Source organism: Xanthobacter aminoxidans (assembly GCF_023571765.1).
In the GTDB taxonomy this organism is placed as follows: Bacteria; Pseudomonadota; Alphaproteobacteria; order Rhizobiales; family Xanthobacteraceae; genus Xanthobacter; species Xanthobacter aminoxidans.
The window spans coordinates 56,298-100,744 of the sequence record NZ_JAMJXC010000020.1 but is presented as its reverse complement, the minus strand read 5'-3'; the positions used below and the strand labels follow the sequence as shown (position 1 = coordinate 100,744).

The 44,447-nt window shown below is 68.5% G+C and carries 41 protein-coding genes, 1 tRNA gene, 1 other RNA gene and 1 pseudogene (1 of these 44 only partly in view); 17 read left to right on the top strand and 27 right to left on the bottom strand.

Features of this window, described 5'->3' with window-relative positions; translation table 11 throughout:
* Positions 1-121 precede the first annotated feature (121 nt).
* The 9 genes and pseudogenes from EJ105_RS23155 to EJ105_RS23115 all read right to left on the bottom strand — a co-directional run.
* Positions 122-280, bottom strand: a pseudogene (locus EJ105_RS23155) (DUF736 family protein); the annotation flags it as partial.
* Between the two features lie 458 nt (positions 281-738).
* The gene (locus EJ105_RS23150; RefSeq protein WP_250168182.1) at positions 739-1,155 is read right to left on the bottom strand and encodes a hypothetical protein; all 417 of its coding nucleotides are present in this window, start codon (positions 1,153-1,155) and stop codon (positions 739-741) included.
* Between the two features lie 137 nt (positions 1,156-1,292).
* Positions 1,293-1,460, bottom strand: coding sequence for a hypothetical protein (locus tag EJ105_RS23145; protein WP_229644176.1), 168 nt, complete (start codon positions 1,458-1,460; stop codon positions 1,293-1,295).
* Between the two features lie 385 nt (positions 1,461-1,845).
* Positions 1,846-2,769 (bottom strand): DUF2493 domain-containing protein, encoded by a 924-nt coding sequence (locus tag EJ105_RS23140; RefSeq protein ID WP_250168181.1) that lies wholly within the window; start codon positions 2,767-2,769, stop codon positions 1,846-1,848.
* A gap of 304 nt (positions 2,770-3,073) precedes the next feature.
* On the bottom strand, positions 3,074-4,111 hold the full coding sequence (locus EJ105_RS23135) for a DUF7146 domain-containing protein (protein ID WP_250168180.1): 1,038 nt from the start codon (positions 4,109-4,111) through the stop codon (positions 3,074-3,076).
* A 90-nt stretch (positions 4,112-4,201) separates the two neighbouring features.
* Positions 4,202-6,265 carry a ParB/RepB/Spo0J family partition protein gene (locus tag EJ105_RS23130; RefSeq protein WP_250168179.1) on the bottom strand — a complete coding sequence of 688 codons (2,064 nt, stop codon included), beginning with the start codon at positions 6,263-6,265 and terminating at the stop codon, positions 4,202-4,204.
* Positions 6,266-6,438: 173 nt separating this feature from the next.
* A complete protein-coding gene (locus EJ105_RS23125) occupies positions 6,439-7,635 on the bottom strand; it encodes a DUF932 domain-containing protein (protein ID WP_250168178.1) in 1,197 nt (398 codons plus the stop codon).
* A 352-nt stretch (positions 7,636-7,987) separates the two neighbouring features.
* Positions 7,988-8,062: transfer RNA gene (locus EJ105_RS23120), tRNA-Gly, on the bottom strand.
* Between the two features lie 160 nt (positions 8,063-8,222).
* Positions 8,223-8,696, bottom strand: a complete 474-nt coding sequence (locus EJ105_RS23115) for a cupin domain-containing protein (RefSeq protein ID WP_250168177.1) — start codon at positions 8,694-8,696, stop codon at positions 8,223-8,225.
* Between the two features lie 125 nt (positions 8,697-8,821).
* Between EJ105_RS23115 and ettA the strand changes: the two genes are divergently transcribed.
* On the top strand, positions 8,822-10,477 hold the full coding sequence (gene ettA, locus EJ105_RS23110; protein WP_029555198.1) for an energy-dependent translational throttle protein EttA: 1,656 nt from the start codon (positions 8,822-8,824) through the stop codon (positions 10,475-10,477).
* 44 nt (positions 10,478-10,521) lie between these two features.
* Here the strand turns inward: ettA and EJ105_RS23105 are convergent, their stop codons facing one another.
* Positions 10,522-11,415, bottom strand: a complete 894-nt coding sequence (locus EJ105_RS23105) for a TIR domain-containing protein (protein WP_250168176.1) — start codon at positions 11,413-11,415, stop codon at positions 10,522-10,524.
* Positions 11,416-11,709: 294 nt separating this feature from the next.
* Between EJ105_RS23105 and EJ105_RS23100 the strand changes: the two genes are divergently transcribed.
* From EJ105_RS23100 to EJ105_RS23090, 3 genes are all read left to right on the top strand, one after another.
* Entirely contained in the window at positions 11,710-12,357 is a 648-nt protein-coding gene (locus EJ105_RS23100; RefSeq protein ID WP_347881341.1) for a DUF938 domain-containing protein, read from the top strand.
* Between the two features lie 127 nt (positions 12,358-12,484).
* On the top strand, positions 12,485-13,564 hold the full coding sequence (locus EJ105_RS23095) for a flagellar motor protein MotA (RefSeq protein WP_250168175.1): 1,080 nt from the start codon (positions 12,485-12,487) through the stop codon (positions 13,562-13,564).
* A 15-nt stretch (positions 13,565-13,579) separates the two neighbouring features.
* A complete protein-coding gene (locus EJ105_RS23090) occupies positions 13,580-14,599 on the top strand; it encodes a peptidoglycan -binding protein (protein WP_250168174.1) in 1,020 nt (339 codons plus the stop codon).
* Positions 14,600-14,632: 33 nt separating this feature from the next.
* Here the strand turns inward: EJ105_RS23090 and EJ105_RS23085 are convergent, their stop codons facing one another.
* Genes EJ105_RS23085 through EJ105_RS28040 form a run of 3 tightly spaced genes read right to left on the bottom strand, consistent with a single transcriptional unit; the run spans position 14,633 to position 17,153 of the window.
* Positions 14,633-14,974 (bottom strand): DUF1491 family protein, encoded by a 342-nt coding sequence (locus EJ105_RS23085; protein WP_250168173.1) that lies wholly within the window; start codon positions 14,972-14,974, stop codon positions 14,633-14,635.
* A gap of 14 nt (positions 14,975-14,988) precedes the next feature.
* Entirely contained in the window at positions 14,989-15,675 is a 687-nt protein-coding gene (locus EJ105_RS23080; protein WP_250168172.1) for a peptidoglycan-binding domain-containing protein, read from the bottom strand.
* A complete protein-coding gene (locus tag EJ105_RS28040) occupies positions 15,672-17,153 on the bottom strand; it encodes a sensor histidine kinase (RefSeq protein WP_250168171.1) in 1,482 nt (493 codons plus the stop codon). The genes EJ105_RS23080 and EJ105_RS28040 overlap by 4 nt, the downstream gene beginning before the upstream one ends.
* A gap of 253 nt (positions 17,154-17,406) precedes the next feature.
* On the opposite strand from EJ105_RS28040, the gene EJ105_RS23070 reads away from it, so the two are divergent.
* Together EJ105_RS23070 and EJ105_RS23065 are read left to right on the top strand one after the other, a co-directional pair.
* Positions 17,407-17,904 (top strand): DUF5330 domain-containing protein, encoded by a 498-nt coding sequence (locus EJ105_RS23070; protein WP_250168170.1) that lies wholly within the window; start codon positions 17,407-17,409, stop codon positions 17,902-17,904.
* Between the two features lie 162 nt (positions 17,905-18,066).
* Positions 18,067-18,489 (top strand): SufE family protein, encoded by a 423-nt coding sequence (locus EJ105_RS23065; protein WP_024277798.1) that lies wholly within the window; start codon positions 18,067-18,069, stop codon positions 18,487-18,489.
* Positions 18,490-18,552: 63 nt separating this feature from the next.
* On the opposite strand, the gene EJ105_RS23060 is transcribed toward EJ105_RS23065, so the two are convergent.
* The 3 genes from EJ105_RS23060 to EJ105_RS23055 form a co-directional block, all read right to left on the bottom strand.
* Entirely contained in the window at positions 18,553-19,107 is a 555-nt protein-coding gene (locus EJ105_RS23060; protein WP_250168169.1) for a hypothetical protein, read from the bottom strand.
* Between the two features lie 25 nt (positions 19,108-19,132).
* Entirely contained in the window at positions 19,133-19,261 is a 129-nt protein-coding gene (locus EJ105_RS27900) for a hypothetical protein (protein ID WP_280938287.1), read from the bottom strand.
* Positions 19,262-19,441: 180 nt separating this feature from the next.
* On the bottom strand, positions 19,442-20,497 hold the full coding sequence (locus EJ105_RS23055; RefSeq protein WP_250168168.1) for a GntR family transcriptional regulator: 1,056 nt from the start codon (positions 20,495-20,497) through the stop codon (positions 19,442-19,444).
* A gap of 218 nt (positions 20,498-20,715) precedes the next feature.
* Here EJ105_RS23055 and EJ105_RS23050 point away from each other — a divergent pair, with 218 nt between their 5' ends.
* Positions 20,716-21,813: an Ldh family oxidoreductase gene (locus EJ105_RS23050; RefSeq protein ID WP_250168167.1), complete on the top strand. Its 1,098-nt coding sequence runs from the start codon at positions 20,716-20,718 to the stop codon at positions 21,811-21,813.
* Positions 21,814-22,068: 255 nt separating this feature from the next.
* On the opposite strand, the gene EJ105_RS23045 is transcribed toward EJ105_RS23050, so the two are convergent.
* Both EJ105_RS23045 and purD read right to left on the bottom strand, forming a co-directional pair.
* Positions 22,069-22,497, bottom strand: coding sequence for an acyl-CoA thioesterase (locus tag EJ105_RS23045; RefSeq protein ID WP_250168166.1), 429 nt, complete (start codon positions 22,495-22,497; stop codon positions 22,069-22,071).
* Complete coding sequence (purD, locus tag EJ105_RS23040) at positions 22,497-23,762, bottom strand: phosphoribosylamine--glycine ligase (RefSeq protein WP_250168165.1); 1,266 nt, start codon at positions 23,760-23,762, stop codon at positions 22,497-22,499. The genes EJ105_RS23045 and purD overlap by 1 nt, the downstream gene beginning before the upstream one ends.
* 168 nt (positions 23,763-23,930) lie before the next feature.
* Here purD and xseA point away from each other — a divergent pair, with 168 nt between their 5' ends.
* Both xseA and EJ105_RS23030 read left to right on the top strand, forming a co-directional pair.
* A complete protein-coding gene (gene xseA, locus EJ105_RS23035; protein ID WP_250168164.1) occupies positions 23,931-25,382 on the top strand; it encodes an exodeoxyribonuclease VII large subunit in 1,452 nt (483 codons plus the stop codon).
* A 75-nt stretch (positions 25,383-25,457) separates the two neighbouring features.
* Positions 25,458-25,682: a DUF2093 domain-containing protein gene (locus EJ105_RS23030; protein ID WP_024277804.1), complete on the top strand. Its 225-nt coding sequence runs from the start codon at positions 25,458-25,460 to the stop codon at positions 25,680-25,682.
* 196 nt (positions 25,683-25,878) lie between these two features.
* Here EJ105_RS23030 and EJ105_RS23025 read toward each other — a convergent pair whose 3' ends face one another.
* Entirely contained in the window at positions 25,879-27,219 is a 1,341-nt protein-coding gene (locus tag EJ105_RS23025) for a dihydroorotase (RefSeq protein ID WP_250168163.1), read from the bottom strand.
* 77 nt (positions 27,220-27,296) lie between these two features.
* Here EJ105_RS23025 and ygfZ point away from each other — a divergent pair, with 77 nt between their 5' ends.
* From ygfZ to EJ105_RS22995, 6 genes are all read left to right on the top strand, one after another.
* On the top strand, positions 27,297-28,175 hold the full coding sequence (ygfZ, locus tag EJ105_RS23020; protein ID WP_250168162.1) for a CAF17-like 4Fe-4S cluster assembly/insertion protein YgfZ: 879 nt from the start codon (positions 27,297-27,299) through the stop codon (positions 28,173-28,175).
* Positions 28,176-28,188: 13 nt separating this feature from the next.
* The gene (locus EJ105_RS23015) at positions 28,189-28,800 is read left to right on the top strand and encodes a DNA-3-methyladenine glycosylase I (protein ID WP_038193803.1); all 612 of its coding nucleotides are present in this window, start codon (positions 28,189-28,191) and stop codon (positions 28,798-28,800) included.
* 56 nt (positions 28,801-28,856) lie between these two features.
* Positions 28,857-29,221: a transfer-messenger RNA gene (gene ssrA, locus EJ105_RS23010) on the top strand.
* 137 nt (positions 29,222-29,358) lie between these two features.
* A complete protein-coding gene (locus tag EJ105_RS23005) occupies positions 29,359-29,931 on the top strand; it encodes an SspB family protein (RefSeq protein WP_024277808.1) in 573 nt (190 codons plus the stop codon).
* 17 nt (positions 29,932-29,948) lie between these two features.
* Positions 29,949-31,214: a flavin monoamine oxidase family protein gene (locus EJ105_RS28035; RefSeq protein ID WP_250168161.1), complete on the top strand. Its 1,266-nt coding sequence runs from the start codon at positions 29,949-29,951 to the stop codon at positions 31,212-31,214.
* Complete coding sequence (locus EJ105_RS22995; protein ID WP_250168160.1) at positions 31,211-31,732, top strand: dihydrofolate reductase; 522 nt, start codon at positions 31,211-31,213, stop codon at positions 31,730-31,732. Before EJ105_RS28035 ends, EJ105_RS22995 begins: the two co-directional genes overlap by 4 nt.
* A gap of 9 nt (positions 31,733-31,741) precedes the next feature.
* On the opposite strand, the gene EJ105_RS22990 is transcribed toward EJ105_RS22995, so the two are convergent.
* Positions 31,742-35,692 (bottom strand): AsmA family protein, encoded by a 3,951-nt coding sequence (locus EJ105_RS22990; protein WP_250168159.1) that lies wholly within the window; start codon positions 35,690-35,692, stop codon positions 31,742-31,744.
* Positions 35,693-35,755: 63 nt separating this feature from the next.
* On the bottom strand, positions 35,756-37,168 hold the full coding sequence (locus EJ105_RS22985) for an FAD-binding oxidoreductase (protein WP_250168158.1): 1,413 nt from the start codon (positions 37,166-37,168) through the stop codon (positions 35,756-35,758).
* Between the two features lie 205 nt (positions 37,169-37,373).
* Here EJ105_RS22985 and EJ105_RS22980 point away from each other — a divergent pair, with 205 nt between their 5' ends.
* Both EJ105_RS22980 and EJ105_RS22975 read left to right on the top strand, forming a co-directional pair.
* Positions 37,374-37,883, top strand: a complete 510-nt coding sequence (locus tag EJ105_RS22980; RefSeq protein ID WP_250168157.1) for a thioesterase family protein — start codon at positions 37,374-37,376, stop codon at positions 37,881-37,883.
* Positions 37,884-38,142: 259 nt separating this feature from the next.
* Positions 38,143-38,349 (top strand): hypothetical protein, encoded by a 207-nt coding sequence (locus EJ105_RS22975; protein ID WP_024277814.1) that lies wholly within the window; start codon positions 38,143-38,145, stop codon positions 38,347-38,349.
* 20 nt (positions 38,350-38,369) lie between these two features.
* On the opposite strand, the gene EJ105_RS22970 is transcribed toward EJ105_RS22975, so the two are convergent.
* From EJ105_RS22970 to EJ105_RS22945, 6 genes are all read right to left on the bottom strand, one after another.
* The gene (locus tag EJ105_RS22970; protein WP_024277815.1) at positions 38,370-39,281 is read right to left on the bottom strand and encodes a 50S ribosomal protein L11 methyltransferase; all 912 of its coding nucleotides are present in this window, start codon (positions 39,279-39,281) and stop codon (positions 38,370-38,372) included.
* Between the two features lie 10 nt (positions 39,282-39,291).
* Positions 39,292-40,566: a GGDEF domain-containing protein gene (locus tag EJ105_RS22965; RefSeq protein ID WP_029555178.1), complete on the bottom strand. Its 1,275-nt coding sequence runs from the start codon at positions 40,564-40,566 to the stop codon at positions 39,292-39,294.
* A gap of 107 nt (positions 40,567-40,673) precedes the next feature.
* Positions 40,674-43,166, bottom strand: a complete 2,493-nt coding sequence (locus EJ105_RS22960; RefSeq protein WP_394042720.1) for an ATP-dependent helicase — start codon at positions 43,164-43,166, stop codon at positions 40,674-40,676.
* 55 nt (positions 43,167-43,221) lie between these two features.
* The gene (locus EJ105_RS22955) at positions 43,222-43,455 is read right to left on the bottom strand and encodes a hypothetical protein (RefSeq protein ID WP_250168155.1); all 234 of its coding nucleotides are present in this window, start codon (positions 43,453-43,455) and stop codon (positions 43,222-43,224) included.
* A gap of 76 nt (positions 43,456-43,531) precedes the next feature.
* On the bottom strand, positions 43,532-43,918 hold the full coding sequence (locus tag EJ105_RS22950; protein ID WP_250168154.1) for a cupin domain-containing protein: 387 nt from the start codon (positions 43,916-43,918) through the stop codon (positions 43,532-43,534).
* 5 nt (positions 43,919-43,923) lie between these two features.
* Positions 43,924-44,447: the final stretch of an MFS transporter gene (locus tag EJ105_RS22945; protein WP_250168153.1), read on the bottom strand. 901 nt of this gene lie beyond the right edge of the window; 524 of the gene's 1,425 nt are visible here — the last part of the coding sequence; the start codon falls outside the window, past its right edge; it ends in the stop codon at positions 43,924-43,926.

Below are 44,447 nucleotides of genomic sequence, written 5' to 3'. Positions count from 1 at the left end.
TCCGCTTCCCGCGGGGCGCCCACCTTCCAGCCCGCAATTATGCGGAGCAGAACCCCCGCCGAAACCGGCGGCAACACAGACCTTACAGGCCGGCGCTCTGCATAATCCCGCTCTCCGCATAATCGATCCGACCCACCAGGACCCGGTGGCTGGGAGCGTTCTCTCCGTTGGCCCGCAGGTCCGGGACGATGCGCACGCCCTTGGCCTGGACGCTGAGGGTGACAATCTCGCCGGTGAACTCGTTCGCGCCGGTCTTCTTGAAGGTGCCGATGGTGGCCATGGTAAATCTCCGTCTTCCGTTTCCGAGCCCGCACCATGCGGCCTCGATGGCGATCGGAAGGCCGGAGGCGACCGACGCCGCACCCCACAGGGGCTGCAGCACAGCGGAGGACGGCGCGAGAGGGACTTTCTTGCCTCGCGAGGAATGGCGGCGCCTCGGGGTCCCCACGAGACCTGTCGCGTGGGGTGGGGTCCGGCAGGGGAAGAAAGTCATGATGCGCCGTTGCGGCAGAGGCGGTCGAGGCGCAGCCGTCCTGCGGCCAGATCCGCCCATTGGAGAGGCCGTTTGGAGCGGTCGACCGACGGATACCGAACGGGGATGATGGTGACCCGCCGCAACCTCACGGAAGACCGGCCCGATCCTCTTCGGCTTCACGTCCCCCGTTCCAGGTCAGCTGCGCGTGATTCCACCGCACCGGGTACAACCGGGCAAGATTACTCCCACCATGTACTGGTCCGTCACTGACCGCGGGGCGCCATGCCCGCGACCTGCAACAGCGTCGTGATGCCGATTGCGATAGCGCCGATGGTCGAGAAGACGATCTGCCACGTCTCGGACGGCATGGCGAGCTTCGCGATACCATGCGTGGCGTGATAGCCGGCGAGGACGGCCGGGGCCACGAAGGTGAGCGCAATGAGAAGCCGCGCCCACATCGGACGAACGATCACGAGCAAAACCTGGCCGATGCTGAGCGTAACGCCCCCAGCGATCAGGGCAACGACGATCGCACCGAGCCAGCCCCCGCCGGCATGGTAGGCCCAGGTGCCGGCGCTGACGGCGACGAAGAACGGCAGCGCGAAGACGGCGAGCGTGAACAGCAGCCAGCAGAATAACGCGATGGCGGCGAGACCAAGCGGGATGCCGAGGAAGATCATGGTGGTGTCCCCGTGAGGAAAGTTCTGACGGTTGCGCCTTCCACCACCACCGCGGCGCGATCTCTAGCATAGCAAGGAAAGATGGATGCCGGAATCCCAGCAAGGGAGATACCCGGCACTTCATGCGTACACCTTCGCTATCTGGCGAAGGGATCAATCTCGCGGACGATCTGCGAGGCGTCGCCGTCGAACTCATCGGCTGGCACGACCGACAAGCTGCCGTCGCCCGCGCGGAAGATCACGATGACGACCATCAGGGTCTTGGCGAGGCTGAGGGCGAAAGCCTGCGCATCGGTGGAGGACATGGGGTCCGGCTCCTGCTCGAAGCGGAGGACCATCCCCCGCTGACAGGCGCCCGACGGGTCCGGGCGTGGGCCGCAATCACCGCGACGGCGAAGCGGGAGCGGCGGCACGCTGGGCGTAGCCGACCCCTTGTGGGTTGATGGCGTCAGGCCCTCGGTCGGACCAAGGACCAGCGCAGGAAAGCGGGGGTGGGCCGTCGCTCGAAGGTCGGCAGGTGTGGCCGTCTCCTCGCATGCGCTTGCTCAGGAGATTTCGCTCAGCTCCACACCCGATGAGCGCAGGTTCTGCTCGCCAGTCCGCTGAAAACCGATGACGAGAACCGCATTTCCGTGAAAAGCGATAAGGCCCCGTGAAATTCGATTCCGATGGTCGAGGAAGGGGCAGCGCTCACGCGCTGCCCGACCCGAACCGATAGACCGGGATGCCAAGCTTGCGCGCCTTGTCGGCGAGATTGTCCTGGATGCCCGTGCCGGGGAAGATGATGACCCCGATGGGCATGACCGAGAGCATCTGGTCGTTGCGCTTGAAGGGCGCGGCCTTGGCGTGCCGTGTCCAGTCCGGCTTGAACGCGACCTGCGGCACCTTTCGGGCATCGGCCCAGCAGGCCGCAATCCTTTCGGCACCCTTGGGCGAACCGCCATGCAGCAGCACCATGTCCGGGTGCTTGGCATGGACTTGGTCGAGCTTGGCCCAGATGAGCTTGTGATCGGCCGAGTCACCACCGGAGAAGGCGATTTTCGGACCTGCGGGCATCAGCACCTCGGTCTCCGAGCGCCTGCGGGCGGCGAGGAAGTCGCGGCTGTCGATGAGGGTTGCGGTGAGGTGCCGATGGTTTACCAGGGATCCGGTACGGAGGCGCCAGGCTGAGCCGATATGACGCTCGAAGGCGTCGGCGGCTTCGTCGCGCATCAGCTCGAAGGCATCGCGGCGCTCGATGAGGCTCTGGCCCTCAGCGATGAGGCGTTCCAGTTCCACAGAGCGCACCTCACTGCCGTCCTGCTCCTGCTGGCTGCGGCGCTGGCCTTGCTCGTTTGCGTCGAGGGCATTGGAGATGCGGCCGGCGGCACGGTGGAAGAGATGGACGGTCCACCACAGGAGGTCGGGGAGATCCGGCTCGAGGCGCGTGTCCTGGAGCGTCGCGATGAGGGCGTCGAAGATGTCGGCGATGGCGCCGGTGACACGGTCGGCCTCGGGAAGCGGCCGGGGATCAGGCTCGTCGTTGAGCGGGCGATAGCCGTAGAGCTGAAGCTCCTGCAGCAGCTGATCCGTGGGCGAAGAAGCGTGGCGAGGTTCGTCGTGCTCGGTGCTCATGGGAGGCTCCGTCGGTTGGACCGCAGCCTTGCGGCCTTCATGGCGACGAAGCCGGCGGGCGGGACGGACCTGCACCCCGCGGGAAGCGCGGGGCCGGAGCGTGAGCGGAGGATGGCGAAGGCCGGCGATTTTGTTTCGCGATGGAAAGCCGCGCAGCGGCTCCGGAAAATCGTTGGTCGCAGCCATTGCCGGGACGGCGCGCCTGCTGGCCGATCGCCCTCTGGAAGGCCTGGCTGCGGGTCCTCTGTCGGCGGTGAGCTTCAGAGCGTGGCGCGAGAGGATCCCTGCTTCGTGCCGCTTCAGATCACGAGCGCAGCACCATGAAACGTGCGACATCCTCTGGGGCAAGCTGGCATCGGAGCCCTGCCAGCAACGCGTCGACGCCCAACGTGTGCAGATCCTCGTTGAAGTCGCCGAGCGTGGGCGAGAGCACGATGGCCTCGACTCCGGCTGAGTTCGCTCGTGCGATGAGGCGGTCTCGCGCTTTGTCGCCTGCCGGATCGGTGTCGCGGACGATGTAGAGCCGCCGCAGCCCAGGTGGAAAGACAATGGCGGCAAGGTGCGCAGCCGAGAGCGCCGCTGCCATCGCGAGGCTGGGCAGCACGGAGCGAAGTGACAGAATGGTCTCGATGCCCTCGCCGGCGGCCATCACGTCGTCAGTCCCACCAAAGCGAACGGCATGCTCCAATAGGTGGCCCATGGCGCGCCGGGGCGTGGCGATGGCGGCCTTGTCCGATCCGTCGGGAGCGAGCCATGTCCGGTGGATGCCCATGATCCGTCCCCTGAGATCGGTGACAGCCGCGATCATGGCCGGCAGGAGTTGAATGGGCCCGTTGGGGGCCGAGCGATAATAGCAGCGTGGGTGAAAGCGCAGGCTTTCGGTTTCGTGCAAAGCCGTGATGCCTCGGTTCCGCAGATACGTCTCCACGATCGTACCCGGAATCGGCCGTGTGGCGGCAAATAGCCGTCGTGCCGAGAGGACCAGATCACGCGAGGAGGATGGCCGCGTGCGATGGGGGGCTTCCGCGTCTCGTGAGCTTGGGGGAAGGTGCAGAAACATCTCGGCCTCTGCGACCACATCGGTGAAGTGGGACAAGCCCCGGCTTTCGCGGATCACGTCGAGAAGGTCGCCGTGCTCCCCCGTCGCCGCATCGGTCCACTTGCCGGCGGGGCCTTTCGCACTGTCCGTCAGCCGCACGAACATGGAGCGCCCGGGCGTGTTGCGAACATCGCCCACCTGCCAATAGTGCCCCTGCCTCTGGCCAGCGGAGAGATAAAGGCTGCAGACGGCTTCCGCCTGCCTGCCGAGCCGTCGGGCGAGGTCATGCGCTGCATCCGACATGGGAACGCTCCAACAGAAAGGCCCGCCGTCCGGGCCACGCGACAGGGGGAGCGCGAGGCGGCGGGCGGCGGGCCAGGTTGCCCGGGAGGATTATTCGGCAGCGATCGAGGAGGAGATCGCTTCGGGCTCCTCACTATCGGCGAAGTCCTCGCTGTCGCCCATGGCCGTTTCGCCGTCGATCTCCGCCGTCTCTTCGCCGGCGGTCTCGGACGGCTGGGTCCGCAGGGCTTCCGGGAGCCAGCCGCTATCGACGAGAAGGGATTCAGCCTCCCGCGCCATGTCGCCCTTCTTGAGGTGGGCGATCCCCTCCGCCGCGCGTTCGCCCTTCGCCTCGGTCACGCCCTGCAGAATGCGCGCCTTGGTGACCCGGCCGAGGAAGGTGTCGACGGTGGGCTTCCATCCGGCCGCTGCCATGTCGAGTGACACCGCCTGCGCCAGCTTGTCGGCATGGGCGAAGGCGCGTGGACGGCGGTTCCAGGCCTCGTGCACGGCATTGACCGAGAGGCTCACCACATGGGCGAACAAGGCGGATTGGCTGTCGCGGTCCCAGCCGCTCAGGGTGTCCCAGAGTGCGCCCGGCTCCTTGGGCAGCGCCTTGGCCCAGCTTTCGTGCCGGATACGCATGGCCTCGGCCGAAACGCTGTCGTTGAGGCCCGGTGCCTGGGCGTTGAACGAAACACTCTTGAGATCGAGCTCAAGGCAGCTGTCCGAGCCATAGGCGTAGAAGGCCTTCAGCGTGAGGGCGTGGACCGCCGCGAGGAAGGCCACATCGGGCTGTTCACCCAGCGCATGGCGCAGGCCGAGGGTCCGATGGGTCGTCAGCTCCGTGAGCAGCCGGTCGGAGATCGGAGTGAGGCCGTCCTCCTCCTCGGGCTCAGCAGGGGCATCGGGTGTGCCCGCCTGCTGGAGAGAAGTCGATGCCACATGGTCTGCATCATCGGTCTCGGTGGAAGTGGCATGCTCCTCCTCGACCGGCACCTCGTCCTCCGGGCGGACAAAACCCCGTTCCACCCGCAGCTTTCCATCCTGGGCGATGCTGACGAAGGCGCCGGCCCGGGCGACCTCCGCCGGATCGAACGCGAGGGGACGCGTCTCGAAGGCCTCCAGCATCGCCTCGAGCTCACCGAGCCGCGCATCGACTTCCTCGGGGAGTTCGTCGGCATCGGCATGTTTTTCGGAGAGCTGATCGCATTCCGCCTGGGCGGCTACCCTCGCAGCCTCTTCCTCCTTGGTCAGGGGCGTCGGCTCACCCCGCAGCTGGCGCAGGCCGTAGGTGTGGCCATAGGCGAAGTCCGGCGCAACCTCGATCCACTTCCAGCCTTCGCCTCGGATTGCATCGGCATCGGCTGCGAGCTTCTCCACCACCATCCGGTCGACGAGAGTCGCGTCTTGCAGCCAGCCGCCGTCGTCGCCCTGGAACAGGTCGCGCAGCACGGTGCCGCCCGCTGCCTCATAGACTTCGATGCCGACGAAGCGGGCCCGCTTATCGGATGCCCGGACCGCGCCTTCCGTCAGCATGCGCCGGATGGCATAGGGCTGCTTGTCGTAGGTCTGGGACAGACGATCCAGCACCTGCTCCTGCCGCTCATGGTCGCCAGTGACGGTGAAGGCCATGAGCTGGTCAAGGGTGAGGTCATCCTCGGCATAGGTGTCGAGGAGCTTCAGGGAGAGGGAGGCGAGCTTCAGCCGCTGCTTCACTACCGCGACCGACACGAAGAAGGCCGCCGCGATCTCTTCCTCCGACTGGCCCTTCTCCCGCAGGGCGAGGAAGGCTCGGAACTGGTCGAGGGGATGGAGCGGTGCGCGCTGGACGTTCTCGGCGAGAGAATCCTCCTCCGCGATGCCGCCCTCGCGCACGATGCAGGGTACCGGCGCGGTCCTGGCGAGGCGCTTGCGCTTCACCAGCAGTTCCAGCGCCCGATAGCGCCGCCCGCCGGCCGGGATTTCATACATGCCGATCTCGACACCATCAGCATCGACCAAGGCGCGGACATTGAGGCCCTGGAGCAGGCCACGTCGGGCGATGTCCTCCGCGAGTTCCTCTATGGAGACGCCGGCCTTCACCCGGCGGACATTGGACTGGCTGAGCACCAGCTTGTTGAAGGGGATGTCGCGGGACGACGAAAGGGTGATCTTTTGAACGGCCGTGGCCATGGGATGTTGCTCCGCGACGGGCGGCCGGAGAACCTCTCTCTGGCCTCCAACCCGTCACGAAGCGCGGCGCCGCCCTCTTCCTCTGAAGGCTGCGCCGCAGAACCGACGATCCGGAAAGCTGGAACCGCACGAAGCCGGAGACACGACAATCCGCATCTCCGACTTTGCGTATTTCAGACAGCGCGATCGAGGAGCTTCTTTGCCCGGGCCTCCAGATCGAGGCGAGCATCCTGATGCGGCTTGTCCCGCGCCACGGCGGTGATGCCCTGCACGAAGTCGAAGATGCTCTCGGGTTTCCGGCCCTCCTCGGCGAGCACGGTGTCGATCACCTTCTGCGTCTCGGCCTTGGAAAATCCCTTGCGGCGCAGGAACTCGGTGCGGTCCTCGTCGGTGCGCGCCACGATGCGCTCCCGAGCGGCTCTGATGCCATTGACGAAGGGCATGGGCGAAGAATTGGCAAAGCGCTCCAGGGCTGGCGCCGCCTGATGGGCGAAGCGGGAGGCGGCATACTTCGAGTGCCGGATGGTGATCTCCTCGAAATCCTCCACGCCCCACAGGTTGCGGTTCTGGCAAACCGCCCGGAGATAGAAGCTGGCGATGCCCAGCGTCTTGGCGCCAACCTCCGAGTTCCAGCAATAGAAGCCCCGGAAGAAGAGGTCGGGGGAACCGTCCGGCAGTCGGCCGGCTTCAATGGGGTTGAGGTCATCCACCAGGAACAGGAAGACGTCCCGGTCCGAGGCGTAGAGCGTGGTGGTGTCCTTGGTGATGTCGACGCGGGGATTGTAGATGCCCGTCGACCAGTCGAGCACGCCCGGCACCTTCCAGCGCGTGTCGCCGGTGCCATTGCCGGCGATGCGGCGCACGGCGTCCACCAGCTCATGGTCATAGATGCGGCCATAGTCGGGACCGGTGACGGCGCGAAGCTCGACCCGGCCATCCTCCGCCTCCAGCGTCTTTACCTGCTCGGCGCGGTGCGTCAGAAGGCCGTGCTGCAGGTTGATGCCGGCGAGCGGCGCCGGGAGCTGACGCAGATAAGATGCCGGCGCGCCGATGAGGCCTGCCAGCTGGCCGAAGCTCCAGTGGGTCGGGGCAACGGGAGCCTCCGTCCCGGGCAGCGCGAGCGTCAACCGATCCGGCATGTCGCGGCTCGCCTCGACACGGATGGCGACACTTTCCACGGTCCGGGTCCTGCTCCGGTCGGACCGGCCGCGCACTGCGCCATAGAGCTCCGACAGGGACAGATAGCGCTCGTCCGCCGGCCGGGAGAACCACTCGGACGACACGCGGCCGATCGCCTCGCCGCGGCTCGCGTCGACCCTGTACCCGCCCGCCGCTTCCCGGCTCGTCTCTAGAACCTGAACCTCAGTCATGGGACCAAACTCCATGACGGGTGCCGGAAGCCTCTCTCCCGGTCTTCAACCCGTCGCGGAATTCCGGTTCACCTCTCACTCTTTGAGGCTCTCCGAGAAGGAGAGATGGCTTGGGCGGAGCTGCTCCATCCCTACATAATCTGAGCCGAAGCCGAGACTCCACCTTGACCGCTGCCTAGGCCCAGGTCTGGGCTGAATGCGGCGAAGAAGGGCCGCCGAACGCCCGCCATGATAGCCGGCGACTTTCGTCGCGCTGCTTCCATTCCGCTTCCACGGTGCACGGCCAATGGCAATGGAAGCAGAAAACGCCCCAAAAGGCGTCTGCCAACCATCTGATTTTCTTGAGAGAAACTGGAGCGGGCGAAGGGATTCGAACCCTCGACCCCAACCTTGGCAAGGTTGTGCTCTACCCCTGAGCTACACCCGCATCCATTTGCCGGCGAGACAGTGTGTCGGCGGCAGGTGCGGTTCTATAGAAAATGCCGGCGGCGAATGCAACACCCCTTTGCATTCTTTCTCCGCCGGCCTGTGGATGGCTTGGCCGCCGCGCCGCCGCAAAGCCTTGCAGCGCAAGGCCGCAATACCCCTCACTCGCGATGGATCGGGTCGATCCACTTCACCGCTTCCGGCTTCTCCACCGGCTCGATGTCGAGATTCACCACCACCGGGTCCTGGCCGGAGCGCACCAGCACGCATTCCAGCGTCTCGTCGGCGGAGGCGTTGATTTCCTGGTGAGGCACGAAGGGCGGCACGAAGATGAAGTCGCCGGGGCCGGCCTCGGCCACATATTCCAGGTTCTCGCCCCAGCGCATGCGGGCGCGGCCCTTCACCACGTAGATGACGCTTTCGAGATCGCCGTGGTGGTGGGCGCCGGTCTTGGCGTCGGGGTGGATGTGGACGGTGCCGGCCCAGATCTTCTCCGCCCCGGCGCGGGCGCGGTTGATGGCGGTGGCGCGGTTCATGCCGGGGGTCTGGGCGGTATTGGGATCGAGGCTGTCGCCGGGGATCACCTGCACGCCGTCGGTGCGCCAGTCCTTGTGGTGGTGGTGGTCGGAACCCATCTTTTCCTCCAGAGCGCGTCGGCGGCATTCGTCTCGCGAAACACGCTGCGAACCTTGCCGCGCCTCGCCTGCGAGGCTAGAACGGCGCCAACTTTCCCGCACCCCTTTTCAGGAGACGGCGGCCCATGGCCCCCTATCAGTACGCCTACCACATGCACGGCATGACCAAGACCTATGCCGGCGGCAAGAAGGTGCTCGACAACGTGCACCTCTCTTTCTACCCGGACGCCAAGATCGGCGTGCTGGGCAACAACGGCGCGGGCAAGTCCACCCTGCTGCGCATCATGGCCGGCATCGACAAGGATTTCACCGGCGAGGCGCGTCCGGCCGAGGGCGTGCGCGTGGGCTACCTGCCGCAGGAGCCGGCGCTCGATCCCACCAAGAACGTGCGGCAGAACGTTGAGGACGGGGTGGCCAAGCAGAAGGCCATTCTGGAGCGCTACAACGAACTCGCCATGAACTACTCGGACGAGACCGCGGACGAGATGACCCAGCTTCAGGACGAGATCGAGGCGCAGGGCCTCTGGGATCTCGATTCGAAGGTGGAGCAGGCCATGAACGCGCTGGGCTGCCCGCCGGACGACTGGGAGGTGACGCGCCTGTCGGGCGGTGAGCGCCGCCGCGTCGCGCTGTGCCGCCTGCTGCTGGAGCAGCCGGAGCTGCTGCTGCTCGACGAGCCCACCAACCATCTCGACGCCGAGACGGTGAACTGGCTGGAAGGGCACCTGCGCACCTATCCGGGCGCGATCCTGATCGTCACCCACGATCGCTACTTCCTCGACAACGTCACCGGCTGGATCCTGGAGCTGGATCGCGGCCGCGGCATTCCCTACGAGGGTAATTATTCCTCCTGGCTCGGCCAGAAGCAGAAGCGCCTCCAGCAGGAGGGCCGCGAGGACGAGGCCCGCCAGCGCGCGCTCTCCCGCGAGCAGGAGTGGATCGGCGCCTCGCCCAAGGCGCGTCAGGCCAAGAACAAGGCGCGTATCCAGCGCTACGAGGAGCTGCTGCAGCGCGCGTCCGAGCGCCAGCCCTCCGCCACCCAGATCGTCATCCCCGTGGCCGAGCGCCTGGGGCAGAACGTCATCGCCTTCGACCATCTCAGCAAGTCGTTCGGCGAGAAGATGCTCATCGACGATCTCTCCTTCAAGCTGCCCCCCGGCGGCATCGTCGGCGTCATCGGGCCGAACGGCGCGGGCAAGACCACGCTGTTCCGCATGATCACGGGGCAGGAGAAGCCGGACGGCGGCTCCATCGAGATCGGCGACTCGGTCAAGCTCGGCTATGTGGACCAGAGCCGCGACGCGCTCGATGACAAGAAGACCGTGTGGGAGGAAATCTCCGACGGCAACGAGGTGATCTACGTCGGCAAGAAGGAGATTCCCTCGCGCGCCTATTGCGCGGCCTTCAACTTCAAGGGCGGCGACCAGCAGAAGAAGGTGGGCATGCTCTCCGGCGGTGAGCGCAACCGCGTCCACCTCGCCAAGGTGCTCCAGCGCGGCGGCAACGTGCTGCTGCTCGACGAGCCCACCAACGACCTCGACGTGGACACCCTGCGTGCCCTGGAAGAGGCGCTGGAGGACTACGCCGGCTGCGCCGTCATCATCTCCCATGACCGCTTCTTCCTGGACCGCATCGCCACCCACATGCTCGCCTTCGAGGGCGACAGCCACGTGGAATGGTTCGAAGGCAACTTCGCGGACTACGAGGAAGACAAGAAGCGCCGCCTGGGCACGGATTCGGTGATCCCGAAGCGGATTCAGTACAAGAAGTTTTCGCGGTAATATTTTCAAATCGACCTGCGGGATCAGATTCCCGCAGGTCGCAATCATATTCTTGCTGTGCTTCTCACAATATATGAAATAACTTCTGTCATCTTTCTAATCCTGTCTGCCAATTCTTCCGTCTTAAATTCAGATGGTATGGATGATTCCATATAATTTAATAAATTACCCCATCTTTTATCGAGATCAAAAATAGGTCCATCATATTTATGATGTCTAAGTAATTCGTCAGACCTATTTCTATTCATTGAATCGATTGTTAGTTTTTCATAGTTTGATATCAATTTCGTATTGTGTCTTGATATTTGAAGTATTTCTTCAATCATTGCAGTGTTTCTGTCTATCTCTTGCTCCACGCTTGGTGCTGGCTTTTTTGAATTATCGTCATACGTCTTTATCAAATTATCTAACTGAGTTTTTAAATCTGGCCACCAGCGATCAAATATGTGCGGAATCCTAGAGTCATCTACTCGACTGTCAGTGTCTGCTTTGTTTAGGCTTACAACAAGCTTTTTTACATCTTCTTTGTCAAATGTGGTAAACTGAAATTGAACAATCGGTCCTCTGACGTCTACTTTTCGAATGTCAATAAGAAATGGACTTACATAAGAACTTTCGATACTCCTTGATAAGGCGCCAGCTTCGAAATTTAACCAAGGTGCATCTACGTTAGAGTTTGTTACGCAAAGTATCCCGAATGATGATCCAGAAAGTTCTCCGGCGATATCTTGGCTCCATCGGGCTCCTTTGTCGATATCCTCGGACGATACATAGGGATTAAGCGTCTGAACAACATTCGGGAGCCAGTCCCGGAGGCATAGGGCAACTTTATGACTTAGTTCGCCTGACCAACTGATGAACACCTTCATTCTATCCCCCCCTGCATCCAATGAGGCAACTGCTCCGCTTGCGTCCCAGCTTGCCACCTTCTGCCCCATCCGCAAGCCCTCGCGCCCCGGCCGACTGCAACGGAGCGGTAGCGCAGGGAAAGGACGACCGGGGCCTAGCGCACCGGACCGCCGCAGGCGCTCCTGAAACCCACCGCTCTCAGGTCTCGCCCGCTGCGCGAATGTTCTGCGCTGGTCCCCGGATCGGCGCTCCACCTGCGGTGTCGCTTGTCCGGGGAACGGCTCCGGCTGCCCCGTCGCGGGCGGGGAGCGCCGCCGCAATCCGGTTGAGCCGCCGCGTCGGGCGGGCCAAGATCGCGCGAACGATCCCTGCCGGAGATATCCGTGACTGAACCCGACCTCGACGCCCGCCGCTCGGCGCCCGCGACGCTCAAGAACCGCGGCCCCATCGGCGACCTGCTGCTGCCGCTGCTGCCGCGCGCGGGCACCGTGCTGGAGATTGCCAGCGGCACCGGCGAGCATGTGGTGCATTTCGCCCGCCGCGCGCCGCATCTCCTCTTCCAGCCGTCCGATCCCTCTCCCGCCGCCCGTGCCTCCATCGCCGCCTGGACCGCCGCCGAGGGCCTCGCCAACGTGCGCGCGCCCCTCGCCCTCGATGCGGCGGGGGAGGAGTGGCCGGTGGGGAAGGTGGATGCGGTCGTCTGCATCAACATGATCCACATCAGCCCGTGGGAGGCGACGGTGGGGCTGATGCGCGGCGCCGGCGCCCGCCTGCCGGCGGACGGCATCCTCTTCACCTACGGCGCCTATGTGCGCGACGGGGTGGAGACGGCGCCGAGCAACGTCGCCTTCGATGCGGACCTGAGGCGTCAGGACCCGCGCTTCGGCCTGCGGCACCTCGCCGAGGTGACAGGGGAGGCGGCGAAGCACGGCCTCGCTCTGGCTCGGGTGGAGGAAATGCCGGCGAACAACCTGTCGCTGGTGTTCCGGAAGGTCGCGACTGTTTCGCCGCGCGGTGTCCCTGTGCCATAGTCGGCGCCGGCGCTTGCCAGAGGCCGGGCCTGATTCTCCGGCCGACGCCCCCGTCCGGGGCCGCCCGCGCGGCGGCCTTCAAGGGGGCCCTTCAGCGTTCGAGGGACACACTCGCTCGGGGAGAACCATGGCGCGCGTCGTCGATCCGTTCATCAAGCTGTCCTCGCCCCGCATCTTCCTGGTGCGTATGCTGGTGTTCCTGGCCCTGTGCGCGGCGCTGGCGGCGGTGCTGCACCGGCAGATCGTCGCCGCCTTCCTCAACAATCCGGGGCTCAACGGCGTCATCTTCGGTGTGCTCGCCGTGGGCATCATCCTCGCGCTCCGGCAGGTGTCCCGCCTGTTCCCCGAGGTGGACTGGGTGAATTCCTTCCGCCTCGCCGATCCCGGGCTCGCGGTGTCGCGCCCGCCCACGCTGCTGGCGCCCATGGCCGCGCTGCTCGGCGAGCGGCTGGGGCGGATGAGCATCTCCCAGGCCACCATGCGCTCCATCCTCGATTCCATCGGCACCCGCCTGGATGAGAGCCGGGACATGGGGCGCTACCTCACGGGCCTGCTCGTCTTCCTCGGCCTGCTCGGCACCTTCTGGGGCCTCCTGGAGACCGTCTCCTCCATCGGCTCGGTCATCGGCGCGCTGCAGGTGGGGCCGGACGTGGGCTCCATCTTCGAGGACATGAAGAGCGGCCTCGCCGCCCCCCTCGGCGGCATGGGCACGGCCTTCTCCTCCTCGCTGTTCGGCCTTTCCGGCTCGCTGGTGCTGGGCTTTCTCGACCTTCAGGCGGGCCAGGCGCAGAACCGGTTCTATACGGACCTGGAAGACTGGCTCTCCACCACCGTGCGCGACCTCGACGACGGGCCGCGCGACCGGGCGCTCGCCGCCGACCGCGAGGCCGCGCCCCGCGTGCCCGCCGCCCCCGCTCCGGCACAGGTTGCCGCCGCCGCACCGCTGGCGCTGCCCCCGCCGGTGCTGGACCTCGATCCTTTGGTCTCGGCCATGGGGCGGCTGGAGAAGACCATGACGGAGGCGGGCTCCCAGCGCGTCACCACGGCGCTGGCGCAGCTTGCCGAGAGCCTGCAGGGCCTCGTCACCCACATGCGCTCCGAACAGGCGCTGCTGAAGCAGATGATCGAGCAGCAGCAGGCGCAGCAGGAGCAGATGCGGCGCCTGCTCTCCAAGGTCGAGGACGACGCCGGTCCGCGGCGCAACTGAGCGGAGGCAGAACCCATGGCCCTCGGCCGGCGCGGGCGCGACCGCCACATCGACTACTGGCCCGGCTTCGTGGACGCTTTGTCCACGCTGCTCCTCGTCTTCACCTTCCTGTTGTCGGTGTTCATCCTCACCCAGTTCTTCCTGACGCAGGAGATGGCGGGCAAGGATGACGTGATGCAGCGCCTTCAGGCGCAGATCCGCCAGCTCACCGACCTTCTCTCGCTGGAGCGGGCCAACAGCCAGTCGTCCGAGAGCGAGCTGGCCTCCGTGCGCGCCTCGCTGGAGGCCAGCGAGAGCGAGCGCGACAAGCTGCGCGGGCAGGCCATCGCCGTGCCGGCCCCCTCCGACACCGGCCGCGCCAACGCCTTGTCCCGCGAACTCGATCTCCAGAAGGACGTGGCCGCCCGCGCCGCCGCCCAGATCGAGCTGCTCAACCAGCAGATCGCGGCCCTGCGTCGGCAGATGGCCGCGCTGGAAGAGGCGCTCAACATCTCCGAGAAGCGCGACGCCGAGAGCCAGGCCAAGATCACCGACCTCGGGCGCCGCCTCAACGTGGCGCTGGCGCAGCGGGTGCAGGAACTCACCCGCTTCCGCTCGGAGTTCTTCGGCCGCCTGCGCGACATCCTCGGCAACCGGCCGGACATCCGCGTGGTGGGCGACCGCTTCGTGTTCCAGTCGGAAGTGTTCTTCGATCCCGGCTCGGCGGTGATGAAGCCGGAGGCCATCGCCTCCCTCGACAAGCTGGCGGGCGCCATCCTCGATCTCGAAAAGGCCATCCCGCCGGATATCTCCTGGGCGCTGCGCATCGACGGCCACACCGACAACCGGCCCATCTCCAACGCCCAGTTCCCCTCCAACTGGGAGCTCTCGGCGGCGCGCGCCATCGCGGTGGTGCAGTATCTCATCGCCAAGGGGGTGAGCCCCAACCACCTCATCGCCGCCGGTTTCGGCGAGTACCAGCCCCTCGACACCGGCACCTCCGACGAGGCCCGCGCCCGCAACCGGCGCATCGAGCTGAAGCTGACGGAGCGCTGAGCGGGAGGGGAGGGCAGGGGGGACGGGGCGCCGCTACTCCACCAGATCCAGAAAGTGCCGCCCCTGGCGGTCCTCGATCTCCAGCACGAAGATGTCCGGGTCGAACTTCAGCTCGCGGGCAATGCGGGCGTCGGCGTCCGCCTCCGGGCTGCCGGGGGCGACCAGCACCGAGAACTTGCGGTCCGCCGGGAAGGATTCGTCGAAAGCGGACTGCGGCGCGGGGCCGTAGAGCGCGGCGGTGCCGTCGAGGCGGGCCACCTTCACGAAAATGGCGCCGGCCTCTTCCGCGCCCTTGCGCACCAGGGCCGCATAGCACCCCTCCACCTGGCAGCGGCGGATGAGGGCGGAGACGAAGATCGCGCTCTTGAGGCGCATTCAGGTGCGCGCCATCAGTTCAGCGCCATGCCGGAGACGGAGCCCAGCTCGCGCACCAGCTTGTCGGTGATCTCGCCGTCGGCGGTCAGGTTGCGGTCGCGCTGGAAGCGCACGATGGCGGCGCGCGTCTCGCCGCCGGGCCGGCCGTCCACCTTGATGGGACCGTAGCCGAGCTTGGAGAGCGCCTTCTGCACCGAGAGGATGCGCGGCGAGGCGCCCACGTCCACCGGCGGACGCACGGCGCCGGTAATGTCCCCCGACGAGACGAGGCCCGCGGGCGGGCGGCTGGGCGGCGGCTCGCCGCGGGCATCCGCGGTGCGTGCCCCGGTCGCCGGCACGAGGGGGGCCGCGGTGCCCGTCACCGAGGTGCGGATGGAGAGATAGCCGAGCGAGCCCGTGGTGGCGCCGCCCGCAGGTGCCGCCGTCGTCGCGGTTCCGGTGCCCGTGGCGGTGAGCGGCACGGTGGTGTGGTTGACCTTTCCGGCCCCGGCCGGTCGGGCCATGGGCAGCGGCGCGCTGGGCGGCGAGGTCTGAAGGACAAGCACGTTGGCGAGGAAGGCGCCGCTGCCGGCCAGCGCCACCAGCGCCGCCATCACGTCCATGCGGCGCAGCCGGCGTGCCTGCCGTGCGGTCTCCTCAGCCTCGGCGGCCTCGGCAAGTTCCGGGGGCGCTGCGTTTGCGGTGGCCGTTTCCAGCTTCATGCCGTCCTCTTTGCCCGTGTGTCGTCGGTCCGCGCCGGAAACGGCGCCACGACCCCCTGTCCCTGTCCGTACCCCGGGGCCTCGATCGCGGCCGCGACCGGCAGGCTCACCGACACGCTCGTCCCCCGGCCGAGCGCGCTTTCCACCCGCACGTCGCCGTCGTGCAGCTTCACGAGGCCCTTCACCACGGCGATGCCGAGGCCCGAGCCCCGCGCCTTCTGGATGCAGTCGCCGGCCTGGAAGAAGGGCTCGCCGAGGCGCGCCACGTCCTCCGGCCGCATGCCGGGGCCGGTGTCGCGGACGCGGATGATGAGTTCGTCGCCCTGCATCCTGACGCCCACCTGCACCCGCCCCCCGGCGGGCGTGAACTTGACGGCATTGGAGAGCAGGTTGAGCACGATCTGGCGCAGCGCGCGCTTGTCCGCATCAAGCAGGGGCAGGCGCGCCGGTACCTTGGTCTTCACGCTCACGCCGGTGCGCTCGGCATCGAGTGCCACCATCTCGGCGCAGCCGGCGACGAGGGCGCCCACGTCCACCGCCTCGCGTTCCAGCTCATAGGCGCCGGCCTCCACCCGCGACAGATCGAGGATGTCGTTGACGAGGCCGAGTAGGTGCTGGCCGCTTTCATGGATGATGCGGGCGTAGTCGGCCTTGCGCGCATCGTCCAGCGGCGCGCCGGTGGGCGTGGCGAGCAGTTCGGAAAAACCGAGGATGGCGTTGAGCGGCGTGCGCAGCTCGTGGCTCATGGCAGCGAGGAAGCGGCTCTTGGCGGCGTTCGCAGCTTCTGCCTCGGCGCGGGCGCGGGCGGCGGCGTCGGCCTTCTGGCGCTCGGCCTTCATCTGCTCGGTCTGGGCCTGCTGCCACGGCGCCCGCCAGGAGACGCGCACCATGCCGCCCCGCATGGCCCGGCACCGGACCTCGGCGGTGAGGAAGGCCGGCGCGCCGTCGCCGGCCGCGTCGCAGCGCAGGCGCAGCTCCAGCGTGGCGGCACGGCCGCGCGAGGCCGCTTCCACAGCGGACAGAAAGGCGGGGCGGTCGGCTACCAGAACGCGCTCGAACAGGGCCATGCCCTCCAGCGCCGACGCGGGAGAGGTGGCGAACGGGCCGCCCTGGCGCTCCACCCGCACCACCTCGCCGCGCGGGCCGTGGCAGGTGACAAGCAGCATGTCGGAGGGCGGCGCGGCGCTCGCCTTCGTGGCGGCACGGGCGAGGCCGCCGGCCACCGCCGCGAGAGCCGCGCAGACGAAGCCGCTGGCGAGAAGGGTGGTGGCGTTGAGGAGGCCGCCGGTGGCGAGGCCCGAGACTTCCGCGAGCAGCACCAACCCGCCGGAGCCGAGCCCGAGCAGGCCGAGGCCGCTCAGCACCGCGCCGGTGAGGCGGCCAAGCCCGGCCAGGCGCGGCAACGCCTCCCGGTCGCCGCCGTCGCGGGCCGGGACGGGCCGCGCACCGGCCGCTGCATCGCCGAAGACGTGAGCCACGTCGCCCCCTGTCAAGTGCCGTTGTCCGGCCGGACGCCGCACATCTTCTGCGCGCCCCGCCATCACGTTTCGCAAAATCCTGCCACGGCGGGCTTTAAGCGAACGCTAAGCCGGCGCGGATCGAACGCTGTCAGCGTTAACGATGTCTTGAAAAGTCGGGGCGTGGCCGGCCCGCGACGGCTCACGCGCGGACGCGTCGGTGGTAATGTCGAAGGGCGCGAATTCAGCTTCGCCGCCGTTTCAAGAGGGAGCGATGTTCTTCCTGTTCCGCCTCGCCTTCTGGGTCGGCCTCGTGCTGCTCCTCCTCCCCTTCGGCCTCAAGGGCAGCGACGGGCGGGACGTGAGCGTGTTCGACGCCTTCGGCGCCGCCCAGGCGCTGGTGGCGGACCTGCGCGGCTTCTGCGATCGCCAGCCCCAGGCCTGCGCGGTGGGTGGGCAGATGGCGGGACATCTCGTGGAGAAGGCCCAGGTGGGCGCGCGCTGGGTCTATGACTCCATCGGCCATCGCGAAGGCGCGCCGCCCGCGCCCGTCCCCGGTGCCCAGCCCGGTGCCAAGGGCACGGCGGACAAGAGCGCGGCCGAAAAGGGCAGCGCGCTCGAACTCACGCCGCAGGATCTCATGCCCTTGTGGGGCGGGGGCGACGCGGCCAAGCTTGTGGTGCCGCAGGGCTTCCAGCCCGTCTCCGGGCAGCCGGCGCAGACCATGACGCCCACCCCCCTGCCGCCGCTGCCGCCCCGCCGCCCGGCCTGACGGGCGTTGATACCCACGCGGCCTTGCGTCGCGCCGATCTGGTACCATGTTCGGGATGTGGATTAGGCAGGCATTGCTTGCCGGCTGTGCTATGCTGCAGCGCAAGGACAGGCGGCCCTGCCCTTTTTCCCGGCCGTCATCTGGTGACGAGGAATTGGCCTCATGAACGCTGACGATCTGATTGCGGATTTTGAATTTCTCGACAATTGGGAGGACCGCTACCGGCACGTGATCGAGCTCGGCAAGAAGCTGCCGCCCTTTCCCGAGGCCGAGCGCAACGACACCAACAAGGTGCAGGGTTGCGCGAGCCAGGTTTGGCTCATCTCCCACGTGAAGGAGACCCCCGCCGGTCCGCTGCTGGAGTTCGAGGGGGATTCCGACGCCCACATCGTGCGCGGCCTCGTGGCGGTGCTGCTCCAACTGGTCTCCGGGCGCACGCCCAAGGAGATCATGGAGACCGACATCCTCGGCGTGTTCCGCCAGATCGGGCTTGAGGGCCATCTGACGCCGCAGCGCTCCAACGGGCTGAGGTCCATGGTGGAGCGCATCCGTGGCCATGCCCGCAATGCGATGGCCGCGGCCTGATGCTGCCGGCCGGCTTCCGGGCCGGCCCAGCTCCCGCCGTCCGCTAGGTTTCGCCAACCCTTATCAGGGCACCGCACGCACGCTGATGCTGGCCTCGGCGAGGCGCTGGCAGAGCCGGCGCTGCCCGGCGATGGGCCACCAGTCGTAGAGGAAGATTTCCATCGGCCGCCAAAGCGCCACCCAGCCGAGAATCAGCAGCCCCTCGGCGGCGAGGCTGGCGAGGTTTTCGAGCCGTGGCTCAGCGATGAGCCCGGCAATGCCCAGGCACAGCGCCAGCACGAGAATGCCGATGGCGAGCGAGACGCGGCCGACCCGAAACAACTCCGACAGCTCCGCCGAGAGAGCGCGCGCCCTCAGGGCGAAATAGCCGCGAATGGCGTCGGGCAGGCCCGCCGCCTCGCTGGTCAGCGCCTCGTCGGGCGGCAGATGGACGATGATGGAGAGCGGAGCGCCGCGCGGCAGCTCGCGCGCCCACTCCACGATGAAGGCTTCCGCCTCCGCGTCGAGGTCGCGTTCCCGGAAAGGGAACGGGTCCAGCATGTTGAAGAGCTGCGGGACCCGCTCGACGCGAATCTCGATTGTGGAGCCTGCGGAATCAGGTCCGGCGACCGGGGTCACGGCGGGAGGTTCGGGGCGTCGCGCCTCAGCGATGGGTGCGGCGGGCGCGCACGCGCACCGGTACCATCTGCCTCTGCTTGGCGGCGAGCTGCGCGAGCGCAACCGCGGCAAGACCAGCGAGGACGAGGGCGGAACCGGCAACGAGGGACAACATCAGATCCTCCACCACCACGCAGGCGCTCGTATTTTCCGCACATTTCCGAAGGGAGGGTGCGACCGATGCGCCGGCGAACAATGCAATCTTAACCGGGTTCGCGCGCTTCGCCACCCGTTCAGATCAAGAAATGTTCCGTTTTGGCGCGATCGGAAGACCTGTCACGGCGATTTGAGAGGCTCAGAGCGGCGAGAGGTAGGGCAGGGGGCCCGGGGCGAACTCCCGCCGCACCCGGTCGAGCCGCTCCACCGCGCGTCCGAATGACCCGCGCAGGTGGTCGCGCAGGGCGTTTGCCGCCCCCTCCACGTCCGCGGCCGCGAGGCGCTCGGCGACATCGAGATGTTCGGCGATGAAGGGCTCGCGGCCGTGGGGCTGGGGCGCGCGCACATAAAGGAAGGTGAGGGCGACCAGCAGCGTCTGGCAGGTGGCCAGCGCCTCCATCAGCGTGGCATTGCCGCAGCGGCCGAGCAGGCCGACGTGCAACTCGGTCTCCAGCGCGCCGAGGCGGGCGCCGTCCACCGCGTCGGGGTGGGCGGCGGCATCGCGCAGGTTCGCCAGCAGCGTCGCCACCTGTCCGGGGGCGAGGCGCGGAAAGGCAAGCCGCAGCGCCGCCGGCTCCAGAATGGCGCGCATCTCGAACAGCTCGGCCACATAGGCGGGCGTCAGCGCCGGGGCATACCAGTGCAGGCGGGCGTCCTTGCGCACCACGCCGCGCTGATTGAGGCGCGAGAGCACTTCGCGGGCGACCGTGCGGCTCACGCCGTAATAGGCGGCGAGATGGTTCTCCACCACGCGGAAGGCCCCGAGCGCGGTGCGCGAGACCACCTCCTGCTCCACGTCCGCATAGATGCGCTGCCAGGTCGATTCGGGGGCGAGCTGGATCGGCGCCGCGCCGCTCACATCGACGGGAGGGACGGTGGGCGCCGGCCCGGCGAGGGGCATGACCTCGAAGCCGTGGCCCTCGCTGCGGCGGACCAGCCCCACCCGCTCCAGCCGCGCCAGCGCTTGCCGCGCCGGTGCGCGGGAGATGCCGAATCGCTCGGCGACGCGGGATTCGAGCAGGCGCTCGCCGGGGGCGAGGGCGCCTGAGGCGATCTGCGAGGCGAGGATGTCGAAGGCGCGTTCATGTAGACGCGGGGCGATGCCGGCGACCGGGCGTGGTCGCCGCTCGCCTGAGGGCAGCGCCTTGCCCGCAGATACCGTGGGGGCCTCACGCGTCACGTCCCGTCCGCTCACGCTCCACGTCCATCGTTCCAGCCGCACCGGTCGCGGCCCGGCGGCAAGGTGCCCCAGGCCGGTGCAAATGCCAAGTTGTCCAAAGGGTTGCCTGCCCGTTTGCCGGCTGACCGGATGCCGCACCGTCGGCCGGGTGAAAGGGAGTTTACACCATCACCGTCCAATGCATACAAAGGACATTCGCTGAGCCACCCCAGCGCCGCCTCAAGGATTGCCCCATGTCCGCGCCGACTGCCGCGCCCGCTTCCGCCCGCTCCTCCGCCCTCGAACGGCACCGGGAGGATGCGCTGTTCGCCTTCTGCAGTGCGGCCCTCGCGGCGGCGGGGGCGGATGCGGCCAGCGCCGAGGCGGCGGCCTGCGCCATGCTCCACGGCTCGCGCTTCGGGGTGGACAGCCACGGTGTGCGGCTGCTGGACCATTATGTGGCGGTAATCGCGGGCGGCCGGGTGAACGGCCATCCCACGCTCGACTTCCGGGCCGGCGCGGCGGCGGTGGCGACGCTCGATGCCGATCACGGCCACGGGGCCCGTGCCGCCTACGCAGCCATGGACAGGGCGATGGAGAATGCCGCCCTCTACGGCATCGGCGCGGTGGCCATCCGCAACTCGTCCCACTTCGGCGCGGCGGGGGCCTATGCGCTGGCGGCGGCGGAGAAGGGCTATATCGGGCTCGCCTTCTGCAATTCGGATAGTTTTGTGCGCCTGCACGGCGGGGCGGAGCGCTTCCACGGTACCAATCCCATCGCCATGGGTGTGCCGGTGAAGGGGGAGGCGCCGTGGTTCCTCGACATGGCCACCAGCGCCGTGCCTTACAATCGGGTGCTGCTCTACCGCAGCCTCGGCCAATCCCTGCCGCCGGAGGTCGCCTCCGATGGCGACGGCTTCGACACCACCGATCCGCACAATGTGGAAATGCTGGCCCCGCTGGGCGCCGCCTTCGGCTTCAAGGGGGCGGCGCTGGCTGGGGTGGTGGAGGTGTTCAGCGCCGTATTGGCGGGCGCGCGGCTCTCGTTCGACATCGCACCCATGGGCGGGCCCGACTTCGGCACCCCGCGTAACGTGGGCGCCTTCGTGATGGCGGTGAAGCCGGGCGCCTTCCTGCCGGAGGAAGAGTTCGACGCCGCCATGCAGCGCTATCGCCACACGCTGCGCAATTCACGTCCCGCGCCGGGGGATATGGTGATGGCGCCGGGCGATCGTGAATGGAAGGTGGCGGACGAGCGCCGCCGCGACGGCATTCCCATCGACCCCGCCACTGCCGAGGCCTTCGACCGCCTCGCCGCGCGATTCGGTCTGGCCCGGCCGAAAGCCGTTTAGCCTCAGGCCTTTCAGCCGAAGATGACCGCCGCGGCGATGATGCCGTAGGCGGTGAGGAAGAGCAGGCTGTCCCGCAGGACCTGTCCGCGAACCGCTGTCATGATGAGCCTCGTGGATTTCACATTCGACTATTTCCCCGAATTTAATATCTAATGTGAATCCACGTCAAAAACATAATTTTAATGTGAATTTGAGGCGCGGAGAATCCCGGCACGGCCGCCGCGATTCCTGGAACATGGGGGGCTGTGGGGCCGGTCAGGCGATCCGGAGCGCTTCGAGGGCGGCCCGCATCTCGTCGGACAGGGGCGCGGCGCGGCGTTCGGTGAGATCGAAAAGGACGATCACCGTCTCGGCCGTGGCCATGCACTGGCCTTCCTGGAAGATGGCCTGCCTGAGGCCCACGGAACTGCGGCCGAGGGAGATGACGCCCGTGCCGATATCCGCTTCGCCCGGCCAGTGCATCTCCGCCCGGTAGTCGAGCACGAGACGGACCAGCGCGAAGCCCATGCCCTGGGGGGCCAGACGGCGCGGCGTCAGCAGCAGGTGGGTGCGCCCCGTCTCCAGGAAGGTGGAGAACACCGCATTGTTGACGTGCCCGAGCATGTCGGTGTCGCCATACCGGATGGTGTCGCGCGCCTTCACCGGGAAATCGTCGAGGACGGGGAGGGGGGCCTTTTCGGCCATCAGCCGGCCTTCCCCAGCGCCCGCCAGCCGATGTCGGAGCGGAAGAAGCCGTCCGGCCAGTCGATGCGGGCGACGGCGGCATAGGCGCGTTCGCGGGCCTCAGCCAGCGTCGCCCCGGTGGCGGTGACGTTCAGCACTCGTCCGCCGTTGGAGACGAGCGTGCCGCCCTTCATCCGCGTGCCGGCCTGGAACACGGTGACGCCCTCCAGCGCCGAGGCCTCACCGAGGCCCCTGATAGGCGAGCCGATCTGGTGCGGACCGGGGTAGCCGCGCGAGGCATAGACCACCGTCATGGCCGCGACGGGGGACCACAGGGGCGTCACCTCGGCGAGGCGGCCGGCGGCAGTGGCCTGGAGCACTTCCACCAGATCCCCGGCGAAGCGCGGCATCAGTACCTGGCATTCGGGATCGCCGAAGCGGCAATTGTATTCCACCAGCTTGGGGCCGGAGGTGGTGAGCATGAGCCCGGCATAGAGCACGCCGCGATAGGGCGTTCCGGCCTTGACCATGGCGCGGGCGGTGGGGATGAGGATCTCCTCGATCGCCCGGCGCTCCAGCTCTTCCGTCAGCACCGGGGCGGGGGAATAGGCGCCCATGCCGCCGGTGTTGGGGCCGAGGTCGCCGTCATAGGCGCGCTTGTGGTCCTGGGCGCTGCCGAAGGCGACGACGGTCTCGCCGTCCACGAGGGCGAACAGGCTCGCCTCCTCGCCCTCCATGAATTCCTCGATGAGCACTTCGGTGCCGCCGCCGGCGAACACCTGCTCCACCGCGTCCACCGCCTCCTCGACGGTGAGGGCGACGACCACGCCCTTGCCGGCCATCAGCCCGTCCGCCTTCACCACGATGGGCGCGCCCTGCGCGCGGATGTAGGCCGCGGCCTCGGCGGTGGAGGTGAAGCGGCCGAAGGCGGCGGTGGGGATGTCGTTCGCCTTGCACAATTCCTTGGTGAAAAGCTTGGAGCCCTCCAGCCGGGCGGCCGCCGCGGTGGGGCCGAAGGCGAGGATGCCGGCGGCGGCGAGGCGATCCACAAGGCCGGCCACCAACGGCGCCTCGGGGCCGACCACCACCAGGTCGATGGTGTGCTCCTGACACCATTTCACGATGGTGTCGTGGGCGGACAGCGGGATGCCTTCCACCACGTCCGCGAACTCGGCGATGCCCGGATTGCCGGGCAAGGCGTAGAACTGACCGATGGTTGGGCTCTGCGCCAGCTTCCAGGCGAGGGCGTGCTCACGCCCTCCCGAACCGAGCAGCAGGATGTTCATGCGGCCTCCCCCGAGTTTCCGGCAACCTTCGTTTCCGACGGATCTTGGTTTTCTGTTCTCTTCGCCTATCGGCTCAAGGCCGCGCAAACAAGGGGCAGGGCTCTGCGCTCGCCGCATGGGGCACCTTCCCGTTATGCTGGTACACCACCCGTCCGGGTTCCGATTCGCATGACCGATGATGCCGAAGTCAGGGCCAATGCGCCCGAATGGAGCGTTTCCGAGCTGTCCGCCGCCCTGCGCCGGACGGTGGAGGACGCCTACGGCCACGTTCGGGTGCGAGGCGAAATTTCCGGCTATCGCGGCCCCCATTCCTCCGGCCACGCCTATTTTTCGCTGAAGGATGCCGGCGCGCGGCTCGATGCGGTGATCTGGAAGGGCACCTTCCAGCGCCTGCGCCTCAAGCCAGAGGAGGGGCTGGAGGTGGTGGCGACCGGCAAGCTCACCACCTATCCGGGAAAATCCGGCTACCAGATTGTCATTGAGTCGCTGGAGTTCGCCGGCGCCGGCGCCATCATGGCCATGCTGGACGAGCGCAAGCGCCGCCTCGCCGCCGAAGGCCTGTTCGATCCCGCCCGCAAGCAGGAGCTGCCGTTCCTGCCCAAGGTGATCGGTGTCGTCACCTCGCCCACCGGGGCGGTGATCCGCGACATCCTCCACCGCCTCAACGACCGTTTCCCCCGCCGGGTCCTGGTGTGGCCGGTGCGGGTGCAGGGCGAGACCTCGGCCGCCGAGGTGGCTGCGGCCATCCGCGGCTTCAACGATCTGCCCGAGGGCGGGCCGATTCCCCGGCCGGACGTGATCGTGGTGGCGCGGGGCGGAGGTGCGCTGGAGGATCTGCTCGGTTTTTCCGACGAGGCGGTGGTGCGGGCGGCGGCGGAGAGCATGATCCCGCTGGTCTCGGCCGTGGGCCACGAGACCGACGTGACCCTCATCGATTTCGCCGCCGACGTGCGCGCCCCCACCCCCACGGCTGCGGCCGAGATGGTGGTGCCGGTGCGCACCGATCTGATCGCCACGGTGGAAGATCTCGGCGCCCGCCTGATCGCCGCGCCCTTGCGCCTTCTCGACCGGCGCCGAGCCGATCTGCGCGGCCTCGCCCGGCTCCTCCCGGCGGCGGAAACCCTGCTGGCCCAGCCGCGCCAGCGTCTCGACCTCGCCGCCGAGCGGCTGCCGCGCGCCTTGCGGGCCAACGCTTCCGCCCACCGGCTGCAACTGGCGGCGGTGCAGGCGCGCCTCTCGCCGGAGGCGCTGCGCACGCGGCTGGCGCGGGCGGGCGAACGGCTTGAGGTGCTGGATGGGCGCATGCGCCGGGCGCTGGAGGTGCAAAAGGAGCGCCGCACGGCGCGGCTCGCCTCGCTCTCTCAGCTTCTCAAGGTGCTCTCTTATAAAGAGGTGCTGGGCCGCGGCTTCGCGCTGGTGCGGGATGCCGGTGGCCATGCGGTGCGGCGGGCGGCGGACATCGCGGACGGCGCGGCCCTGAGCCTGGAATTCGCCGATGGCCGTGTCGCCGTGCACGCGGGGGAGGGGGCTCCGGCACTGGATACGCCCCCTCGGGCGGCGCCGCGCCCCGCCGGCCGCAAGCCGAAGAAGGTAGAAGGGCCGACACTTTTCGACCCCTGATCGTGCGCCCCTTTCGCGTTGCGGCGCAAAGGGCTATCCTCCCGGCAAACCAGTTTTCGGGACGCTCCCCAGGTGATGAACAGATTCGAACGCTTCCCCGAGCCCCATGGCGAGGCGGAAGTGCGCTACCTCGATGGTGAATTCCGCATCCTGCGGCCCGGCAGCTTCGTGCGCTGCGCCGTGACCGGGCAGACCATCCCGCTCGACGAGCTGCGCTACTGGAGCGTCGATCTTCAGGAAGCCTATGCCAGCCCCGAGGCCGTGCTCACCCGCGTGCGCGAGCAGCCCCGGCAGGGGTGAGGGCAGCGCTCTCGCGCCCCGGACGCATGCAGCGATAGCGGAATGCGAGCCGGGGCCCAGCGCAAGGGCCCGCCGAAGGCGCTTCCTGATCCCACTGTTCTCAGAGACATTGCCCCGCTGCGCGGAACCCTTGCGCTGGGCCCCGGATCAGCGCTCCGGCTGCGCCGTCGCTTGTCCGGGGAACGGCGCGCCCGCCTCAGCCCTGCGGCTGAAGCGTCTCCAGGAAGCGGATGGGCTGGCCGGCGGACGGCCCCGTCAGCTCGCCTTCCCACATCACCTTGCGGCCGCGCACGAAGGTGCCCACGGGCCAGCCGGTGACGTCCTTGCCGTCATAGGGCGTCCACTGCGCCCGCGAGGCGATCCAGCTGTTGGTGATGGTGGCGCGGCGCTTCAGGTCCACCACGGTGAAGTCGGCGTCGTAGCCCACCACGATGCGCCCCTTGCCGGCGATGCCGAACAGCCGCGCCGGGCCGGCGCTGGTGAGGTCGATGAAGCGCTCCAGCGTCAGGCGGCCGGCGGCGACGTGATCCAGCATCAGCGGCACCAGCGTCTGCACGCCGGTCATGCCAGAGGGGCTTTCGGGATAGGGCTTGCTCTTTTCTTCCAGCGTGTGCGGCGCGTGGTCGGAGCCGAGCACGTCCACCACGCCGTTGGCGATGGCCGCCCACAGCCCGTCGCGATGGCGCGCCCCGCGCACCGGCGGGTTCATCTGGGCCAGCGTCCCGAGGCGCTCGTAGCATTCGGGCGCGGCCATGGTGAGGTGATGGGGCGTCACCTCCACCGAGGCCACGTCGCGCGCGTCGGCGAGGAAATCCATCTCTTCGGCCGAGGTCACGTGCAGCACATGCACCCGTGCGCCGGTCTCGCGGGCGAGGTTGACCAGCCGCCGGGTGGCGGTGAGGGCCGCGATCTCGTCGCGCCACACCGGGTGGGAGGAGGCATCGCCCGGCACGCGCAGGCCCTTGCGCTCCTGCAGGCGCGGCTCATCTTCGCAATGGAAGGCGGCGCGGCGGCGGATGACCTTCAGGATGTTGCGCACGCCATCGTCGTCCGGCACCAGCAGCGAGCCGGTGGAGGAGCCAATGAACACCTTGATGCCGGCGGCGCCGGGCAGGCGCTCCAGCTCCGGCAGGTCCTTCACATTGTCATGGGTGCCGCCCACATAGAAGGCGAAGTCGCAATGCATGCGGTTCGTGCCGCGGGCGATCTTGTCTTCCAGCGCGGAGGGATTGGTGGTCTGGGGAATGGTGTTCGGCATCTCGAACACGCCGGTCACGCCGCCCATGACGGCCGCGCGGGAGCCGGTTTCCAGGTCTTCCTTCTGCTCCAGCCCCGGCTCGCGGAAATGCACCTGCGTGTCGATGACGCCGGGGAGGATATGAAGGCCGGTGGCGTCCACCACCTCGCCCGCGCTCGCGGCGGAGAGATCACCGATGGCGCGGATGCGCCCGCCCGTGACACCGATGTCGGCAACGGCAATGCCGGCGGGGGTCGCGACCGCGCCGCCCTTGAGCAGCAGATCGAAAGTCACGGGCATGGGAGGGGCTCGCTCTTGATGGGGACAGGCTGGCGGCCTTAAATCTGTTTTTTATTTTGCTGACAAGGACGGCCCCCATGCCGCTCATTCATTTGAACGATCGTACCCTCATTCGTGCCGATGGCCCCGATGCGGTGAAGCTCCTGCATTCTGTCATCACCTGCAACGTGAAGACCATGGCGCCGGGAGACGCACGCTATGGCGGCCTCCTCACCCCGCAGGGCAAGATCATCTCCGATTTCCTGTTCTACGGCCTCGCCGAGGAGAGCTTCCTGTTCGACGTCCCCGCGGAGCGAGCGGAGGATCTCCTCAAGCGGCTGATCTTCCATCGCCTTCGGGCCAAGGTGACGTTCGAGGTGGCGGCCGACCTCGCGGTTGTGGCTGTCTTCGGCGATCACGGTGCCCTGCCGGAGGGCCGGCTCTTCACCGATCCGCGCTTCCCCGGCCTCGGCCAGCGGCTGGTGCTGGAGAAGGCCGTCGCGGACGGGCTTTCGAGCGACCTTGCCGCCTATGAGGCGCACCGCATCGCCCTCGGCATCCCCAAGGGGGGCGCCGATTTCACCTATGGCGACACCTTCCCCCACGAGGCCGACATGGACCAGCTCGGCGGCGTGGACTTCAAGAAGGGCTGCTATGTCGGGCAGGAGGTGGTGAGCCGCATGGAGCACCGCTCCACCCCGCGCAACCGGCTGGTGGAGGTCATCTTTCCCACCCCGCTCGCGGTGGGGCAGGAGATCGTGGCCGGCGACAAGAGCGTCGGCCAGCTCACCTCCGTCACCGAGGGGCGGGGCATCGCCACCGTCCGCCTCGACCGTGCCACCGACGCCCGCGCCGAGGGCGTGCCGCTGACCGCCGGGGCGGTGGAGGTGGAACTGCGCAAGCCCGAATGGGCGACCTTCCCATTGGACTGGGAAAAGAAGGTCAGCGCGCTGGATGCCAAATTCAAAGCCACCTGAGGAGCCCAAGAGAATGGACGATGCCGCGCCGAAGCCCGTGCGCCAGCCCTTGATCGCGCACGCGGACGGCCATGCCCGCTGCTTCTGGTGCGGCACCGATCCCTTCTACATGGCCTATCACGACGATGAATGGGGCGTGCCCGAGCGCGACAGCCGCGCCCTGTTCGAGAAGTTGCTGCTGGACGGCTTCCAGGCTGGCCTCTCTTGGATCACCATTCTCAGGAAGCGGGAGAATTTCCGCCGCGCCTTCGACGGCTTCGAGCCGGAGATCATCGCCCGCTACGACGCGGCCAAGGTGGAGGCGCTGATGCAGGATGCCGGCATCGTGCGCAACCGGGCGAAGGTGGAGGGCGCGGTGCTCTCCGCCCGCGGCTATCTCGATTTGCGCGACAAGGGGATCGCGTTCAGCGATTTCATGTGGGATGCGGTGGACGGCGAGACGAAGGTGAACCGCCCCCGTCGCATCGCCGACGTGCCCGCCGAGACGGCCGAATCGAAGGCCCTGTCCAAGCGGCTCAAGGCGGCGGGCTTCAAGTTCGTCGGCCCCACCATCGTCTATGCCGCCATGCAGGCGTGCGGCCTCGTGGACGACCATCTGGAAGGCTGCCACTGCGCCAAAGCGTGAGGCTTGAAGGGGGTGCCGCGCGGAACCGGGGACAGGGTGGCACATTTCGCCCCGCGCCCCTTTCATCGGCGGACGGCGGCGCCTATATTCACCGGGCCGGCGCAAGTCGGCTATGGCGATAAATCGGTGTTGGAATAAGCCTTTCGGACCCGGGGGCGGTACCCGGCGCCTCCACCAAAGCCCGTTTTTCCCTTGGGAAAGTCGGGCTCCGGCGGGGGCGAAATAGGATCGACGAGGGTGTAAAGAGCATTCTTTCGCTCGGCATTGTACCGCCGTTATCGGGCTAAACTTATAGTTGCCAACGACAACTATGCTCCGGTTGCTCTGGCCGCGTGAGCGGTTTGACGATCGAAATCAAAGTCCTACCGGGTAGCACTGGATAGGCGGGGTTCGGAGGCACCTGGCAACAGAAGCCTCCACTTCCCTCCCGACCGGCCGAAGGGGGGAAGCGCGCTCCTTCGTTCGTCCTTTCGGCCGCGGCGCCACCTGTTCACGGTGCCGCCCGGAAGGCCTCCGGAGCCTGGCTCGTCATCAGGCCGGAGGGACTTAAGCGGGCTCATGACGGTCGATCACATCCGCTACGATCTTCTCGCACAGGAGGCCCTGCGCTCCGTGGTGCGCCGTGTGCTCACGGACGTGGCCAAGACCGGCCTGCCGGGCGACCACCATTTCTTCATCTCCTTCGACACCCGCGCCCCCGGCGTCCGGCTTTCCCAGCGCATGCTGGAGAAATATCCGGAGGAGATGACCATCGTGCTCCAGCACCAGTTCTGGGACCTGATCGTCACCGAGACCTCGTTCGAGGTCGGTCTCTCCTTCGGCGGCATTCCCGAGCGCCTGCTGGTGCCCTTCACCGCCCTCAAGGGCTTCTTCGACCCGGCCGTGAAGTTCGGCCTCCAGTTCGAGACCCTCACCGCCGATGCGGACGGGGAAGAGACGGACGACGCCCCGCTGGAGACGCCCGTCTCGGCCAATGGCGCGGCCTCCAATGCGCCGACCCCGCTCAAGCCCGCGCCGGGCGCCGCCTCCGAGCCGGCGCTGGCCAGTGCGGCGTCCACCGCCGAGGGGGCGGAAAAGCCCGCCGGCGGTGCGCAGGTGGTGCAGCTCGACGTCTTCCGCAACAAGAAGTAGCCGGCCGGACCCCGCCGGTGACCGCCGAGACCGATGTGGTCGTGATCGGGGCCGGCGCCGCCGGCCTTGCGGCCGGAGCGCGGCTGAAAGCGGCGGGTGTCCCCTTCGAGATCATCGAGGCCGCCCCCATCGCCGGCGGTCGGGCGGCGACCGACACCACCACCCTCGGCGTGCCCTTCGACCTCGGCTGCCACTGGCTGCACGACGCGCGGGACAATCCCTTCACCACCCTCGCCGATGCCCACGGCTTCCGTGTCGGCCGCAGCGCCGTGCCGCGTCGGCGCCTCCTTCTCGGCGACCGCTTCTCCACAGATGCTGAGAAGGACGCCGCCGATGCGGAGGTGGATGCCGTCTTCGACGCCATTCATGCCGCCGGCCGGTCCGGCCGCGACGTTTCCGCCGCCGCGGTGATCGCGGAGCGGGGCGCCGGGCGCTATGACGTCCTCGCCCGGCACTGGCTGGAGCTGATGTCGGCCGCCGGGCCGGCGGACATTTCCGCCGTGGATTTCGCGCTCTATCGCGACACGGACGACAACTGGCCGGTGCTCGACGGCTATGGCGCGCTGGTGCTGGCGGTGGCGGGCGATCTGAAGGTGACGCTCGGCTGTCCGGTGCGGCGCATCGATCGCAGGGGCCGGCGCCTCTCCATCGAGACGGAGCGGGGCGCCATCGCCTGCCGCGCGGCGGTGGTCACGGTGTCCACGGCAGTGATCGCCGCCGGCCGCCTCGCCTTCGATCCCGCCTTGCCGCCGGACGTCGCGGAGGCGTTCGCCGCTTTGCCGCTCGGCTTCGCGGAGAAGGTGGCGCTGCTGTTCGACCGGGACGTGTTCGGCGTGCCCGAGCGCACCGGCCTCGATGCGGTGGACCCCGCTCAGCCCGGACAAGCCGGCGCCTCGGTCATGCTGCGGCCGGGTGGCGCGCCGGCGGCGCTCGTCCATGTGGCCGGACCGGAAGCGCAGGCGATGGCGGGCGAGGGGCCGGATGCGCTGGCCGACTTCGCCGTCGGCCTGCTGGTGTCGGCCTTCGGGGACGATGTGCGGCGCCATGTGGTGCGTCGCCTGACAACCGACTGGGCCGGAATGCCCTTCATCGGCGGCGCCTATTCCTGCGCGCTGCCGGGCAAGGCGCATCTGCGTACCAGGCTTCATGAACCGTTCGATTCGCGCATCGTCTTCGCAGGGGAGGCGCTGGGCGGCCCCGCCTTCTCCACCTGCCACGGCGCGCACATCTCCGGCATCGCAGCCGCCGAGACCGCCCTCGCCCAATTGGAGCACGCCGCATGAGCGCGACCCGTCATCCCCTCGCGCTGGTGGTCGCGGTGTCGCGCAACGGCGTCATCGGCGTCGGCGGTGGCCTGCCGTGGCGCCTGCCCTCGGACCTGAAGCGCTTCCGCGCCATCACCTGGGGCAAGCCGATCCTGATGGGGCGGCGCACCTTCGAGTCCATCGGCAAGCCGCTGCCGGGGCGCACGTCCGTGGTGGTGAGCGCCGATCCGGCCTTCTCCCCGCCCGAGGGCGTGCTGAAAGGCGCCTCGATGGCTGAAGGTCTCGCGCTGGCGGACGATGCGGCGGATGCCATGGGCGCGGACGCCATCATGGTCATCGGCGGCGAGCGCGTGTTTCGCGAGACGCTCCCCCTCGCTCGCTGGCTGCACCTCACCGAGGTGGATGCCGCCCCCGAGGGCGATGTGCTCTTCCCCGCCTTCGATCGCAGCCAATGGCGGGTGACCGGCCGCGAGGGGCCGATCCGCGGCGAGAAGGACGAAGCCGCCTTTACCTATGTGACGCTCGAACGGGCCTGATCGGCCCGCTCAGCGCGCGCCCACCAGACCGGGCGGGCGCGGCAGGTCGCCGAAGCCGGAGGTGGGCGGCAACTGGCCGTCCGTGGGCGCCGGCACGCTGAAGCGCGGCGGGGGCGGCGGCTCGACCCGGTCGGTGCGGCGCGGGGCGGGGGGCTGCGTCTGGCGCACCACAGGCTGATGGCGAGGCTCGCCCGTGGGTTCGGGCGTGGCGTGGCTTTCCAGCTGGCGCTCGGGTTCGGCGCGGGCCGGCACCGCCTGATGGGTCTGGCGGGACTGGACCTCGCCCGGCGTCGCGGTGCCGGCGGTGCCGGAGGCGGTGGGCACGCCGAAGCCGGACGCGGGCACATCCCGCCGCTCGATCTCCTGATTGCGATCCACCGCGCGCGGCACCGGCACCGGAGCCGGCTGGGGCGCGGGCGGAGCAATCGCCACAGGGGCTGGCGCGGGCGCCGGAGCAGGGGCTGCCGGTTGAGCAGGCGTCGCTGCCGCCGGAGGGATCACGGCAGGTTTCGCCGCAGGCGTCACCGGGGCGACCACAGCCGGGGCAGGGGCGGGAACGACCGGAGCAGGAATAACCGGCGCCGGGGTCACGGACACAGGCGCGACGGGCGCGGGGGTCGCCGGAGCGGTGGCCGGCTCGGGGGCCGGCGCGCCGCCGCGCTGGCGGTCCTCCAGACGGCGGGTCTCACGCTCGATGGCGCGCATGGCGATGACGCTGGTCGCGGCCGCCGCGCTCACCCGCCGCTCGGGCGAAGCCACCGGCCCGCGCCAGGAGATGGCGCCGCTGGGCACGCCGCCAGCACTCTCGGCACCTTCGAGGTCCATGCCGGCATCGAGGACCAGCCGCGACAGGTCGAGGCTGCCGGAGAGGCCGACGCGCACAGTGTCCGCCGTGGTGCGGGCGGGGGAAAGGCGGGCGACGCCGTTCACCACGCCCAGCGTCGATTCCACGAAGGCGAGCTTGAGCGGCCCCTTGGCCAGCGCGCGATCCAGCATCTGCGCCGTACGGCGCTCATCAGGCGGCGGCGAGAGGGGGGCGGCCTCGGCCAGAACCGCGTCGAGGGCGGCGGGGCTGGCATTCTCGATCACGAGGTCGCGCACGCCGAGGGTGCCCTGCCCGGAGAGACTCTGCACGATGGTCTGCACACTGCGGCCCGAGCCGCCGAGATCGAGCAGCAGGTTCACGCGTCCCTTGGGCGGGGTGCGGGCGCCACTAGGGGCGATGAGGGCGCTTGCGTCCACCTGCTCCAGCACGAGGCGGCCGTCGGCCTGGAGGAGGTCGTTCTGCCGCTTCAGCCGGAGCGAGGCGGCGACCCGCCCGCCGCCGAGGCTGCCGGAGAGGTCGCGCAGGTCGAAATCCGTGCCGTCGCTGACCAGCACGACGCGGCCCTTGTCCAGCGCATAGGGGCCGAGCGCGGCAATGCGCCCGGCGGAAAGTTCCAGATTGAGGCCGATACCGCCCGCCGCTGCCGGCGCGAGCCGAGCGGTGTTCCACAGGCCGGCCGGCCCGCTCTCCGCCCCGGCACGGGCGGCGAACATGCCGAGGATGCGCGGGACCGAGAGGGTATCGAAGGCCAGCTTGCCGGAGAGGCGCGGCACCGCGCCGGGCTCGAACTCCACGCTGCCGGAGACGGGCGCCGCCGCCAGCGAACCGGTCAGCTCGCCGAGGCGCCACGCACCGGCGCGGCGGGAAAGGGTGAAGGCGAGGGCGGTGGGCACTGGCCCTTCCACGGCGGCGGAGGCCTGCGGCAGCAGCCGGCCGAGGTCGGCGCCGTCGAGGCGCATGCTGAGATTGGGCTCGATGCTGCCGCCGGACAGGCGGGCCGTGCCCTGCGCCTGCGCCGTGAGGTCGGCCACCGTGATGCGGCCGCGCACCTGCGCCTCGTCCTGCGTCAGCGGGTCGACGGAGAGTTCCACCCGGGCCGGGCCGAGCCTTTGTCCGAGCCCGTCCACGCCGAGGGCGGCGAGCGCGCGGCCTCCGTCCGTCGCGTCCGCCTTCAGGGCGATGCGCAGCGGCACGCCGGCAGTGGTGCGGGCGAAGGCGACGTCGCCGGAGATCTGCCCCAGGGTGCCGGCGATGGTGACATTGCGCCCGCCGGCCTCGCCCCAGACCACGGTGCTGTTGAGCTTCACCGGGGAGGCGATGGGCAGGAGGTTGCCGATGACCTGCGCCGTTTCCTCACCAGCCAGAAGCCGCGCCACGGGCACGAGCCCGTCGGCCCTGGCGCCGGAGGCGGTGATGTTGAATTCGCCGCGCGGGGTGGTGGAGAAATTCTCCATGCGCCCGGCGCCCTCGACGCGCAGACCGGCGAAATCGTCCATCACCATGCGGGCGAGGCGCCAGTTGCCGCCGGTGGCGGAGCCTTCGAGGTTCAGGCCGCGCAGCGGCAGGCCGGACAGGGTGAGGTTCCGCCCGTCGATGGCCACCTGCCCGTCCGCGCCCCCGCCCACGGCGGCGGAGGCGGTCTGCACGGCGGCGATCAGCGGGTCGAGGTCGAAGCCGTCCAGCGACAGGCGCAGGTCGAGCTTGGGCGGCGCGTTGTCCGGCAGCGCGGCCGAGGCCGAGCCGCGCACGCGGCTGGCGGCGAAGGTGGCGTCCAGCATGTCCACCGCGATGCGCGACGGACCGGCGGTGACGCGGCCGGAGATGCGCACCGGCCCCTTCGCTGCCGCCACATAATCGCGCGGCGCGGTGGGGGCGGCCCAGCGCAGGAAGACGGCTGGGTCATCGGCGGAGAAGGAGACGTTGCCGTCGAAGCCGCCGCCGCCATTGGCGCGGGTCGGCATGCCGGAGAGGCGCAGCGACGCCTTGCCGGGCAGCTGCGCCTCGGCGCTGTCCACCCGCCAGCCGGCGGCGGAGCCGGAGATGTCGGCCCGCACATCGCGCACCATGGTGCCACCGAGCACCAGTTGCTCCACGGAAAGACCGATGCGCGAGGCGATGTCCGGCGCGGGCAGGGCCGCGACGCCGCCGAGGAAGCGGGCAAGCGAAGCGGCCGGGCTGCCGCTGCCGGCGTCCGCATCCTTGGTGCCGGTGGCTGCCCGCACGGCGTCGATGTCGAGGCTGCGGGCATTCAGCACCGCATCAAGGCCAATGGCGCGGCCGAGGGCGAGGCGCGCGGAGCCGGTGAGCTGCGCCGGGGTGGCCGAGCCGCCCAGCGCCAGATCGAGGCTTTCCGCCAGCACCGCTTCCGGGCTCGCCTTCAGCGTGCCGGAGAGCTGCCACGCCTCCGCCCCGTCACTATGGCGGGAGAGGGTGGCGCGGCCGTCGAAACGCGGCTTGGCGCCGGCCACGTTGAGGCTGCCGTCGAGATCGAGGGCAAACGGGCGGGTGCGCCCGTCCAGCACGATGCGCAGCTTGCCGGCGCCGTCATCGCCGATCTTGCCGAGGGTGGAGCGCACGGCGAACCGCGCTGTGCCGGCCTGCACCTCTCCATCCAGCCGGAACGGGCCGGAGAGGGAGCGCGCCTCACCCTTGAGGTCGACGTCATCGATGCTGACGCGGTGGTCCGAGGCGCGGTCGAGCAGATCGAGGCTGCCGTCTTCCACCTCCAGCCGGGCGATGGAGAGTTCCGCCGCCCGCCCGGTGCCGGTGGGCATGGCGACGCGGCCGGCACTGTCCAGCACCACGCGGATCTGCGGCTTGCGCAGGGTGACGCCGGTGGCCTGGATGTCGCCGCGCATCAGGGCGCCGAGGGAGAGCTCGGCGGTCAGTTCCTTCACCGTGCCGCCGGTGGACACCACGTCGCCGAGGGTCACGTCGCGCAGCACGATGCGGGGGGCGGGCAGGATCTCCGCCTCGATGGAGCCGCGGATCACCACGGGCAGGCCCAGCGTGCGGCCCATCTCGGTCTCGAACGTGCCGCGCCACTGGTTCCAGTCCACCACGAACGGCGCGGCGAAGGCCGCGCTGATGGCGAGGACTATGGCCGAGGCGAGGCTGATGAGAATGCCCTGCACACGCGTCTCCCGATGAGGCCCCGATCGAAAAGGGACGCTTAACCCTATGCGCAGGGATTGCGATCAGATCGCGACGATCTTTCCCGGATTCATGATGTTTTTGGGGTCGAGCGCCCGCTTGATCGCGCGCATGGCCTCCAGCGCCGCGGCGCCGTGCTCGCCCTCCATGTATTTCATCTTCCCCTGGCCGACGCCGTGCTCGCCGGTGGAGGTACCGCCCATGGCGAGGGCGCGCTCCACCAGCCGCTTCATGTAGTGCTTGGCCTTGGCGAGGTCTTCCGGGTCGTCCACGTTCACCATCAGCGTGGTGTGGAAATTGCCGTCGCCCACATGGCCGACGATGGGGGCGATGAGGCCCATTTCCACGATGTCGCGCTTGGTCTCCATCACGCACTCGGCGAGGCTGGAGATGGGCACGCACACGTCGGTGGCCACCGCCTTGGCGCCCGGCCGCATCGGCAGGACGGACCAATAGGCATCGTGCCGCGCCTGCCAGAGCCTGGTGCGCTCCTCCGGCTTCACCGCGAACACCGAGGGGCCGCCGCCATATTCCGCCGCCAGCTCGCCGAAGCGATCCGCCTGCTCGTGGACGCTCGCTTCCGTGCCGTGGAATTCGAGGAAGAGGGTGGGCGTCTCGGCCAGCGTGAGCTTGGCGTAGGCATTGGAGGCCTTCACCTGCTCCTCGTCCAGAAGCTCGATGCGCGCCACCGGGATGCCGCTCTGGATGGTGGCGATCACCGTGTTGCAGGCGGCCTCGATGCTGGGAAAGGGGCAGACGGCGGCGGAGACCGCCTCCGGGATGCCGTAGAGCTTCAGCGTGATCTCGGTGACGATGCCGAGCGTGCCCTCGGCGCCGACGTAGAGGCGGGTGAGGTCGTAGCCGGCGGAGGATTTGCGCGCGCGGGTGGCGGTGGTGAGGATTTCGCCGGTGGGCGTCACCACCTTCAGGGACAGCACGTTGTCCTTCATGGTGCCGTAACGCACCGCATTGGTGCCCGAGCAGCGGGTGGAGACCATGCCGCCCAGCGAGGCGTCGGCGCCGGGATCGAGCGGGAAGAACAGGCCCTGGTCGCGCAGTTCCTCGTTGAGCCGCTTGCGGGTGACGCCGGGTTCGATCACGCAGTCGAGGTCGGCCGTGTTGACGGCCAGGATGCGGTTCATGCGCGAGAGGTCGATGCAGATGCCGCCGAAGGGGGCGTTCACATGGCCCTCCAGCGAGGTGCCCGCGCCCCACGCGATAACCGGCACCGACAGCTCGTCGCAGACGCGGACCACGGCCTGCACATCTTCCGTGCATTCAGCGAAAACAACGGCGTCCGCGGGCTCGTTGGGCAGGTAGGTCGTCACGTTCGCGTGCTGTTCCCGCACCGAGCGATTCGTAACGACCTTGTGATCCAGTGCGGCCTGTAGGCGCTGCACCGCCTGGGCGATGCGATCGGGCATTGCACTGTCGGATTTCGCGGCTGCGGCAACCATTTACAAATCCTTAACCTTTGTCTGCGCCAGGCGAGCGGCGCCCGGATGACGCGAAAGTGGATTGAACCGTTTTAGGAACAGTTTCGACTTGACAGTGACTTTTATGATTCTGTCCGGGGCGCGATTTCAGGGTGACGGATGCCTCCTAGCACGGCACAGTGCTTCCACAAGCGGCAAAATCTGCAACCAGCGAAGCGAGGCGGCCATGCTCGACCGAATCGACTTTGAACCCGTGTTCTTTGCCCCGTTCGTGTCCTCCTCCATGAAGGTGGAGACCAACTGGATCGATTATAACGGCCACCTCAACGTGGCCTATTACACGCTCATCTTCGACCGGGCGCTCGACGAGGCGCTCGGCCTGCTCGGGCTGGGACCGTCCTACGCCCGGGCGCGTCGCGCCTCTTTCTTCACCGGCGAATCCCACATCCGCTACGAACGCGAACTGGCCCCCGATTCGCCGGTGCGCGTGACCATGCGGCTGCTCGACTATGACGAGAAGAGGTTGCACCTCTTCCAGTCGCTGCATCATGCCACCGATGGCTGGGTATCCGCCACGTCGGAGCAGATCACGCTGCATGTGGATCTCGGCTCGCGGCGCGTGGTGCCGTTCCCGGATGACGTGCTCGAGCGGATCGCCACCATGCGCGCCGCCCATGCCGGCCTGCCGCCGCTGAACGGCGTGGGCCGCAAGGTGTCCATGCCGTCGCGCTCCTGAGGCGCGACTTTCGAGACCACCATGGTCCTTGCGTCCATCGCGGTTCTCGCGGCGCTGTGCGCCGATGGCGGCTGAGGCGATCGCGCCCGGCCGCCTTTCTCTTTTGGGGGCATGGTCGGTGAACTGCCTAATCGGCAACCATGCCTTTACCGTGCGCTCCGCGCAGATCTGGCATGCCAAGCCCGTAGTTCTGGTGCGCTGCACAGAGGCATATATTGCACTGCGATAAAGCCCCGTAGGGCCAGTGCAGGAGGCCTCCATGAGCGCCGTTACCTTTTCTCCCGACACCCTTTCCCGTGACACCCGCGCTGCCGCCCCCAAGGCTGGCAAGGCTGCGGCCGGCAAGACCGCCGGCAAGGGCTTCTTCGCCCGCCTGATGGGCGCCATCATCGCCGCTCGCATGGAACAGGCCGAGCGCGAGCTGTCCCGCTACGTGCAGCTCAACGGGCGTGACCCGCTGAACTGACACTCTCTATGTAGGACCCCTCATCCGCGCGGCCGATCCGACCGCGCGGCGAGGGTCAGGGTGGCCCAGCCCTCGATATGCCGCTGGTTGACGAGGTGCAGCCCCTGCGCGCGATAGGCCGCCAGAGCGGCCGGAACCTGCGCGGTGAGCAATCCCGACAGGACGATGCGTCCTCCCGGCGCCAGCAGGGAGGCGAGCGGGCGCGCCAGCCGCTTTAGCGGCGGCAGCAGGATGTTGGCCAGAATCAAATCGTAGGGTCCATGGATGCGGATCGCTCGCGCCCCGGCGCCGGCCGCATGGACCATGCGTACACCCGGCGCCTTGTTGGCCGCCGCATTCGCTCTCGCCGTACGCACGGCGATGATGTCGATATCGCTTCCCACGATCTCGGTGTGAAACAGCCGCTCGGCCGCGATGGCAAGCACGCCCGTGCCCGTGCCCACGTCCAGCACGCGCTGCGGGCGTCCCTTGCGCGCGGCGTTGACGATGGCGTGCAGGCAGCCCTGCGTGGTGCCGTGGTGGCCGGTGCCGAAGGCCAGCGCCGCCTCGATCTCGATGCCGATGCGGTTCGGCCCCACCCGGCCGCGATCATGCGAGCCATGCACAACCACCGGGCCGACGGCCACGGGGGCTAGGCCTTCCAGGCTCGCGGCCACCCAATCCTTCTGCTCGATCTCGCCGAACGTGACGGCGGCGGCCATCTCCGGGCCGGCCGCGATCTCCACCAGTTCGAGCAGCATCTCCGGATCGAAGGCGGAGCCCGCATAGACCTCCACGACCCAGTCGTCGTCCGTCCGCTCGAAATTGGCCACCGCCACCTCTGCGGGGTCGAATGTTTCCGAGATCAGGTCGGCGATGCGCTGCGCCTGCCGGCGGGGCGCCTCGACCCGCATCACATGGGTGGCGTCGTTGGGGGGGAGGCCTTCGAGCATGGGGAAAACGTCATCCGTTGTCGCTGTGGCCGCCGTCGCCCGTCGCTCCCGTCACGCGGTTGCGCCCGGCGGCCTTGGCCGCGTAGAGGCGCTTGTCGGCCGCTTCGAGCAGTGCCGTCAAGGTCTGGCCGTCCTCCGGCAGCGTGGCGACGCCGATGGACAGGGTCTGCTGCCGCACCCCGTCGGGCAGCGTCAGCCCCGTGACGCTTTCGTTGAGCATCCGGGCGAGAGCCACCGCCGCGACGTGGGACACGCCCGGCGCCAGCACGGCGAATTCGTCGCCGCCATAGCGCACCACATGGTCCGACTGCCGAAGGCTCTCGGAGATGGCGCCCGCCAGCTGCCGCAGCACCGCGTCGCCGGTGGCATGGCCGTGGAGATCGTTGACCTCCTTGTAGTCGTCCACGTCCACCAGCAGCAGGCTCATGGGCCGGCCGGTCTTGCGGGCGATGGCCACGAGGTCGCGGCCCAGCGGCTCCAGCTGGCCGCGGTGGAGGACGCCGGTGAGCGGATCGAGCCGGGACGTCACCTCCAGCTGCTCGTAGCGCTGGCGGTAGGTGAGGGTGTCGAACACATCGGCGATGCGCGGGCGCAGCGGATCTCCGGCCATTTCGAAGCGGTCGAGATAGAGCGCGAGCATCAGGGCATAGAAGCCCGCCGCCATCAGCTTGCCGACCCAGCCGCCGATGCCCGCCGACAGCGGCACATCGAGCGCGAAATGCAGCACGCCGAAAAAGCCGACCTGATCGAAGGTGAGCACCAGCGCCAGCGTCGCCCAGATGACTGTCACCGGATACCGCTTCGCCCGGGACGACAGGCGCTCGTAGACGAGGATCATGGCAATGGAATCGATGAAGAGCAGCAGCGTGCTCCACACCGCCAGCGCGCCCAGCTGGTCCATGAACGTGATGTCCGCCGGCGCGCCGGGAGCCGGCACCACGTTGTGCTGGCGCAGCAGGAAGACCAGCGCCAGCAGCACCAGATTGCCGAGGAAGAGCCCATAGATGGGCTGGCGCGCCACCAGCGCGTCCTCGCGAATGTACACGAGCAGCAGAAGTGCCAGTTTTCCGGAAAATAATACCACAGAGCCGGGCGAGAGCGAGACGCCGAACGGCAATTGCACGTAATAGGCGGCGGCGAGATACGTCTCCATGAAATGGAGCGAGCCCAGCGCGCAGAAGAACACGCCGATGCCCAGCGTTCCGCGCAGGCGGAACAGCGCGAGCATGGCGCCGAAATACACCAGCATTTCGGCGCCGAGCAGGAGGATGTTGAGTGCGATCATCGATCTGAAATCTGCGGCGCGGGCGACGCTAGGGGAAGATCAGGGCGAAGATGAGGGGCCGCCCCGACGGACCGACACGCCACCCGTCGTCGCCCGCAAATATTGCGTCAGGCCTTTTCGACGAAGGTATCCACCACCCGTTTCTCGCCCGCCTTGTCGAACTGCACGGTCAGCTTGTTGCCGTCGATGCCCGTGATTTCGCCATATCCGAACTTGATGTGGAACACCCGCTCGCCCCGCTTGAAGGCGGAGGAGGGGGCGGAAGACGAGGCCACCAGCGTGCCCTCGATCACCATCGGTCCGCGCCGCGCCGAAGCACCGGCATCGTAGCGCCCGCCGCGCTCGGAGAAGCCGCCCCGGCCGCCGCCGCTCCCGCCGCTGTCCGTGCGGCCACGCTGGGTCTGGGCCCGCTGCCAGCCGGGTGTGGAATAAGAGGAGGCAGCGAAGGGCTCTGCCCGGTCGAACCGGCTCTGGCCGTAGCTGCCGCCGCCACCATAGGACGAGCCGCCCCACCCCATGCCGCCGCGGCTTTCCTCCACCTGCACATGGGCGTCGGGCAGTTCGTCAAGGAAGCGGGAGGGCACCGTGGAATTCCACATGCCGTGGATGCGCCGGTTGGAGGCGAACCAGATGCGGGCCGAGGCACGGGCGCGGGTGATGCCCACGTAGGCGAGCCGGCGCTCTTCCTCGAGGCCAGCCTTGCCCTGATCGTCCAGCGCGCGCTGGTGGGGGAACAGGCCTTCTTCCCAGCCGGGCAGGAAGACGGTGTCGAATTCCAGCCCCTTGGCGGAATGCAGCGTCATCACCTGCACCGCATCCTCGCCGGCGCCGTTGTCCACGTCCATCACCAGGGAGATGTGCTCGAGGAAGCCGGAGAGGTTCTCGAAGGGCTCCATGGAGCGCACGAGTTCCTTGAGGTTTTCCAGCCGCCCGGCGGCCTCGGCGGAGCGGTCCTTCTGCCACATCTCGGTATAGCCGCTCTCGTCGAGGACGATCTCGGCGATCTCGGTGTGGGTCATGACGCGGGCCTGCTCGCGCCAGCGCTCGAACGCCTGGATGAGCCCACGCAGGGTGCCGCGCACCTTGGGCTTCAGCTCCTCGCTCTCGGTCAGCACACGCGCGGCTTCCTGCAGCGGCACGCCGGCGGCGCGGGCGACATCATGGATCTGCTTCACCGTGGCATCGCCGATGCCGCGCTTGGGCACGTTCACGATGCGCTCGAAGGCGAGATCGTCGGCGGTGGAGTTCACGCAGCGCAGATAGGCCAGCGCATCGCGGATTTCCGCCCGTTCATAGAAGCGCGGGCCGCCGATGACGCGATAGGGCATGCCGAGCGTGACGAAACGGTCTTCGAACTCGCGCATCTGGAAGGAGGCGCGGACCAGGATGGCGATCTCGGACAGGCGATGCCCGGCGCGTTGCAGCGCCTCGATCTCCTCACCGACGGCGCGGGCCTCCTCGCCAGAATCCCACGCCCCCGTGACGGAGACGCGCTCGCCCTCGTCGCCCTCGGAGAATAGCGTCTTGCCCAGCCGCCCCTCATTGTGGGCGATGAGGTGGGCGGCGGAGGCGAGGATGTGCCCGGTGGAGCGGTAGTTGCGCTCCAGCCGGATGACCTTGGCGCCGGGAAAATCGCTCTCGAACCGGAGGATGTTGTCCACCTCGGCGCCGCGCCAGCCGTAGATGGACTGGTCGTCGTCACCGACGCAGCAGACATTTTTCGAGCCCTGCGCGAGCAGGCGCAGCCAGAGATACTGGGCGACGTTGGTGTCCTGATACTCGTCCACCAGCAGGTATTTGAACCGGCGGTGGTATTCGGCGAGCACGTCCGGGTTCTCCCGGAACAGGCGGATGCCTTCCAGCAGCAGGTCGCCGAAATCCACCGCGTTCAGCGCCTTCAGCCGGTCCTGATAGGCGGCATAGAGCATGCCGCCCTTGCCGTTGGCGAAGACCGCGCCCTCTCCGGGCGGCACGTCCTTCGGGGACAGGCCACGGTTCTTCCAGCCGTCGATGGTGGAGGCGAGCAGCCGCGCCGGCCAACGCTTCTCGTCGATATTCTCGGCGGCGAGGAGCTGCTTGAGCAGGCGGATCTGGTCGTCCGTGTCGAGGATGGTGAAGCCGCTCTTCAGCCCCACCAGCTCATGGTGGCGCCGGAGGATGCGGACACCGATGGAATGGAAGGTGCCGAGCCAGGGCATGCCCTCGATCTGGTCGCCGACCATGCCGTGGATGCGATCCTTCATCTCCCGCGCCGCCTTGTTGGTGAAGGTCACCACGAGGATCTGCGAGGGGAAGGCGCGACCGGAGGCGAGAATATGGGCGACGCGGGCGGTGAGCACGCGTGTCTTGCCCGTGCCTGCGCCGGCGAGCACCAGCAGCGGGCCGTCCAGCGTTTCCACCGCCTCACGCTGCTCCGGATTGAGGCCGGCGAGATAGGACGCCTGCGGCCCGGCGGGGGCGATGGCGGCGCGCGCACGCGCGGCGATGCCGCCGGGCTTCAGGCCGGGAAGCTCTGGCACTCCACCGGGCTCGTGGCCCGGACGGCGCGGGGATTCAGGCGGTCTCAATGCAAAAGGTCTCGGTGCGCGTGATTCGCTCAAGGGAACAAAATGGCATCGCGCGCGCCGGATTGCGAGCTTGGCCGCAGGCGAGCCTTTACCTGAGCAGTTCGGCGGTGCCCTCACGCCGCCAAGTGCGCGCCCGAAGCCGCGGCGCCAGCCACCACGACAGCGGCGCGGAGACGATCGAAGAGCCGAGCACCACGAAAGGCATCAGGCCCATGGCCTCGCGCCCCAGCGGCGACAGCAGCAGCGCCAGCAGGCCGGCGAAGAACGTGACCGCCTGGATCATCATGAACAGCATGGCAGCGAGTTGCAGCCGGATCGACATGGTTGGAGCCTCCTTCCGAGATGGTCATTTCGGAAGGTCAACCGGCCCAAGTGGACCGGGGTTCCCCGCGCGGTGTTCAGGTTCCCGCGAGGTCGGCGGCCGCATCCGGCAGGGTGGGGGCCGCCTTGGGGTCGGCGGCCGGCGCCACGGGCAGATGCACGACGTAGAACTTGCGGACCGCGGTCACGCTCTTCCACACCCCCTTGAAGCCCGAGGGGATGACGAAGGACTGGCCGGCATGGAAGGTTTCCGTATGGCCCGAAGCGTCCGTCAGCTCGACGGTGCCTTCCACGAGGACGCAGAACTCGTCCTCGTCATAGCTCACCTCGATCTCCGACGGTGCCGAGGCCCAGAACCCCGCCGAAAAGGCGCCGGTGCGATCCTGATACCATTCATGCACGGTCGTGGCGGCATCGGGCTTCAGCGGCGGGGAAGGATCGAAGCGGATGGAGCGGATGGTCATGGGGGTCACTCCCGGCGCGTCTGGCTCGCTGTGTGTGGTCCATCCTTCGCCCGTCCGCCGTCCTGCCGCAAGGGCGTGCGCAACCCTGCAATCAGCACCACGCCCGTTCCAAAGAAGGCGACCAGCACCGCCACCCCCGCCCGCTGGCTCTGCGTCAGGGCGGTGACGATCGCCACCGAGGTCGGCGCGGCGAACGAGGTGATCTTGCCGGAGAGCGCAAACAGGCCGAAGCACTCGCCGATGTTCTCCGGCGGGGCGAGGCGCACCAGAAGGGTGCGCGAGGCCGCCTGGAGCGGACCGGCGACGGCGCCGATGAGAAGCCCGAGGCCCACATAGACCTTCTCCGGCACCGTGCCGTAGAGGCCGGTTCCCGGCGCCGTGGGCACAAGGCCGAACAGGATGGATGTCCGGTCTACCGACAGCAGCCCGATGCAGGCGACCAGCAGCCCGAGGAGCGCGCCGAGGATGACGAGGCGCGGGCCGAAGGCATCGTCAAGCCAGCCCCCCGCCAGCGCCCCGGCCGTGCCGG

Bases quoted from the DNA above. Each gene is read 5' to 3' on its own strand.
- EJ105_RS22955 (WP_250168155.1), bottom strand. From the start codon at position 43,455: ATGTCGATCCGGCTGCAACTCGCTGCCATGCTGTTCATGATGATCCAG.
- EJ105_RS22965 (WP_029555178.1), bottom strand. From the start codon at position 40,566: ATGATCGCACTCAACATCCTCCTGCTCGGCGCCGAAATGCTGGTGTAT.
- EJ105_RS23070 (WP_250168170.1), top strand. From the start codon at position 17,407: ATGTTCTTCCTGTTCCGCCTCGCCTTCTGGGTCGGCCTCGTGCTGCTC.
- xseA (WP_250168164.1), top strand. From the start codon at position 23,931: ATGACCGATGATGCCGAAGTCAGGGCCAATGCGCCCGAATGGAGCGTT.
- EJ105_RS23145 (WP_229644176.1), bottom strand. From the start codon at position 1,460: ATGTCCTCCACCGATGCGCAGGCTTTCGCCCTCAGCCTCGCCAAGACC.
- EJ105_RS22995 (WP_250168160.1), top strand. From the start codon at position 31,211: ATGAGCGCGACCCGTCATCCCCTCGCGCTGGTGGTCGCGGTGTCGCGC.
- EJ105_RS23105 (WP_250168176.1), bottom strand. From the start codon at position 11,415: ATGGGGCAGAAGGTGGCAAGCTGGGACGCAAGCGGAGCAGTTGCCTCA.
- EJ105_RS23125 (WP_250168178.1), bottom strand. From the start codon at position 7,635: ATGACTGAGGTTCAGGTTCTAGAGACGAGCCGGGAAGCGGCGGGCGGG.
- ygfZ (WP_250168162.1), top strand. From the start codon at position 27,297: ATGCCGCTCATTCATTTGAACGATCGTACCCTCATTCGTGCCGATGGC.
- EJ105_RS22975 (WP_024277814.1), top strand. From the start codon at position 38,143: ATGAGCGCCGTTACCTTTTCTCCCGACACCCTTTCCCGTGACACCCGC.
- EJ105_RS23150 (WP_250168182.1), bottom strand. From the start codon at position 1,155: ATGATCTTCCTCGGCATCCCGCTTGGTCTCGCCGCCATCGCGTTATTC.
- EJ105_RS22980 (WP_250168157.1), top strand. From the start codon at position 37,374: ATGCTCGACCGAATCGACTTTGAACCCGTGTTCTTTGCCCCGTTCGTG.
- EJ105_RS23080 (WP_250168172.1), bottom strand. From the start codon at position 15,675: ATGAAGCTGGAAACGGCCACCGCAAACGCAGCGCCCCCGGAACTTGCC.
- ettA (WP_029555198.1), top strand. From the start codon at position 8,822: ATGGCCCCCTATCAGTACGCCTACCACATGCACGGCATGACCAAGACC.
- EJ105_RS23050 (WP_250168167.1), top strand. From the start codon at position 20,716: ATGTCCGCGCCGACTGCCGCGCCCGCTTCCGCCCGCTCCTCCGCCCTC.
- EJ105_RS23005 (WP_024277808.1), top strand. From the start codon at position 29,359: ATGACGGTCGATCACATCCGCTACGATCTTCTCGCACAGGAGGCCCTG.
- EJ105_RS23140 (WP_250168181.1), bottom strand. From the start codon at position 2,769: ATGAGCACCGAGCACGACGAACCTCGCCACGCTTCTTCGCCCACGGAT.
- EJ105_RS23085 (WP_250168173.1), bottom strand. From the start codon at position 14,974: ATGCGCCTCAAGAGCGCGATCTTCGTCTCCGCCCTCATCCGCCGCTGC.
- EJ105_RS22985 (WP_250168158.1), bottom strand. From the start codon at position 37,168: ATGGTTGCCGCAGCCGCGAAATCCGACAGTGCAATGCCCGATCGCATC.
- EJ105_RS27900 (WP_280938287.1), bottom strand. From the start codon at position 19,261: ATGTTGTCCCTCGTTGCCGGTTCCGCCCTCGTCCTCGCTGGTCTTGCC.
- EJ105_RS22970 (WP_024277815.1), bottom strand. From the start codon at position 39,281: ATGCTCGAAGGCCTCCCCCCCAACGACGCCACCCATGTGATGCGGGTC.
- EJ105_RS23015 (WP_038193803.1), top strand. From the start codon at position 28,189: ATGGACGATGCCGCGCCGAAGCCCGTGCGCCAGCCCTTGATCGCGCAC.
- EJ105_RS23095 (WP_250168175.1), top strand. From the start codon at position 12,485: ATGGCGCGCGTCGTCGATCCGTTCATCAAGCTGTCCTCGCCCCGCATC.
- EJ105_RS23135 (WP_250168180.1), bottom strand. From the start codon at position 4,111: ATGTCGGATGCAGCGCATGACCTCGCCCGACGGCTCGGCAGGCAGGCG.
- EJ105_RS23025 (WP_250168163.1), bottom strand. From the start codon at position 27,219: ATGCCCGTGACTTTCGATCTGCTGCTCAAGGGCGGCGCGGTCGCGACC.
- EJ105_RS23130 (WP_250168179.1), bottom strand. From the start codon at position 6,265: ATGGCCACGGCCGTTCAAAAGATCACCCTTTCGTCGTCCCGCGACATC.
- EJ105_RS23045 (WP_250168166.1), bottom strand. From the start codon at position 22,497: ATGGCCGAAAAGGCCCCCCTCCCCGTCCTCGACGATTTCCCGGTGAAG.
- EJ105_RS23030 (WP_024277804.1), top strand. From the start codon at position 25,458: ATGAACAGATTCGAACGCTTCCCCGAGCCCCATGGCGAGGCGGAAGTG.
- EJ105_RS22950 (WP_250168154.1), bottom strand. From the start codon at position 43,918: ATGACCATCCGCTCCATCCGCTTCGATCCTTCCCCGCCGCTGAAGCCC.
- EJ105_RS23090 (WP_250168174.1), top strand. From the start codon at position 13,580: ATGGCCCTCGGCCGGCGCGGGCGCGACCGCCACATCGACTACTGGCCC.
- purD (WP_250168165.1), bottom strand. From the start codon at position 23,762: ATGAACATCCTGCTGCTCGGTTCGGGAGGGCGTGAGCACGCCCTCGCC.
- EJ105_RS23065 (WP_024277798.1), top strand. From the start codon at position 18,067: ATGAACGCTGACGATCTGATTGCGGATTTTGAATTTCTCGACAATTGG.
- EJ105_RS23115 (WP_250168177.1), bottom strand. From the start codon at position 8,696: ATGGGTTCCGACCACCACCACCACAAGGACTGGCGCACCGACGGCGTG.